Here is a 56,273-nt window from a genome sequence, read left to right on the forward strand (position 1 = left end):
GCTTCAGGTACTCGTCCTCCAGCACCTTCCGGAACTTCTCCGGGCCCCAGTCCGCGACCAGGAACTTCAGCCGGGCGCGGTTGCGGAGCCGGCGGTAGCCGTAGTCCCGGAAGATCGAAATGACGCCCTCGTACACGTCGGGGACCTCGTCCAGCGGCACCCAGGCGCCCAGCCGGACACCGATCTTGGGGTTGGTGGAGAGGCCGCCGCCCACCCAGACGTCGAAGCCGGGGCCGTGCTCGGGGTGGTGCACCCCGACGAACGCGATGTCGTTGATCTCGTGCGCCACGTCGAGCAGCGGGGAGCCGGAGACGGCGGACTTGAACTTCCGCGGCAGGTTGGAGAAGTCCTTGTTGCCGACGATCCGCCGCTGGATCTCGTCGATGGCGGGCGTGCCGTCGATGATCTCGTCCTCGGCGATCCCGGCGACCGGGGAGCCCAGGATGACGCGCGGGGTGTCGCCGCACGCCTCGGTCGTGGACAGGCCCACGGCCTCCAGGCGGTTCCAGATCTCGGGCACGTCCTCGATCCGGATCCAGTGGTACTGGATGTTCTGCCGGTCCGTGATGTCGGCGGTGCCGCGCGCGAACTCCTGCGAGATCTCCCCGATGACCCGCAGCTGCTCGGTGGTCAGCCGGCCGCCGTCGATCCGGACGCGGAGCATGAAGTACTCGTCGTCCAGCTCCTCCGGCGCCAGGATCGCGGTCTTGCCGCCGTCGATCCCGGGCTTGCGCTGGGTGTAGAGGCCCCACCAGCGCATCCGGCCGCGCAGGTCGTTGGGGTCGATCGAGTCGAAACCGGCCTTGGAGTAGATCGTCTCAATACGTGTCCGAACGTTGAGACCGTCGTCGTCCTTCTTGAACTGCTCGTTGCCATTGAGGGGCGTGAAGTGGCCCACGGCCCACTGACCTTCGCCGCGGTGGCGCCCGGTCTTGCGACGGGCGGCGGCGGAGGCGGGCTTCTCAGGGGTGGCGGCCATGACGATACGTCCTTCGGGACAGCAGGAGGGCGGCTCTGACCTGCACACTCGCGCGCTCGGCAGGGGGCGGCGCGGCGATGCGCTGGGGGTTCAGAAGTTCGGGGGATCGCGGTGGTGCTGGGCTGGTCAGCTCACCGGACAGATGGCGCTGGACATGCGGCCGAGGTCGACGTGCCGCCGACTCACCAAGGCAATTCCAGCTCGAGACATGACGGAAGCGTGCCATGGGACTTTGGACCCAGTCCAGAATCGTCCGGAATATGGACGGGGGTGTCCCGCATCGTGGACAATGTGGCCTGGGTCACTCGGCCGGGCGGGCGGGTCGTCGGCGGGTGGGGGCGGGGACGGCGGTCAGCCCAGCGCGCCCGGCCAGGGACCCGGAGCGGCCGTGTCCGGCTCCTCGCTCACCTTCGTGTCGAACAGCCGGAAGCCCCGCCGCAGATAGTTGTCCATCGCGTGCTCCCCGTCCAGCGAGCAGGTGTGCAGCCACACCCGCTTCGTCGGGGCGCGCCCCAGCCAGCGCTCCGCCAGGTCCCACGCCCGCGCCGCACCGTACGACAGCAGGTGCCCGCCGATCCGCCGCCCCCGGAACGCCGGTATCAGCCCGAAGTACACGATCTCCACGACCCCGTCGTCCTGCGCGTCCAGCTCCACATAGCCCGCCGGCGTCCCCCGGTCGTACGCCACCCAGGTCTCCGCGCCCGGCCGGCCCAGGATCTCCTCCCACTGCGCGTACGTCAGGCCCAGCCGGTCCGTCCAGCGGATGTCCCCGCCCACCGCGCTGTACAGGAACCGGCTGAACTCCGGCGAGGGCACCCCCGCCCGCTCGATCCGGACGTCCCCGGAGGGCTCGGCGGCGGGCCGCAGATCGGCGGGCGAGGTCTGTTCGAGGGACCAGGTGGTCACGGTGATGCTCATACGCCAAGCGAATCACGTCCGTCGCCCGGCTCGTGCCCGCCCCGGGAGGCGCACACCGCCGGGGCCGTCGAGTGGGGGAGCAGATCCGCCGGATCCCCCGGGCGGACCACCTCCACCTCCACCTCCTCCCGGAAGCGGTACGGGCGGTGCTCCAGCACCCCGGCCAGCGTGCGGCGCATCCGGGACATCTCCGCCCGCACGGTCACCGTCCGCGTCCGGTCGCCGAACACGTCGTACGCCAGCTCCGCCGCCGTCCGGCCGCCCCGGTGCAGCGCCAGCACGTACAGCAGCTCCGTATGGCGCGGGCTCAGCTCCCGCGTCCAGCTCCCCGCCGCCCCCGACACCCGCAGCGACCAGCGCCGCGGCCGGCTCACATCCAGCACCACCCGGCCCGGCGCGCCCGCCTCCCGCGCCTCCTCCCCGTCCACCACCCGCAGCAGCCACCCGCCCGGCAGCGGCTCCACCTCGCACATCCCCAGCGCCGGCAGCCACACCCGCCCCGGCCCGAACGACGCCGGCAGCGGCACCCGGTCCACCGGCGGCATCCCCGTCACCCCCGCCAGCCAGCCGTGCCCGTCCACCGCCAGCGCCCTGCCCCCCACCCGGCACAGGATCGGCGCCGCCACCGCGCGCAGCCGCCCCAGATCGGCGAAGTGCCGGTTGCGCAGCTCCGCCTCCGCCAGCCGGGCCACCGAGCCCACCAGCGACAGCGTCGCCGGGTGCATCGTCGCCAGCGGCCCGCTCACATCCACCGCCCCCAACAGCGTCCCGTCCCGCGGATCGGTGATCGGCGCACCCGCGCACGTCCACGAATGGTGCGTCGCCACGAAATGCTCCGCCGAGTGCACCTGCACCGGGCGGCGCGCCACCAGCGCCGTACCCACCCCGTTCGTCCCGACCGTCGCCTCCGCCCAGTCCGCCCCCGGCTCGAAGCCGTGCCCGTCCGCCTTCCGCAGCACCGGCGCGCTGCCCTCGCGCCACAGCACCCGGCCGTCGGCGTCCGCGACCACCATGATGTGCCGCACCGCCCCCGACCCGGCCGCGCCCGGCACCAGCCCCTCCCGCAACACCGGCAACAGCTCCGCCAGCGGCGACGCCGCCCGCCGGCGCTCCAGCTCCCCCGGCGCCAGCAGCCCCGACCGCCGGTCCCGGTCCGGGTCCAGCCCCCCGCGCAGCATCCGCTGCCACGACGCGCCTATCTCCGCGCGCGGCGCCAGCGCGGACCGCCCGCCCCGCAGCGCCGCCTCCCGCACACCCTTCAACAACAGCGCGGCCTCACGCGTGTCCATCGCGGCCAGCCGCGCCATGTCCACCGTGGCCCGCCGCACCCCCCGGCCGGTCCCTGCCACCCCACCCTCCCCAGTCGGCGACGCTGCAACCCCTTGCAACTCTCGCGCACCCCCCTGCCCCCGTACGACAGTGGTGCCGCGACGGGATGGTGCCGTGTCGGCGCAGCACCATCCCGTTTTATTTTTGTGGCTCGGTTCGCCTCCGGGGCGCTTTAGACGGTGTCGACGGTCGATCGTGCTCGGCCCTTCGTTCCTCAGGGCCTCCGCGCGTTCTCCCTTTCGACACCCGCGGCCCCCCTTCGGCTCACTCGCCTCTCACGCACCGGGAGGAGCCCCCGCGTGCTCACCCGACCGGTGCTGCTCGGGTCACCCGCCGGGAGTGACCCGGGCCGGTGCTCACCCGACCGGTGCTGCTCGGGTCACCAGGGACGCCAGGTCCAGGGTGTGGGGCAGCGTGCCGAAGGCGGCGCCCCAGTCGGAGCCCAGGCGGGAGGCGCAGAAGGCGTCGGCGACCGCCGGCGGGGCGTACCGGACCAGCAGCGAGCCCTGGAGCACCAGGGCCATCCGCTCCACCAGGCGGCGGGCGCGGGCCTCGACGCCCTCCAGGTCGGCCAGCTCCGCCAGCAGGTCCTTGATCGCGCCGTCCAGCCGGTGGTCGGCGCCCCGGGCGCGGCCGACCTCCTCCAGGAAGGCGTTCAGCGCCATCGGCTCCCGCTGGAGCGCCCGCAGCACGTCGAGGGCCTGGACGTTGCCCGAGCCCTCCCAGATGGAGTTCAGCGGTGCCTCGCGCAGCAGCCGGGGCATGCCCGACTCCTCCACGTACCCGTTGCCGCCCAGGCACTCCAGCGCCTCGGCCGTCACCGGCGTACACCGCTTGGTGACCCAGTACTTGGCGGCCGGCACCGCCAGGCGCAGGAACGCCCGCTCCTGCTCGCCGCCGGAGTCCCAGGCGGCGGCCAGCCGGATCGCCAGCGCGGTGGCCGCCTCGGACTCCAGCGCGAGGTCGGCCAGGACGTTGCGCATCAGCGGCTTGTCGACCAGCGTGCCGCCGAACGCGCTGCGGTGGGAAGCGTGGTGCACCGCCTGGGCGACCGCCTGGCGCATCAGGGCCGCCGAGCCGACCACGCAGTCCAGCCGGGTGGCCGCCACCATCTCGATGATGGTGCGCACCCCGCGCCCCTCGTCGCCGACGCGGCGCGCCCAGGTGCCGTCGAACTCCACCTCGCTCGACGCGTTGGACCGGTTGCCCAGCTTGTCCTTCAGGCGCTGGATGCGGAACACGTTCCGGGTGCCGTCCTCCAGCACGCGCGGCACCAGGAAGCAGGTGAGCCCGCCGGGCGCCTGGGCCAGCACCAGGAACGCGTCGGACATGGGGGCCGAGCAGAACCACTTGTGGCCCGTCAGGAGGTACTCGCCCTCCGCGTCCAGCGGGGCCGCGGCCGTCGTGTTCGCCCGTACGTCGCTGCCGCCCTGCTTCTCCGTCATCCCCATGCCGAAGAGGACCCCGGTCTTGTCCGCGGCCGGGCGCAGCTCCTCGCCCTCGTAGATCCGCGAGGTCAGCCTGGGCTCCCACTCGGCGGCGAGCGCCGGATCGGTGCGCAGGGCCGGGACGGCGGAGTGCGTCATCGACAGCGGGCAGCCGTGCCCGGCCTCCGTCTGCGTCCACACCAGGAACCCGGCGGCGCGCCGCACATGGCCGCCGGGCCGGCCCCAGGCGTCGGTGAGCCCGTTGGTCACCGCGTGCCCGAGCAGCCGGTGCCAGGCGGGGTGGAAGTCCACCTCGTCGATCCGGTGGCCGTACCGGTCGTGGGTGCGCAGCTTCGGGGGGTTGTCGTTGGCGAGGAACCCCCACTCCTGCGCCTGCGCCGACCCGGCCGTGGTGCCGAGGCCGGACAGCTCCCGTCGGGCCTCGTCGAGGAGTTCGGGCGGAAGATGACGTTCCACGGCCTCGGTCAGCGCCCGGTCCGCGGTGAAGACGTCGTACCCGACCAGGGGCGGAGGCTGGTTGGTCACGGTGTGGGTGGTGGTCGCCATGCGGATACGGTAAGGAGGTGCAGGCAGCAAAAGAAACACCCCCGGGGCCTGACCGGTCCCCGGGCAGACTCCACCGGGCCCGGGCGCTCTACCGCAATGTGTCGAAGCGGAGGATGGCCTGGCTGCTCCTGAAGGACACGGTCAACTCGTGCATCGAGTACCGGATCCTCGGCCTCGCCGCCGAGGCGGCGTTCTTCACGCTGCTGTCGCTGCCCCCGCTGATGCTGGGTCTGCTGGGCCTCCTCGGCTACATCGACGACTGGACCGACACCACCACCGTCGCCTCCATCGAGCGCAACATCCTGGGCGCGGTCGGCACGGTGCTGTCGGACCGGGGCGTCAACGAGATCGCCCGGCCGCTGCTGGCCGATGTCACCCACGGGGGCCGCCCCGACCTCATCTCGATCGGTTTCGCCATCGCCCTGTGGTCCGGCTCGCGGGCGGTGAACGTCTTCATCGACACCATCACCGTGATGTACGGCCTCGACGGCCACCGGGGGATCGTCGCCACCCGGCTGCTGGCCTTCCTGCTGTACCTGGTCGCCCTGGTCATCGGCGCGGTGGTGCTGCCGCTGGCGGTGGTCGGGCCCGACCGGGTGGTGGAGCTGGTCCCCTGGGGCACCGAGGTCGTGGCCGTCCTCTACTGGCCGGTCGTGATCCTGCTGTCCATCGCCTTCCTGACGACGCTGTACCACGTGTCCGTGCCCGTCCGCTCGCCGTGGATCGAGGACGTCCCGGGCGCGCTGGTGGCACTGGCGATGTGGGTGCTGGGCAGCTTCCTGCTCCGGATCTACCTCACCAGTACGGTCGAGGGCCCGACGATCTACGGCTCGCTGGCCGCGCCGATCGCGGTCCTGCTGTGGATCGGCATCTCCGCGTTCGCGGTCCTGGTGGGCGCCGCGGTCAACGCGGCGATCGACCGGGTGTGGCCGTCGGTCGCCACGGCCGCGGCCCGCGCCGAGAACGAGCGCGTCCGCACCGCCGAGGCCGCCGCGCTGGTCGCCCGGGCGAAGGCGGCGGTGGAGGGGCTGGACGACGACGACCCGGACATGCCGTCGGAGTTCCCCGAGCGCTGGTCGCGGTTCCTGCCGCCCGACGACGTCAAGTCCCGGCTGCACACGCCCAAGGACAAGGACCGCGAGGCCGGCCCCCGGGAGCGGGAGCGGAACGGCGATCCGGGCGACCGGGGCCGGGACGGGGACGGGACCGCCCCGTAGGGAGGGGCCACGAACGGATGGTAATGATAGGGTAAAGAAGATCTTTTCCCTGCCGCCACCGCCTGCGAAGGGGCGATCGACCATGGGAATCCGTCGCACCCCCCTGCCCGGTGTCGGCACGCGGTTCGACTTCACCACCGAGGACGGTCAGCGCCTCTCCGTCGTCGTCCACCGCGACGGCCGCCGTTTCGTCGGGTTCTACGGCGAGGACGACCCCGACACCTGCCAGGCGTCCGTGCCCCTCACCCCCGAGGAGGCCACCAGCCTGGCCCACCTCATCGACCCCGCCCCGCTCGGCGCCATCCGCACCGACGGGCTCGACCTGGTCACCGAGCACATACCCGTCGGCAGCCGGTCGCCCTACGGCGGGCGGCTGCTCGGCGAGACCCGGGCGCGCACCCGCACCGGCGCCTCCGTCGTCGCCGTCCTGCGCCGCACCAGCGTCCACCCCTCACCGGGCCCCGACTTCCGGCTCGCCGTCGGCGACACCCTCGTCGCCGTCGGCACCCGCGAAGGCGTCGACACGCTCGCCGGCATCGTCGCGGGAGGATGACATGCACGACACCACCGCGCTCCTCATCGAACTCGGAGCGGTCATCCTCGGCCTCGGCCTGATAGGCCGGGCCGCCGGCCGGATCGGGCTCTCCCCGATACCCCTCTACCTCCTCGCCGGACTGGCCTTCGGCCACGGCGGACTGCTCCCGCTCAACGCCAGCGAGGACTTCGTCGCCGTCGGCGCCGAGATCGGCGTCATCCTGCTCCTGCTGCTCCTCGGCCTCGAGTACAGTGCGTCCGAACTGGTCACCAGCCTCCGGACGCAGTACCCCTCCGGCGCGGTGGACTTCGTCCTCAACGCCACGCCCGGCGCCGCCGCCGCGCTGCTGCTCGGCTGGGGCCCCGTCGCCGCCGTCGCCCTCGCCGGAGTCACCTGGATCTCCTCCTCCGGCGTCATCGCCAAGGTCCTCACCGACCTCGGCCGGCTCGGCAACCGCGAGACCCCCGTCATCCTCGGCCTCCTCGTCATCGAGGACCTCTCCATGGCGGTCTACCTCCCGCTGCTCACCGCCTTCCTGGCCGGCGTCGGCCTGGCCGGCGGCAGCATCACCCTCGTCATCGCCCTCGGCACCGTCGGCCTCGTGCTGTACGTCGCGCTCCGCCACGGCCGGCTCATCAGCCGCGCCGTCTCCTCCGACAACCCCGAGATGCTGCTCCTGGTGGTGCTCGGCCTCACCGTGCTCGTCGCCGGCATCGCCCAGGAGCTCCAGGTCTCCGCCGCGGTCGGCGCGTTCCTCGTGGGCATCGCCCTGTCCGGCGAGGTCGCCGAGGGCGCGCGCAAGCTGCTGACCCCGCTGCGCGACCTGTTCGCCGCGGTGTTCTTCGTCTTCTTCGGCCTGTCCACCGACCCGGCCGCCATCCCGCCGGTCCTGCTGCCCGCGCTGCTCCTCGCCGCCGCCACAGCCCTCACCAAGATCGCCACCGGCTGGTACGCGGCGCGCCGCGCCGGGATCGGCCCGCGCGGACGCCTGCGGGCGGGCGGGGCGCTGGTCGCCCGCGGGGAGTTCTCCGTCGTCATCGCGGGCCTCGCCGTCGGTACGGAACCCCGGATCGGGCCCATCGCCACCGCGTACGTCCTGATCCTGGTGATCGTCGGACCGCTCACCGCCCGCTGGACCGAACCCGCGGTCGCCCGGCTGCGGCGCGGGCCGCGCCGCCCGAAGCCGCGCGCCGACCCGCCGCCGGGGCACGAGGAGATCGCCGAGGCGTCCGGGGCGCCGGCCGCGAACTGAAAAACCCTTGGCGCGCACGACGGCGGTCCCGCTAACGTGGGGCCGTTCCCACGGGACGACACGCGACACGAGCGAAGACCAGGAGGTGTGACCGATGGCTGTCACTGCGACGGGCGTTGCCCGCATCCGGACGATCCGTCACTCCACCTCCGTGGCCACCGGCTGAACCACCGCGCCCGCAGCGGCGCCCGCCCGGGGCCACCCTCCGAAGGGTTCCCCCTTGTCTTCCGCTTCTGTTTCCTCCTCCACTCTCGCCCTGACCTCCTACGGCTGGGACGAGGGCTGGGAGGCCGAGTTCGCCCCGTACGCCGCCCAGGGCCTGGTCCCCGGCCGGGTCGTCCGGGTCGACCGCGGCCAGTGCGACCTGGCCACCGCCGCCGGCACCGTCCGCGCGGACACCGCCTTCGTCACCCCGCACGACCCGCTGCGGGTCGTCTGCACCGGCGACTGGGCCGCCGTCGACCCGGCCGGCCACCCCCGGTACGTCCGCGCCTGCCTGCCGCGCCGCACCGCCTTCGTACGCTCCACGTCCTCCCAGCGGTCCGAGGGGCAGATCCTCGCCGCCAACGTGGACCGGGCGATCGTCGCCGTACCGCTCTCCACCGAACTGGACCTGGGCCGGATCGAACGGTTCCTCGCCCTGGCCTGGGAGTCGGGCGCCGAACCGCTCGTCGTCCTCACCAAGGCCGACCTGGTGCCCGACCCGGTCGGCCTGTCCTACCTCGTGCAGGACGTCGAGACCGTCGCCCCCGGTGTGCAGGTGCTGCCGGTGAGCGCCGTCGGCGGTGACGGCACCGACGTCCTCGCCGCCGTCGTCTCCGGCGGTACGAGCGTGCTGCTCGGCACCTCCGGCGCGGGCAAGTCGACCCTCGCCAACGCCCTGCTCGGCGAGGACGTCATGGCCGTCCAGGACGTACGGGACACCGACGGCAAGGGCCGGCACACCACCACCACCCGCAACCTCCTCGCCCTGCCGGGCGGCGGCGTCCTCATCGACACGCCCGGCCTGCGGGGCGTCGGCCTCTGGGACGCCGGGACCGGGGTCGGCCAGGTGTTCGCCGAGATCGAGGAACTGGCCCGCGGCTGCCGCTTCCACGACTGCGCCCACCGGACCGAGCCGGGCTGCGCCGTCCTCGCCGCCATCGAGGAGGGCGCGCTGCCCGAGCGGCGTCTCGACAGCTACCGCAAGCTGCTGCGGGAGAACCAGCGGATCGTCGCCAAGACCGACGCCCGCCTCCGCTCCGAGATCCTCAAGGACTGGAAGCGCAGGTCGGCGGAGGGCCGCGCCGCGCTGGACGCCAAACGCGGCGGCCGCAACCGCTGACACCCGGAGTCCGGGGCGGGCGCGGCGGCGCCCCCGTCGCGCCCGCCCCCCGTCAGCCGTTCAGGACGGCGCCCACCCAGGCGCCCACGATCAGCAGGCAGGCGAACAGCTCCACCAGGACGCTCGTGCCGATGGCGCGCATGACCGTCCGGGTGGACGCCACCGCCTGCCCGTGGCCGCCCAGGCGGAGCCGTTCGCACAGGTAGATCCCGCCCAGGTAGCCCGGCACCGCGCCCACCACCGGGAGCAGCACGAAGCCCAAGAGCGCGCCGACACCGGCGTACGCGACCATCCGCCGGGTCACCCCGACGCCCCGCACCCGGCGGGCCGGGAGCTGCCAGACCACCACCTGGGTCACCAGCAGCAGCGCCGTCGCCCCCACCAGCAGCCACCAGGCCAGACCCGACTGCACCTGCAGCGACCACCACATCACCGCGGCCCACACCAGCCAGGCGCCCGGCACGCCCGGGACCAGCACCCCGAACAGGCCGAGGAGCATCACCAGCCCGGCCAGGAGGAGCTGCCACGCACCCATGGCCCCAGCCTGCCCGACCGGCCCGGCTCCCGCAGGTCAGGAGGCGGCCGTACGGGCGGGCCGGTCGCCCGCCACCCAGCCCAGCCGGTACGCCGCCCACCCCAGTTGCAGCCGCGTGGTGACCCCCGCCGCCTCCATCAGCCCCCGCACCCTGCGCTGCACCGTCCGCAGGCCCAGACCGAGCTGCTTGGCCACGCTCGCGTCCGTCAGCCCCGCCAGCAGCAGCGCCAGGATCTCCAGGTCCGTCCCGTCCGGCGCGGCGGGACCGGCCGCCCCCGCACGGTCCTCCGCGCGGTACTCCTCGTCCAGCCGGGCCGCCGCCCGCTCCGCCCGCTCCAGCTCGTGCCGCCGCCGCGCCACCAGCGCGCCCAGCGCCGGGCCGGGCGGCGCCGGCTCCCAGCACCCCTCCGGGCGGGCCCGCGCGCGGACCGCGAGCCCCGACGACTCCAGCCGCCGCAGCAGCCGTTCCGCCTCCGCCTCCGGAAGGTCCAGCCGCCGCGCGAGGTCCCCGGCCGCCGCCGCACCCAGCCCGACCAGCGCCCGGTACGCCGCTTCCTGCCCCTCGTCGAGCCCTATCGCCGCCAGCACCCCTGCCGTCCCCTCCTCGCCCGCAGCGCTCATCATCCACGACCCCTCTCACTCCGTGGACATACGGTTCATGATTTGACCAAACCGGACTACGCTCGTCACCGGACCATTCCCACGAACCGGTCCGCCGGGCGTCCTTCCCGTGGGGGGTGGGGCCGCCCGGCGGACCACTTTTCCCGTACCGCCGTTTTCGTACGCCCCGCACGGTCGACAATTAAGGGCATGAGCCCACAGGGGGATACGCCCACCACCGGCGAGGACGACTGGTGGGGCAAGCTGTACGACGAGGCCGCCCCGGACACGGCGCCCACCGCGTCGGGCGACACGCTCGACGACCGCTTCCGCTCCGCCTCCGGCACCGTCACCGCCGGGCCGCCGCCCGGCCCCGGCCGCGCCCCCTGGGAGCCGCAGGACCCGGCGGACGCCCCGCCCGGCACCCCGCGCACCTTCCCCGGCGCCCCGCCCCGCCGCCTGCCGCGCCCGCGCGTGGAGCACGTAGGCGACGGGCCGCCCACCTACGAGCCCGAGCCGACCGCGCTGCCACCGGCGCGGGCGCACCAGCTGGACGCGCTCGTCGCCGACACCGTGCTGGACGGCGCCCGCTACGGCACGTACACCCTGCGGGCCGCGTCCGTGCGCGGCGACTCCGCCCGCTACCGGGGCGAGCCCCGCCGCGACGCGCTCCTCACCGCCCGGTTCGGCACCGGCGACACCGCCCTCGTCCTGGTCGCCGTGGCCACCGGGGCGCGCGGCACCGACGGCGCGCACCTCGCCGCCGCCGAGGTCTGCCGCCGCATCGGCGAGGCCGTCGGGCGCAGCCACCAGCGGCTCGCCGAGGACATCCGCGCGGGCCGGCGCGGTGAGCTGAAGTCCGGTCTGCACCGGCTCACCGACCGCTCCTACGGCAGGCTCCGGGCCCGCGCCGCCGACCTGGGCCTGGAGCCCGGCGCGTACACCGCCGGGCTGCGCTGCCTGCTGCTGACCGCCGACCCCGCCTGCCGCACCCGGGTGTTCTTCGGCTGCGGGGACGGCGGGCTGTTCCGGCTCCGCGACGGCGCCTGGCAGGACATCGAGCCCGCCGTCCCCGAATCGGCCGCCCTGACCGGCGAGGCGGTCGTCGGCTACGGCTCCCCGCCCGCCGAGACGGCCGAGGGCGACCGCCTGACCATGGACCTCCACATCACGACACCCCCCTCCCCGTACGCGGAGGAGCCCGCCCTGCCGCCCGCCGAGCCGTTCCGCTTCCGCGCCTCCGTCGCCCGGCCCGGGGACACCCTGCTGCTCGCCGGGCCCGGCCTCGCCGAGCCGCTGCGCGGGGAACCGGGCCTCGCCCGCGAGCTGGCCGGCCGCTGGGGGACGGGTGAACCCCCGGGGCTCGCACAGTTCCTGGCGGACGCCCAGCTCAGGGTGAAGGGGTACGCCGATGACCGTACGGGCGTGGCCATCTGGGAGGCGTAACGGCGTCCGCCGTGCGTGGATGGACCCATGGCCAAACAGAACGTGGCAGAACAGTTCACCGACATCCTCGTCCGCGCCGGAGTGCGACGGCTGTACGGAGTCGTCGGGGACAGCCTCAACCCGGTCGTCGACGCCATCCGCCGCACCAAGGGCATCGACTGGATCCCGGTGCGGCACGAGGAGACCGCCGCGTTCGCGGCCGGCGCCGAGGCCCAGATCACCGGAAGCCTCGCGGCCTGCGCCGGCTCCTGCGGACCGGGCAACCTGCACCTGATCAACGGCCTCTACGACGCCCACCGCTCGATGGCTCCGGTCCTCGCCCTCGCCTCCCACATCCCCTCCAGCGAGATCGGGCTGTCCTACTTCCAGGAGACCCACCCCGACCGGCTCTTCCAGGAGTGCAGCCACTACAGCGAGCTGATCTCCAGCCCCCGGCAGATGCCCCGGCTGCTCCAGACCGCCATCCAGCACGCCGTGGGCCGCGGCGGCGCCAGCGTGGTGTCCCTCCCCGGTGACCTCGCCTCCGAGCCGGCCCCCGAGAAGGCCGCGGAGCACGCGCTCGTCACCACCCGCCCCACCGTCCGGCCCGGCGACGCCGAGATCGACGCCCTGGTCCGGCTCATCGACGACGCCGACCGGGTCACCCTGTTCTGCGGCAGCGGCACCAAGGGCGCCCACGCGGAGGTCATGCGGTTCGCCGAGCGGATCAAGTCACCGGTCGGGCACGCGCTGCGCGGCAAGGAGTGGATCCAGTACGACAACCCGTACGACGTGGGGATGAGCGGCCTGCTCGGGTACGGCGCCGCCTACGAGGCCACCCACGAGTGCGACCTGCTGATCCTGCTCGGCACCGACTTCCCGTACAACGCCTTCCTGCCCGACGACGTGCGGATCGTCCAGGTGGACGTGCGGCCCGAGCACCTCGGCCGCCGCTGCAAGCTGGACCTGGCGGTCTGGGGCGACGTGCGGGAGACCCTGCGCTGCCTGACGCCCCGGGTGAGCCCCAAGACGGACCGCCGGTTCCTCGACCGGATGTTGAAGAAGCACGCCGAGGCGCTGGAGGGGGTCGTCAGGGCGTACACCCGCAAGGTGGAGAAGCACGTCCCGATCCACCCCGAGTACGTGGCGTCCGTGCTGGATGAACTCGCCGACGACGACGCCGTGTTCACCGTCGACACCGGGATGTGCAACGTCTGGGCGGCCCGCTACCTCACGCCCAACGGGCGGCGCAGGATCATCGGTTCGTTCAGTCACGGGTCCATGGCCAACGCGCTGCCGCAGGCCATCGGCGCCCAGTTCACCGACCGGAAGCGGCAGGTCGTCTCGATGTCCGGCGACGGCGGCTTCTCCATGCTGATGGGCGACTTCCTCAGCCTGGTCCAGCACGATCTGCCGGTGAAGGTCGTGCTGTTCAACAACTCCTCGCTGGGCATGGTCGAGCTGGAGATGATGGTGGCCGGCCTGCCCTCGTACGGCACCGCCAACCGCGACACCGACTTCGCCGCCGTCGCCCGCGCCGCCGGCGCCCACGGGGTGCGGGTGGAGAAGCCCAAGGACCTCGCGGGCGCCCTCAAGGACGCCTTCCGGCACAAGGGCCCGGCGCTCGTGGACGTCGTCACCGACCCCAACGCGCTGTCGATCCCGCCGAAGATCAAGGCGGAGATGGTGACCGGGTTCGCGCTGTCCGCCAGCAAGATCGTGCTGGACGGGGGAGTGGGCCGGATGCTCCAGCTGGCCCGCTCCAACCTGCGCAACGTCCCCCGGCCCTGACCCGCGGGGCGCACGGGGCGGCGCGGCACGCGCTCCGGGGCGCCCCGCCCCCGTCGCGGCGGGTTCCGGGCCCGGGAGGGGCGCGGAGCCGGCCGCACCCGGGCCGGCCCCCGGCGGGCCGGCCGGCCGCATACGCCGATGCGCCCCCCTGGCGCCCCCCGGAGCGGCCGTTCGAAGGCGTGACGGCGCGTAGGCGGGGGCATGCATCCCGTGAACCTGTTCGAGGGGGAAGGGCCGACGACGTGCGGGTGGGGGAGATGATGGGACGTCAGGCAGGGGCTGGTGCCGTGACCGACGGGCGCGTTCCCGGAGTGGAGCGGTACGGACAGCCACCGGTGCAGTGGCGTCGGCACGTACGGGGGGCGGACCTGGCGGCCGTGGCGGAGGTGCGGCGCGCCCTGCGCGAGCTGCTGCGGCACTGGGGGGAACCGGTCGCGGCGGACGTCGCGGAGCTGCTGACCAGCGAGTTGCTCACCAACGCGCTCATCCACACCGAGCACGGCGCCGTGCTGACCGTGACCCTGACCCCCGCCGCGGTGCGCGTGGAGGTACGGGACTTCGCCCCCGCCCTGCCGACCCCGCACGCCCCCACCGACGACGACGGTACGCACGGCAGGGGGCTCGTCCTGGTCCAGGCGCTCGCCGACGCGTGGGGCGTCCTGGCGCACGGCGTGGGCAAGGTCGTCTGGTTCGAGCTGTCCGGCGGGGCCCCGGCCGCGTAGGCATGCGAAGGGGCGGGGGTACGCGACCGGCGTACCCCCGCCCCCGGTGTCTCCCGGACCGTCAGCCGAACTGCTGCTCCAGGTCCTTGAGCTTCCGCTCCAGCGAGTCCAGCCGCGGGAGCGTCTGGGTGTCGTCCTCGGCGGTCAGGTCGACCGTGCGGGGCGGATCAGTGCCCTTCACGGCCTGAAGGGAGGGCCGGGAACGGGACGGCAGGTTCCCCCGCTCGGATATGGCGGGCTCCACGGCGGGCGCCCCCACGGCGGCCGGCGCGGAACCCCCCACGGGACTCCCGGAGTTGACGGCCTGCACATCGACCTGGGCGCTCATGACCGGGACGTCGACCTGACGGCCGCCCCGGCCGGGGCCCCAGGCGCGGTGCTGGCGGTTGTACGCCTTGAGCCGGGCCCGTTCCATCTTCTGGTGCTCGCGCCGCCGCTCCCGCTCCTGCTCCTTGCGCCTGCGGTCCTCCCGTACCTCGTCGACCGCCTCGTCCAGGGTGCGCACCCCTTCCAGGAGCATCAGCGACCAGGCGCCGAACGTCTCCCGGGGGGCCCGCAGCCAGCGGACGATCCGGATCTGCGGCAGCGGCCGGGGCACCAGCCCCTGCTCGCGGAGCGCGGACCGGCGGGTCTGCTTCAGCGCCCGGTCGAACAGCACCGCCGCCGACAGGGACATGCCCGCGAAGAAGTGCGGGGCGCCCGCGTGGCCGAGGCCCCGCGGGGCGTGCACCCAGTTGAACCAGGCCGCCGCGCCCGCGAACGTCCAGACCAGCAGCCGGGAGCCGAGGGCCGCGTCGCCGTGGCTCGCCTCCCGCACCGCGAGCACCGAACAGAACATCGCGGCCCCGTCGAGCCCGAACGGCACCAGGTACTCCCAGCCCCCGGAGAGGCTGAGATTCTGCCGGCCGAAGCCGACCAGGCCGTGGAAGGACAGCGCGGCGGCGACCGCCGCGCAGCAGAACAGGAGCAGGTAGGACGCGGTGCCGTAGACCGCCTCCTTGCGCCGGCGGCGCTCCTCGCTGCGCTCCCAGGAGTCGTCGGCCGCCGCCTTCTCACCCACGCGTCTGCCGCGAGCGAGGACCGCCACCGCCACCAGGACTCCCACCAGCATCACGCCGCCCGGAAGCAGCCAGTCCAGCGATATGTCGGTCAGTCTCATGCGGTGTCCCTTGCATCGCTCGCGGTAGGGCGTTTCGGCGCCATAGTGGCCGAAGGCCGCTGAGCCTCACGGGTTTTCGGGACAAGAGAACGCCAACGGGGCGGCGAAGCCTGCGAATAGGTGCGATTCGCTCGAACAGCCTTCTGTGGCGGGGGAGTTGCGTTCGAATCAGGTCACCCGTGCGGGTGGCGTAAGCGGTGCCGGGCCGGGCCCGTGTCAGCCCGCGGCGGCGCTGAGCCTGCGCACCCGGTCCGCGTCGCAGGTGCGCGGGCAGGTGACACAGGTGTCCTCGGGACGCAGCGTGTAGAACAGGCAGCAGCTCGCCCGGTCGCGGGTCGGCAGCGGGGCGCCGTCCGGGCCCGTCAGCTCGCGGAAGCCCGCCGTCCCGACGTACGGCTTCGCCGCCCCCGGGGCGGGCAGCAGCAGCCCCAGCTCCGCCATCGCCCGGTGCTCCTCGCCCAGCAGGTGCCCGATGTACCAGAGGCCCTCGACGACCTCGTCGGTCGCCATGCCCCACAGGGCCCGCTTGCCGCGCCGCATCCGGGGCCCGAAGCCGTCCAGCACCGGCCCCAGGTGCTCGGCGACGGCCGCCCGCACCTCCGCGCGCAGCGCCTCCTCGTCCGGCACGACCCGGGCGCCGGGCAGCCCGGCGGCGGGGTCACCGGGCAGGCAGGCGAAGTCCCCGACCCGTACCGTCATCCGGCCCAGCGCCCGCTGGAACGCCACCGCCCCCACGGGCAGCCGCGGCACCCGGCGGTGCAGGAACCAGGGGACGGTGATCAGCAGGCAGGCCGGCCACGCGTACCGGTGGAGACCGAAGCTGGCGACCACGTCCGGGCGGGCGTGCCGGCCGTAGTCCCGCAGCACCTGCGCGTCGTCCCAGGAGAGGAAGGCGTCCAGGGCGGCGCCGCCGGCCGCCAGCTCGTCCGCGCCCACCCAGCCGGACCCCCGGGGCACCTGTTCGCCGTCCGCCAGCTCCCGCACGCGCAGGCCCGGGAACACCTCGGCGAGGCGCTCGTACGCCTCCGTGACGGGCGAGGCGAGCGCGGCCAGCAGGGCGGGAGTGGACATACGGGGGACCACCGAATCGACGATCGTTGGCAGGTTAGCCTTACCTTACCCGATCTGATCGACGTGTGAACGGTGACCCCGTGCGCCTATCGTGCACGGGGGTCCCGCCCACCGCGAGCCGGGACCTCCGCACGCACGACCAGGAGGACCCGAGTGGAGCAGGGCACCACACGCGACGGCGCCGCGCCGCACACGGCGGAGCGACCGGAGCCGCACGCCACCGTCCGGGTGCCCGAACAGGCCCGGGGCGAACACACCCACGGCGAGACGCCGGGCGGGACCGCGCCCTCCCGTGCCGTGCGGCGCCACTCCGTACGCGGGCAGGTCCTCGACGCCCTGCGCACCGCCCTCGTCGACGGCGAGCTGGTCCCCGGCCGGGTCTACTCCGCCCCCGCGCTGGGCGCACGCCTCGGCGTCTCGGCCACCCCCGTGCGCGAGGCCATGCAGCAGCTCGCCACCGAGGGCGCCGTGGAGGTCGTGCCCAACCGGGGCTTCCGCGTCGCCGAACGCACCCCCCGCGAGCTGGCCGAGCTGGCCGAGGTGCGCGCCCTGATCGAGGTACCGGTGGTGCTCCGGCTGGCCCGCACCGTCCCGGCCGCCCACTGGGCCGCCCTGCGCCCCCTCGCCGAGGCCACCTGCGCGGCGGCGGCCCGAGGCGACCGCGCCCTCTACGCCGAGGCCGACCGCGCCTTCCACCGCGCCGTCCTCGCCCTGGCCGGCAACGAGCAGCTGGTCGCCCTCGCCGACGACCTGCACCGCCGCTCCCAGTGGCCCCTGGTCGCGGGCCCGGCGCCCCGGCGGGCGGACCTGGTGGCCGACGCGGCCGAGCACACGGCCCTGCTCGACGCGCTGATCGCCCAGGACCTGCCGGTCGTGCAGGCACTGGTGCACGAGCACTTCGCCGGCGCCGGGTGACCGGCCCGGAGACCGGCACGCGCGCGGCGGTCTGGGACACCGCCAACCGGCTCGGCGTCGTCGCCGGCACGCCCGGCGAGCTGTGCACCGCCCTGCTCGCCGGACCGCGCCGCACGGTCGCCCTGCCGCTGCCGCCGGACCACCAACTGGTGCGCGACCTGCGCTCGCTGGGGCATGTGGCCCTCGTCCTGGAGGAGCCCGCCGGGTCGAGCCCCGGCCCCGCCCCCGGGCCCCCCGACCTCGCCGACCCGGCCGCCGTGTGCGCGGCCGACCCGCTGCGGGTCACCGGGGCGTACGAGGCCGACCCCCGCCCGTACGGCGGGCTGCGCGCCGCGTGGCTGCGCGCCGGCCAGTCGCTGATCCGCGACCAGGACCCCGCCGAACGCGCCCTGGTGCTGCTCGCCGCCCTCGACGAGGACCACGCGGACCCGCCGGTGGCCGCGGCCCTGGCCCGGGCGGCCGCCCGGGCGCCGTGGCGGCTCACCGGGTCCGCGCGCCGGGTGTGCACCGCCCTGGCGACCGGGCCCGGCGGGCGGCTCGTGGTGCGCGACGACCGGGTGCGGGCGGTCGGCTGCCTCCCGGACGGCACCCAGCTCGCCCTGGACGAGCGGGGCCGCCTGCACCGGCGGGGCGGCCCGCCGGACCGGCTGACCGACGCCGTCACGGCCACCCTCGACCGCCACCCGGCCACCGCCCTCGCGGTCATGGGCGCCACGGTGGTCACCGGCGACCGCACGGGCACCGTCCACGCCTTCTCCCTCGCCGGTCTGGAGCAGGCGGCGCCGCACGCCGGCCGGGTGACCGCCCTGGCGGCGACGGCCTCCGTGGCGTACAGCGGGGGAGCCGACGGGGCCGTGCACGCCTGGCGCCCCGGCCGCGCCCCCGCCCGGACGCCGGTACTGCGGCGGGCGTGCCCGGTGGCCGCCCTGCACGCCGCCGGCCCGTACCTGGCGGTCGCCTGGGCGGACGGCACGGCCGAGCTCCACCACCCGGGCGAGCGCCGCTCCCTGGCCTTCCGCCCCGGCCCCCGCGTCCGCGCGGTCGCCGCGACCGCCGGGGGAGAGCTGGTCGTCGGCCTCGACGACGCGCTGCTGCGCCTGGCGGGCCGGTGGTCCGGCCGCTCGCGGGCGGGAGCCGGCGGCTGAGGGCCCGCCCCGGCAACGTCCGTTCAGGCGGCGGCCGTCGGCGCGAGCCGCGCGGCCAGCCAGGTCGGCACGCCGCCCAGCAGCTGGAACAGCCGCCGCGCCTCGGCGCGCAGCCGCGCCGCCTCCGGTTCCGTCTCGGTGTCGGCCAGCGCCACCAGGGCCGGCGCCGTACCGACCAGGTAGCCCAGCTCCTCGCGCAGCCGCAGCGACTCGGCGAAGCCGTGCCGCGCCTCGGCCGCCTCGCCGTCCCGCAGCGCCAGTCCGGCGAGGTGCCGCCAGGTCGAGGAGAGCAGCAGCGCGTCGCCCTGGTCGGTGGCGCCCAGGTGGGCGCGGCGGTACGCGGCGCGGGCGGCCTGCGGGGAGTCCCCCAGGTTCTGGGCGACCAGGCCCCGCCGGTAGTCCAGCAGCGGGCGGCCGGGTGCCGTGGGGGCGATGAGCGCGGCGGCCCGGCCGAGCGCCGCCCGCGCCTCGTCCGCCCGGTCCCGTACCCCCAGCATGGTCGACGCGTAGGCGAGGTGGCCGCGCTCGCAGGCCGCCGCGCCGCGGTCCTCGTCGTCCCGGACGTTGGCCTCCGCGAAGCGCAGGGCCTCCTCCGCCTCGGCCCAGCCCTGCTCGGTGTAGAGGCACCGCTCGATCAGCAGCGACGCGCGCTGGAGGGCGACGGCGGGGTGGCCCGCGCCGGGCGCGAGGAGGGCGGCCGCGTCGGTCCAGCAGCCGCGTGAGCGCAGCCGCCATACCGCGGTCTGGAGGGGATCGTCGCTTGCGGTCGTTCCGGAACCAGACATGGCGGTATCCGCCACATTGCCCTCCCCGAGCGCGCCGTCGAGCTGTTGAGTCCGATGCATCTCAGCACGGAACGGACGCCCGGCCAAGAGGGTCAGGTGAATTGATTCACAATCGCCGGCGCCCTCGGGCCAGTCCCGCGAAGGCCGTTCGGCCCCCGGGGCGTCCCGGACGGGCGTCCGCGTTCCACACGAACGGGTGATGGCGCCGGCCGGTGGCCGCCCGCCCGCGGCCGGCGCCCCGAACTGCCCCTCACCGGGACGGAGTTCGCGGGGAGTGGGTCCTTCCGCTAGGCGGCGGGCGTCCAGTGGGCGGGGCGGGTGAGGCGCTCGGGGAGGGTGGTCCGGGCGTCCCCGCGCGCGGCGTTCAGCTGCGGCTGGGTGAGGAACAGCGCGCCGGTGAGGTCGGCTCCGGCGAGGCGCGCGTCGCGCAGGTCCGCGCCCAGCAGGTCGGCCTGGCGCAGGTCGGCGCCGGTGAGGTCGGCCGCGATGAGGTAGGCACCGCGCAGGGTCGCGCCCCGCAGGTCCGCGCCGGTCAGGCGGGCGCCCATGAGGTCGGCGCCCCGGCGGTTCTTCTTCCGGGAGCGGGCGCCCGGGACGTCCGCCCGTACCAGCTCCGCCGTCCGGCCGAGCAGGTCCCCGACGGCCCCGCGGTGGGCGTCCAGGTCGAGCGCCGTCAGCTCCTCGGGGGACAGCAGGGTGAGCCGCTCGGTCTCGTCGAGGAGGCGGCGCGTCTCACCGCGCAGCGGACGCGCCGCCGCCAGGCCGAGCGCCTCGGTGAGGTACGCGAGCAGTTCGTGCAGATGCCGTACGACGGGGAAGGCGGCGAACATCCGCCGGGCCGTGTCCGGATCGCGCCGCCAGTCGCGGCCGCCGAAGGTGATCTGGGAGACCTTCTGGCCGGCGCCGAAGCAGTCGTACACCGTGCAGCCGGAGTAGCCGCGGTCGCGCAGCCGCTCGTGGATGCCGCACCGGAAGTCGGTGGCGAGGTTCCCGCACGGGGTGCCGGCGGGCTTGTCGGCGGCGAAGTCCGCCGAGGCGGCGAAGGGCAGCGCGACACAGCACAGGCCGAAGCAGTTCGCGCAGTCGCCGCGCAGGGTGGTGTCCGGGTCCGCGGACGTCACGTGGTGGTTCGCTTTCTGTGGTGGGTGTGGGCGGCGGTCGATCGGGTGACGGACCGTCAGGACATGCGCAGGGCGAGGAAGAAGTCCAGCTTGTCCTCCAGCCGCGACAGGTCGCGGCCGGTGAGCTGCTCGATCCGGCCGACCCGGTACCGCAGGGTGTTGACGTGCAGGTGCAGCCGGGCCGCGCAGCGCGTCCAGGAGCCGTCGCAGTCGAGGAACGCCTCCAGGGTGGGGATCAGCTCCGCCCGGTGCCGCCGGTCGTAGTCCCGCAGCGGGTCCAGCAGCCGCGCGGTGAACGCCCGCCGCACGTCGTCCGGGACGAACGGCAGCAGCAGCACATGGGACGCCAGCTCGTGGTGGCCCGCCGCGCAGACCCGCCCCGGCCGCGCCGCCGCCACGCGCCGGGCGTGCCGCGCCTCCTCCAGCGCGCCGCGCAGCCCGTCGGCCGAGTGCACGGCGGCGCTCACGCCCAGGGTGAGACGCCCGTCGTCGGCGAGCCCGGCCGACAGCGGGCCGCGCACCGAGGACAGCAGGGCGTCCGCGTGCAGACCGCTCCCGGCGGTCCGGGCCGCCCCGTCCTCCTCGGCGTCCGCCTCCGGCTCCGGCCGCGCGGGCAGCGGGACCAGCGCGATGGCCTCGTCCCCGGTGTGGGCCACCGCGATGCGGTCGGCCGAGTCGGGGCCGGACGTCGCGGGGTCGACCAGGATCTCCTCCAGCAGCGACTGGGCGACCGGGCCGGCCTCGATGCCGGGCGCGCCCGTACCGCCCTCGCCCCACTCCACCCGGGCGACGACCACCTGCCAGTGGGGCGCCGTCCCGAGGCCGGGCAGCAGCACCGGCGCGGCGACCCGCAGCCGGGCGGCGATCTCGGCCGGGGCGGCACCCGTCTGGACCAGCTCCAGCACCTCCTGGGCCAGCCGCCGCCGCACCGTACGGGCCGCGTCCCGCCGGTCCCGCTCCACGGCGATGAGCTGGGTGACGCCCTGGAGCAGGTCCAGCCGGGCGGCCGGCCAGTCCCCGGCGTCCGCCTCGACGGCCAGCAGCCAGTCGGACAGCACCGTCTCCCGCACGTCCCGGGACGCGGGGGCGGCGCCGCGCCCGGTGTTCCGGATCGGGAAGAGCGAGTACGTGGTCCCCGAGACGGCCGCCCGGTGCGGGCCGCGCCGCCCGGTGCGGGTGGCGGACAGGTGCTCACCTGCCAGGAGGGCGCCGGTCTCGGCGGGCAGCGGGTCCCCGGCGCCCGCGATCTGGCGCCCGGTCGGGGAGAGCACCCAGGCGTGAAGGTCCAGGTCGGAGCCGAGGAGGTCGAGGACCACCTCCGGTCCGCCGCCGGCCGGGCCGGAGGTCATCAGCCGCCTGTGGCGATCCACGACGGCCGCCAGGTCCCCGGCCCGCTCGCCCGACACCTGTCGAACGACATGCTCCGTGATGGTTGCGAACGCAACGGATTCATTGACCGCGAAGAGCGGGAGGCGATGGCGCAAACACGCCTGCACCAGATCGTCCGGGATGGCCCCGAGTTCCGCCTCGCCCGCGGCCAGGCCGGCCACTCCCGCGCCGGACAGGATGCGGACGAACGGCTCGGAGTCGTGGGCGTCCCGCCGCCAGGCCAGGCCGGTGAGCACCAGCTCACCGCCCGAGAGGTACCTGCTGGGGTCGCGCAGGTCCGTCGTCATGACGCCGCGGACCGTGCGGTCGAGCTCGTCCTCGCCGCCGAGCAGCCGCAGCCCCAGCGCATCGGTTTCCAGCAGTGCGCGCAGCCGCATGGGATCGCCGCCGATCTGTCGTGTGGGTGTTCCGTGGGTGTCTGGTTGTGGCCGGTGAGCCGTGGCCCCCGTTTCCGGGGGGAAACGGAGAGGTTACTGCTCCTCGCCTTTCGTTCGAATCTACAAGACGAAGAGGGCGACCAGCCAACTCCTTCATGGTTTCGGTGACTGCACCGGGTGGAGCACCGCTGGGTGTACTTGGGCCACAACGCGTTAACAGCACGTGAACATGAAATCGAAGATGGGCCGGCCGTCCCCCGAGCCCCAGCGAAGCAACTGATCACACGGCACCCGGAGCGAGTCGATCGCCTCGATCACCCAGCCGGGCCAGTGATCACCGGATCACAGAAGAGAGCCACTCATGGACTTCCTTCGCCCCGCCAGCTGGGAGGAGGCGCTCGCCGCGAAGGCCGAGCACCCCACGGCTGTGCCCATCGCGGGTGGCACCGATGTCATGGTCGAGATCAACTTCGACCACCGACGGCCCGAGTACCTCCTGGACCTGAACCGCATCGAGCTGCTCCGCGAGTGGGAGGTCGGCGAGGAGAACGTCCGGCTGGGCGCCTCCGTCCCGTACACCCAGATCATGGAGCACCTGCGGGCCGAACTGCCCGGCCTGGCGCTCGCCTCGCACACCGTGGCCTCGCCGCAGATCCGCAACCGCGGCGGTGTCGGCGGCAACCTGGGAACGGCGTCCCCGGCCGGCGACGCGCACCCCGCCCTGCTGGCGGCCGGTGCCGAGGTGGAGGTGGAGTCGGTCCGCGGCTCCCGCTTCATCCCGATCGACGAGTTCTACACCGGGGTGAAGCGCAACGCGCTCCAGCCCGACGAGCTCATCAAGACCGTGCACATCAAGAAGGCCGACGGGCCGCAGCAGTACTCCAAGGTGGGTACCCGGAACGCGATGGTGATCGCGGTGTGCGCGTTCGGTCTCGCGCTGCACCCCGAGACCCGGACCGTACGGACCGGCATCGGCTCGGCCGCCCCCACGCCCGTCCGGGCGAAGGAGGCCGAGGAATTCCTGAACGCCGCGCTCGACGAGGGCGGCTTCTGGGAGAGCGGCAGGATCATCACTCCCTCGATCGCCAAGCAGTTCGCCGAGCTCGCCTCCGGCGCCTGCAACCCGATCGACGACGTGCGGGGCACCGCCAAGTACCGCCGTCACGCGGTCGGCATCATGGCGCGCCGCACGCTCGGCTGGACCTGGGAGCAGTACCGCGGCACCGGCCGCACCCTTGAAGGAGCTGCATAACGATGCGCGTCAATTTCACGGTCAATGGACGTCCCCAGGAGGCCGACGACGTCTGGGAGGGCGAGTCCCTCCTCTACGTCCTCCGCGAGCGCCTGGGCCTGCCCGGCTCGAAGAACGCCTGTGAGCAGGGCGAGTGCGGCTCCTGCACCGTCCGCCTGGACGGCGTCCCGGTCTGTTCCTGCCTCGTGGCCGCCGGCCAGGTCGAGGGCCGCGAGGTCGTCACCGTCGAGGGCCTCGCCGACTTCGCCAAGCAGCGTGCCGAGCACAGCGGCGCGTGCGGTACCGGCGCCTGCGGCTCCGCCGACGGCAAGCCCGGCACCTCCCTCCAGGAGGCCCACGGCTGGTCCGCTCGCCCTGCCGACGGAGTCTCCGACTCCCAGACCGGCGAGGGCACCGAGCTCTCCCCGATCCAGCAGGCCTTCATCGACGCGGGCGCCGTGCAGTGCGGCTTCTGCACCCCCGGCCTGCTCGTCGCGGCCGACGAGATGCTGGAGCGCAACCCCTCCCCGTCCGACGAGGACATCCGCGAGGCGCTCTCCGGCAACCTCTGCCGCTGCACCGGCTACGAGAAGATCCTGGACGCGGTCCGCCTGGCGGCGGCACGTCAGGGAGAGGCGGTCTGACCCCGATGGCAGTCAATTCCCGAGTCGCCGCCGCACCGGCCGGCACTCCCACGAAGGTCACCCAGGGCTCCCAGACGAAGGGCGGCATCGGCGAGTCCACGCTGCGCCCCGACGGCACCCTGAAGGTCACCGGCGAGTTCGCGTACTCCTCGGACATGTGGCACGAGGACATGCTGTGGGGCCAGATCCTGCGCTCCACGGTCGCCCACGCCGAGATCGTCTCCATCGACACCTCCGAGGCCCTCGCCCAGGCCGGCGTCTACGCCGTCCTCACCTACGAGGACCTGCCCACCGAGGTGAAGAACTACGGCCTGGAGATCCAGGACACCCCGGTCCTCGCCCACGGCCGGGTACGCCACCACGGCGAGCCCGTCGCCCTGGTCGCCGCCGACCACCCCGAGACCGCCCGCCGCGCCGCCGCGAAGATCAAGGTGGAGTACAAGGAGCTGCCCGTCGTCACCGACGAGGCCTCCGCCACCGCCCCCGGCGCGCCGCTGCTGCACCCGGGCCGCGACGACCACCACGCCGGGCACGTCCCGCACCCGAACATCGTGCACCGCCAGCCGATCATCCGCGGCAACGCCGACGAGGCCGCCAAGAAGGCGGACGTGATCGTCTCCGGCGAGTACGTCTTCGGCATGCAGGACCAGGCGTTCCTCGGCCCCGAGTCCGGCCTCGCCGTGCCCTCCGAGGACGGCGGTGTCGACCTCTACGTCGCCACCCAGTGGCTGCACTCCGACCTCAAGCAGATCGCCCCCGTCCTCGGCCTGCCCGAGGAGAAGGTCCGTATGACGCTCTCCGGCGTCGGCGGCGCCTTCGGCGGCCGCGAGGACCTGTCGATGCAGATCCACGCCTGCCTGCTGGCGCTCCGCACCGGCAAGCCGGTGAAGATCGTCTACAACCGGTTCGAGTCCTTCTTCGGCCATGTGCACCGCCACCCGGCGAAGCTCTGGTACGAGCACGGCGCCACCAAGGACGGCAAGATCACGCACATGAAGTGCCGGATCGTGCTGGACGGCGGCGCCTACGCCTCGGCCTCCCCGGCCGTGGTCGGCAACGCCTCCTCGCTCGCCGTCGGCCCGTACGTCATCGACGACGTCGACATCGAGGCGGTCGCCCTCTACACCAACAACCCGCCCTGCGGCGCCATGCGCGGCTTCGGCGCGGTCCAGGCCTGCTTCGCCTACGAGGCCCAGATGGACAAGCTCGCGGCGAAGCTGGGCATGGACCCGGTCGAGCTGCGTCAGCTGAACGCCATGGAGCAGGGCACGCTGATGCCGACCGGCCAGCCGGTCGACTCGCCCGCCCCGGTCGCCGAGCTGCTGCGCCGCATCAAGGCCCGCCCGCTGCCGCCCGAGCGCCAGTGGGAGTCCACCGAGGGCGCCGACGTCCGCGCGCTGCCCGGCGGCCTGTCCAACACCACCCACGGCGAGGGCGTCGTCCGGGGCGTCGGCTACGCGGTCGGCATCAAGAACGTCGGCTTCTCCGAGGGCTTCGACGACTACTCCACCGCCAAGGTGCGCATGGAGGTCATCAACGGCGAGGCCGTCGCCACCGTCCACACCGCGATGGCGGAGGTCGGCCAGGGCGGCATCACCGTCCACGCCCAGATCGCCCGCACCGAGCTCGGTGTCACCCAGGTGACCATCAACCCGGCCGACACCCAGGTCGGCTCGGCCGGCTCCACCTCGGCCTCCCGCCAGACGTACGTCACCGGCGGCGCGGTCAAGAACTCCTGCGAGCTGGTCCGCGAGAAGGTCCTGGAGATCGGCCGCCGCAAGCTCGGCACGTACCACCCCGCCTGGGCGACCGCCGAACTCCTGCTGGAGGGCGGCAAGGTCGTCACCGACGGCGGCGAGGTCCTCGCCGACCTGGTGGACGTCCTGGAGAACGAGGTCGTGGAGATCGAGGCCGAGTGGCGCCACCGCCCCACCGAGGCCTTCGACCTGCGCACCGGCCAGGGCAACGGCCACGTCCAGTACTCCTTCGCCGCGCACCGCGCGGTCGTGGAGGTGGACACCGAGCTGGGCCTGGTCAAGGTCATCGAGCTGGCCTGCGCCCAGGACGTCGGCAAGGCCCTCAACCCGCTGTCCGTCGTCGGCCAGATCCAGGGTGGCACCACCCAGGGCCTGGGCGTCGCGGTCATGGAGGAGATCGTCGTCGACCCCAAGACCGCGAAGGTGCGCAACCCCTCCTTCACGGACTACCTGATCCCCACCATCCTCGACACCCCGACCATCCCGGTCGACGTGCTCGAGCTCGCCGACGACCACGCGCCCTACGGCCTGCGCGGCATCGGTGAGGCCCCGACCCTGTCGTCCACCCCGGCCGTCCTCGCGGCGATCCGGAACGCGACGGGCCTGGAGCTGAACAAGACGCCGGTACGCCCCGAGCACCTCACCGGCACCCTGTAGGCCCTCCGGGCGGTGCGTGCCTCCCGGGAACGTCACACTTCCACCGCCCGCACCGCCCGGAGCATCCCCCCACCCCCCCCCACGCAGTCCCCCCGCAGTCCCCCACGCAGAGCCGCTCAACCCCGCACCATCCCGTTCGTCTCGGGCCGTCCCCCGGGTCGTGCAGCCCACGCACCATCCCAAATCCCGCAGTCTTATGCCCCCCGGGCATGCGGGTGCCCCTTTGAACCTTGGGAGTAGGCACCATGACCCAGTCGTCAGTGGAGCCGAAGACCGTCGCCGAAGACGCGGGACCCGGTTCCCGCGTTCCCGCCGGACGGTCTTGGCTCGACCGGTACTTTCACATCACCCACAGAGGATCGACGGTCGCGAAGGAAGTGCGCGGCGGCGTCACGACCTTCATGGCCATGGCGTACATCCTCCTGCTCAACCCGCTGCTGCTCGGCGGCCCCGACGCGAACGGCGACAAGCTCAGCCAGCCCGCGCTCATCACCGCCACCGCTCTCGCCGCAGCGGTCACCACGCTGGCGATGGGTTTCATCGGCAAGGTACCGCTCGCCCTCGCGGCCGGCCTGAGCGTCGCGGGCGTCATCTCCACGCAGGTCGCCCCGGACATGTCCTGGGCACAGGCCATGGGCATGTGCGTCATCTACGGCGCGGTGATCTGCCTCCTGGTGGTCACCGGTGTCCGCGAGATCATCATGAACGCCATCCCGCTGGCGCTGAAGCACGGCATCACGATGGGCATCGGCCTCTTCATCGCGATCATCGGCTTCGTCAAGGCCGGCTTCGTCGGCCCCGGTGAGGCCGGCGGCCCCGTCACCCTCGGTGTCGGCGGTTCGCTCACCGGCTGGCCGGTCGCGATCTTCTCCATCACCCTGCTGCTGATCTTCATGCTCCAGGCGCGGAAGGTCCCCGGCGCGATCCTGATCGGCATCGTCGTCGGCACGATCATCTCGGTCACGGCCACCGCCGCCGGGCTGATCAAGGAGTCCGCGTGGGGCGCCGCCCCGCCGGTCCTGCACGGCAGCCCGGTCTCCATGCCGGACTTCTCGCTCTTCGGCATGGTCGAGTTCGGCGGCTGGTCGGACCTCGGGTACACCACCGTCTCGATGATCGTCTTCACCCTGGTGCTGGCCGGCTTCTTCGACGCCATGGCGACGATCATCGCCGTCGGCCAGGAGGCCAAGCTCGCCGACGCCCAGGGCCGGATGCCCGGCCTCAGCAAGGCCCTGTTCATCGACGGCGCCGGCGGTGCCATCGGCGGTGTCTCCGGAGCCTCCGGCCAGACGGTCTTCATCGAGTCCGCCACGGGCGTCGGCGAAGGCGCGCGTACCGGCCTGTCGGCCACGGTCACCGGCCTGTTCTTCGCCGCGTGCCTGTTCTTCACCCCGCTCACCCAGCTCGTCCCGGGCCAGGTCGCCTCGGCCGCCCTGGTGGTCATCGGCGCGATGATGCTCCAGAACGCCCGGCACGTGGACTGGACCGACTGGTCCGTCGCCGTCCCCGTCTTCCTGACGATCGTCCTGATGCCGTTCACGTACACCATCACCACCGGTGTCGGCGCGGGCGTCATCGCCTACTGCGCCATCAAGGCGGCCCAGGGCAAGTGGCGGGAGCCGAGCATCCTGATGTGGGTGCTGTCCGCGGTGTTCATCTTCTACTTCGCCACGGGTACCGCGCACTGACGGGACCCCCTCACACATCCGCATCCGCAAGGAACCCGTAAGGAGACCGACATGCTGGACATCGCCGAGCAGCTTCACCGGTGGGTCGAGCAGGGACGTGACTTCGCCGTCGCCACCGTGGTGGCCGTCGGCGGCAGCGCGCCCCGCCTGCCGGGCGCCGCGCTCGCCGTCGACAGCGAGGGCACGGCGATCGGATCGGTCTCCGGCGGATGTGTCGAGGGGGCCGTGTACGACCTGTGCCGGCAGGCGCTGGAGGACGGCGAAACCGTCCTGGAGCGCTTCGGCTACAGCGACGAGGACGCTTTCGCGGTCGGTCTGACCTGCGGCGGCATCATCGACATCCTCGTCACCCCGGTCCGCGGCGGGGTCTACCCCGCCGCCCTCGGAGCCGCCGCCGGAGGGGAGGCGGCGGCTCTGGCCCGGATCACCGAGGGCCCGGCCGGCCTGATGGGCCGCGCCCTGCTCGTCCACCCCGACGGGACCTACGAGGGCGGCCTCGGCGGTCACCCCGAGCTGGACCGGACCGCGGCGGCCGAGGCGGGCGCCATGCTCGACGCCGGCCGCACCGGCACGGTCACCATCGGCGAGGACGGCTCGCGCTGCGGGCAGCCGCTCACCCTGCTGGTCGAGTCCAGCGTCCCCGCCCCGCGCATGATCGTCTTCGGCGCCATCGACTTCGCGGCGGCGCTGGTACGCGTGGGGAAGTTCCTCGGTCACCACGTCACCGTCTGCGACGCCCGCCCCGTCTTCGCCACCCCCGCCCGCTTCCCCGAGGCCGACGAGGTCGTCGTGGCCTGGCCGCACGAGTACCTGGAGCGCACCGCCGTCGACGGCCGCACCGTGCTGTGCGTGCTCACCCACGACGCCAAGTTCGACGTGCCCCTGCTGGAGCGGGCCCTGAAGCTTCCCGTCGCGTACATCGGCGCGATGGGCTCCCGCCGCACCCACGAGGACCGCAACAAGCGGCTGCGCGAGGTCGGCGTCACCGAACGGGAGCTGGCCCGGCTGCGCTCCCCGATCGGCCTCGACCTCGGCGCCCGCACGCCGGAGGAGACCGCGCTGTCCATCGGCGCGGAGATCGTCGCCAGCCGGCGCGGCGGCAGCGGGGTCTCCCTGACCGGCGCCCACACCCCCATCCACCACGACGGCCCCGACGCCGGCCGCCGCGGCCACCTGGGCTCGGTGGCCTGACGGCCGCCGTGCCCCGGCGAGGACCAGCGTCCGGCGCGGGCTCTCGGAGGCGTACGGGGCGGGGGACAACCCCCGGGAGAAGACTCCGGGAAACTCCCGTGACCTGTCCGTTATCCGGCGACTAAAGTCCGGGACATGGACATCCGCGACGTGCCCGAGGCCCATGTCGACCGGGCCTTGGAGCTCGTGTACCTGGTCTTCCACGACAACCCCGGCGAGGAGAAGCGCAAGCACCACCGGGAGCTGGTCCTCGGCTGCGAGCGGATCGGCGCCTACGACGGCGACACCCTGGTCGGCTTCCTCGCCGCCCACCGCTTCCGCCTCTCCGTGCCCGGCGGCGACCTGCCGTGCCCCGGGCTCACCTTCGTCTCCGTCGCGCCCACCCACCGCCGGCGGGGCGTGCTCTCCGCGATGATCGCCGAGCTGTTCCGGCGCGGTACGCGGCACGGCCGGCCGCTCGCCGCGCTCTGGGCGTCCGAGGACGCCATCTACGGCCGCTTCGGCTTCGGCCCCGCCACCGAGGGCCTCACCGTCGAGATCGACTCCCGGCGCCCGCTCGCCCTCCGCCTCCCGCCCGACGAGCGCCCCCTGCGGCTGATCGACCCGGCGGACGCCCCCGCCGCCGTCGGGCCGTACTTCGACGCCACCCGGGCAGCCCGGGCCGGCCGCATCGCCCGGGACGCCGAGCGCTGGACCGGCGAGTGGCTGGTGGACGAGGACGAGGAGGACGACGAGCTGTCCCCGCCGCGGATCGTCGCCCTGGGCGCCGAGGGCGAGCCCCTCGCCGGGTACGCGGTCTACCGCACCAAGTCCGGCGGCGACGACCCCGCCCGGCCCGGCCTCGTCCGGGTCGACGAGCTGGAGGCGGACGACGCCGCCGGGGCGGCGGCCCTCTGGCGGTACCTGTGCTCCCTCGACCTCACCGGCACCGTCCGCGCCTGGGGCCGGCCCGTGGACGACCCGCTGCTGCTGTTCGCCGCCGACCGCGACCAGGTCCGGGTCACCGGACGGTACCCGGGGCTCTGGGTGCGGCTGGTCGACGTCCCGGCGGCGCTCACCGGCCGCGCCTGGGCCGCCCCCGTCGACCTCGTCCTGGCCGTCGAGGACGAGCACCTTCCCGCCAACACCGGGCGCTTCCGCCTCACCGCGGATCCCGCCTCCCGGGCCTGCGCCCCGACGGGCGACGCCCCCGACCTCAGCTTCGCCGTCCGGGACCTGGCCGCCTGCTACCTGGGCGGTACGGAGGTGGGGGCGCTGGTCCGCGCGGGCCTGGTCACCGAGCACACCGAGGGCGCCGCCGCCCGCCTCGACGCCGCCCTGCGCACCGCCCTCGCGCCCGGCACCGGGGACGAGTTCTGACGGGTGCGGCCGGCCGGTGACGGGAACCCGCCACTTCCCCGCCGGGAGCCCGGCGCACCGGTGCGCCGGGCCCGCCCAGCCGCGATGATGGTGCGTTCCCGCACCGTCCCGCGCCCCGTGCCGTCCCGCGTCGTCCCCGCGGACGCGACCGAGAGGTGGTTGTCCGTTGCGCACTGTCGGAGTGGAGGAGGAACTCCTCCTGGTGGACCCGCGGAGCGGTGAGCCGCGCGCCGTCGCCACCGCCCTGCTCGCCGCCGCGGACCGGGCCAGCCGGGGCCGCCCCCATGCCTTCACCAAGGAACTCCACGGCCAGCAGGTGGAGTTCGCCACCCACCCGCAGACCGGTATGAAGGAGCTCGGCGCCGAGATCGAGCGCTGCCGGGCCGAGGCCGCGCGGCACGCGGCCGAGGCGGGGGCCGCCGTCGCCGCGCTGGCCACCTCGCCGCTGCCCGCCGGCCCCGCCCTCACCCGCGACGCCCGCTACCACTGGATCCGGGAGCAGTTCGGGCTCACCGCCCTCGAACAGCTCACCTGCGGCTGCCACGTCCATGTGTCCGTGACCTCCGACGAGGAGGGCGTCGGCGTGCTGGACCGGATACGGCCCTGGCTGCCGGTGCTGCTCGCGCTGAGCGCCAACTCGCCCTTCTGGCAGGGCCAGGACAGCGGCTACCACAGCTACCGCGCCCGGGTCTGGAGCCGCTGGCCGTCCTCGGGCCCGGTCGAGCCGTTCGGCTCGGCCCGCCGCTACCACCAGCGGGTACGGGACCTGCTGGACACCGGCATCCTCCCCGACGAGGGCATGGTCTACTACGACGCCCGGCTCTCCCGCCACTACCCGACCGTCGAGGTCCGGGCCGCCGACGTCTGCCTCGACGCGTCCACCACCGTCCTGCTCGCCGCCCTGACCCGCGCCCTGGTGGACACCGCGGCCCGCCGGTGGCGTGCGGGCGAGCCCCCCGCCGGCCACGGCGTCGGCGTCCTGCGCGCCGCCGCCTGGCGGGCCGGCCGCTCCGGCGTCGACGGCGAGCTGCTGCACCCGCTCACCATGCGGCCCGCCCCCGCCCGCACGGTCGCGCACGCGCTGCTCGCGCACACCGAGGAGGCCCTCGACGACAACGGCGACCTCGACCTCGCCCGGCAGGGCCTCGCGGAGCTGCTCGCCGGGGGCAACGGCGCCCGCGTCCAGCGCGGGCTGCTGCGCCGCACCGGGAGCCTCGGCGAGGTCGTCGCCGCCTGCGTGCGCCGCACCCAGGAGGGCCCGCGCTGACCCGCGCACGGCCACTCGGCCGCGCCCGCCGGCCACCCGGCCCGGCCACCCGGCCCCCGGGCGGGCCACCCGGCCACCCCCCCCGCCCGGCCGGGGCCCCGGCGGCCGGAGGGCATGAACCGGCGGGTCGCGGGCAGGAGCCGGGGGCGCCGGGACCGCCCCGGTGCGTCACCGCCCTGCCGTCCGGTGGCCGCAGCCGCCGTCGCCGTACCGCCCGAGGAGCCACCGCACGTGTTCACCCGCCCCGCCCCCGCCGCGTCCCCGATCTACGACCAGCTCGTGGAGGAGCACGGCGACGTACTGGGCGACGCCCGGAAGCTCGCCGAGATCACCCACCAGCAGGCCGAGCGGCTCCTCGCCCCCGCCCACCACCCGGACGAGGCCCCCGGCCGGCCCGAGTAGCCCCCGGCGCCGCACCCCCGCGCCGCCCGGAATGCCGGGATGTGTGACCTGATCCAGGCTGGATACGCGATCAGTCGTACAGGATCCGGAGCGGCACGACGGGAGCCACGCCAATGGGAGCCGAGAACGAGATGGGCGACGACGTCTACCAGCCGGACGACGCCGAGGGCCGGGAGGACGACGGCATCCTCGACCCCGAGGACACGCTGTCGGACCGCGAGGCCGACCCGTACGACGAGGGCTATTCCCCGCCCGAGCGGCCCCTCGCCGTCAACCACGTCGGCACGACCGCACGCGAGCAGCGCGAGGGTGAGACGCTGGACCAGCGCCTGTCGGAGGAGGTGCCCGACCCGGCCCTCCAGGAGCCCGACGACTCCAACGGCATCGGCGACCTCCCCGGCGGCGACGGCGAGCCCATCGACGACCAGGTCGGCCGTGAGCGCTCCGGCCGCCTCGTCGCCCCCGACGAGGGCGTGCGCGAGGACGACGAGAAGGACGTCGTCGCCCGGGACGTCGGCATCGCCGGAGCCGCCGCGTCCGCCGAGGAGGCGGCGATGCACACCGTCCCCGACGAGGGCGACGAGCTCCGCTGATGGACACCGCCGCCACCGACACGACCGCGCCCGCCGGCGGCCCGGACGCCACCCGCTCCACCGTCACCCTCCAGGTGAACGGCGAGCCCCGGCGGCTGGAGGTCGACCACCGCGCCACCCTCCTCGACGTGCTGCGCGAGCGCCTCGGGCTGACCGGCGCCAAGAAGGGCTGCGACCACGGGCAGTGCGGGGCCTGCACGGTCCTCCTCGACGGGCGGCGCGCCAACAGCTGCCTGCTGCTCGCGGTCGCCCAGGACGGGTCGGAGGTCATCACCGTGGAGGGCCTGGCGGCCGACGGCGAGCTGCACCCCGTCCAGCAGGCATTCCTCGACCGGGACGCCTTCCAGTGCGGGTACTGCACCCCCGGCCAGCTGTGCTCGGCCGTCGGCGTCTTCGCCGAGGCCGCCGCCGGGCACCCCTCCCACGTCACCGACCCCGCGCGGCCGTCCGGCCAGGGGCCCGTGGAACTGACGCCCGCCGAGATCCGGGAGCGGATGAGCGGCAACCTGTGCCGCTGCGGGGCGTACCCCAACATCGTCGCCGCCGTGGAGGACGTGACCCGGTGAAGCCCTACGCGTACGTCCGCGCCCGCACCGTCGAGGAGGCCACGGCCGCCCACGCGGCCCGCCCCGGTGCCCGGTACCTCGCCGGCGGCACCAACCTCGTCGACCTGATGAAACACGGCGTCGAGACGCCCGGCACGCTCGTCGACGTCGGCCGTCTGCCGCTCGACACCGTCGAGGAGCTGCCCGGCGGCGCGCTGCGGGTCGGCGCCACCGTGCGCAACAGCGACCTCGCCGCCCACCCGCTGGTGCGCGACCGGTACCCCGTCCTGTCGCAGGCGCTGCTCGCCGGCGCGTCCGGGCAGCTGCGGAACATCGCCACCACCGGCGGGAACCTCCTCCAGCGCACCCGCTGCCCCTACTTCCAGGACACCGCCAAGCCCTGCAACAAGCGGGAGCCCGGCACCGGCTGCGGCGCGCGCGACGGCGTCCACCGCGACCACGCCGTCCTCGGCCACTCGCCGCACTGCATCGCCACCCACCCCTCCGACATGGCCGTCGCCCTCGCCGCCCTCGACGCCACCGTCGAGCTGCACGGCCCCGGCGGCGAACGGTCCGTGCCGGTCACCGGCTTCCACCGGCTGCCCGGCGACCACCCGGAGGACGACACCGTCATCCGGCCGGGCGAGCTGATCACCGCCGTCGTCCTGCCGCCCGGCGGGGACGGCCGGGTGTCGGCGTACCGCAAGGCCCGCGACCGCGCCTCGTACGCCTTCGCGCTCGCCTCCGTGGCCGCCGTCCTCGCCCTGGACGCCGATGGCACCGTCCGCGACGTCCGCCTCGCCTTCGGCGGCCTCGCCCACCGCCCGTGGCGCGCCCGCCTCGCCGAGGCCGCCCTGCTGGGCACCGCCCCCACCGAGCAGGCCGTCGCCCACGCGGTGGAGACCGAACTCGGCGCCGCCAGGCCCCTGCGGGACAACGCCTACAAGGTGCCGCTCGCCCGCAACCTCGCCCGCGACGTCCTGTCCGGCCTGGCCGCCGCCGCCCGGCCCTGACGCCCCGCCCGGCAGACCGCGATGCACCGGGAGCCCGCCGCCACGACCGAGAGGCCGCGATGAACCGCAAGACCGCGACGTACCCCACCCACGTCCGGGTGCCCGGGGCGCCCGCCCCCGCCCTCGGCGCGGCCCACGAACGCCTCGAAGGCCGCGACAAGGTCACCGGCGCCGCCCGGTACGCCACCGAGCACGCGCACACCCCGCCCGACTGCGCCTACGCCTGGCCGGTGCCCGCCACCGTCGCCCGCGGCCGGGTCACCGGCGTGGACACCGCGGCCGCGCTCGCCGTGCCCGGCGCCGTCGCCGTCCTCACCCCCGGGACGGCACCCCGCCTCGGCGAGCCCGACGACCCCACGCTCGCCGTGCTCCAGGACACCGCCGTGCCGCACCGCGGCTGGTACGTCGCCCTCGCCGTCGCCGACACGCCCGAGGCCGCCCGGGAGACGGCGGAGGCCGTCCGCGTCACGTACGCCACCGAACCGCACGACGTCACGCTCACCGCGGACCACCCGGCCGCCTACCGGCCCGACCTCGCCAACGGCGGCCAGCCCGCCCACCGCGAGCGCGGCGACGCCGGGGCGGCCTTCGCCGCCGCGCCCGTCCGGGTCGACGCGACCTACCGCGTCCCGCCGCTGCACAACCACCCGATGGAGCCGCACGCCGCGTTCGCCCGCTGGGACGGCGAGGGGGAGGGCGCCCATCTGACGGTGTACGACTCCAGCCAGGGCGCCGGGCCGGTCCGCGCCGCCCTCGCCACCCTCCTCGGCCTCCCCGAGGACCGCGTCACCGTGGTCTCCGAGCACGTCGGCGGCGGCTTCGGCTCCAAGGGCACCCCCCGCCCGCACGTGGTCCTCGCCGCGATGGCCGCCCGCCACACCGGCCGGCCGGTGAAACTCGCCCTGCCGCGCAACCACCTGGCGGCCGTGGTCGGCCACCGCGCGCCCACGATCCAGCGCGTCCGGCTGGGCGCCGCGCAGGACGGCACCCTCGTCAGCGTCGGCCACGAGGTCGTCACCCACACCTCGCACGTCAAGGAGTTCGTGGAGCAGGCGGGCGTCCCCGCCCGCGTCATGTACGCCTCGCCGCACGGGCTCACCGACCACCTGGTCGTCCCCCTCGACGTCCCCAGCCCCTCCTGGATGCGCGCCCCCGGCGAGGCACCCGGGATGTACGCGCTGGAGTCGGCCATGGACGAACTGGCCGGCGCCCTCGGCATCGACCCCGTCGAGCTGCGCCTGCGCAACGAGCCCGCCACCGAGCCGGACAGCGGCCTGCCCTTCAGCAGCCGCAATCTGGCCGCCTGCCTGCGCGAGGGCGCCCGCCGCTTCGGCTGGAACGACCGCGACCCCCGCCCCGCCGTCCGCCGCGAGGGCACCTGGCTCACCGGGACCGGCGTGGCCGCGGCCACCTACCCGGTCCTCGTCTCGCCGTCCACCGCCTCCGTCACCGCGCTCCACGACGGCCGCTTCGACGTCCGCGTCAACGCCACCGACATCGGCACCGGCGCCCGGACCGTCCTCGCCCAGATCGCCGCGGAGGCCCTCGGCACGACGGTCGGCTCCGTCATCATCGGCATCGGCAGCACCCGGCTGCCCGCCGCCCCGCTCGCCGGCGGCTCGTCGGGCACGGCCTCCTGGGGCTGGGCCGTCCACCTCGCCGCCAGCCGCCTCGCCGGGCGGCTCGCCGGACACACCGGTCCGCTGCCCGCCGAGGGGCTGACCGCGTCCGCCGACACCACCGAGGAGACCGGCCGGGACGTGCCCTTCGCCCGGCACGCCTTCGGCGTCCACTTCGCGGAGGTGCGGGTCGACACCGTCACCGGCGAGGTCCGGGTGCGCCGGATGCTCGGCGTGTACGCGGCCGGGCGCATCCTCAACCCCCGTACCGCCCGCTCCCAGTTCATCGGCGGGATGGTCATGGGGCTCGGGATGGCCCTGACCGAGCACAGCACCCTCGACCCGGCGTCCGGGGACTTCGCCGAACGGGACCTCGCCTCCTACCACGTACCGAGCCACGCCGACGTGCCGGACATCGACGCGCACTGGGTGGAGGAGCACGACCCGCACCTCAACCCGATGGGCAGCAAGGGCATCGGGGAGATCGGCACCGTGGGCTCCCCGGCCGCCATCGCCAACGCCGTCCACCACGCCACCGGCGTCCGCTTCCGGGAACTGCCCCTCACCCCCGACCGGGTGCTGACCGCCCTGGCCTGACCCGTCACCGGCACGGGTCCCCCGCCGCTGGCCAATACGAGTGACGTCTGCCGCTGCGCGCACCCAAAGCACCGGCGGCCGCCCCGCGACCGCATAGCGTGCCGGGGTCGGCAAGGGGGCACTTTGCCGCGCGTCCTGCTCGTACGTGTCGATGACGAGGGATTCGTATGGTGACGACGACGACGGAGCCGGCCGCCCCGGTACCGGGCGCCCGGGCGCGGCGCGGGCGGGGCCGCGTGGTGGTGGCCTGGCTGACCACGACGGACCACAAGAAGATCGGGAACCTCTACCTGGCGACGTCGTTCGGCTTCTTCCTCCTGGCCGGCGCGCTCGCCCTGGTGATGCGGGCCGAACTCGCCCGGCCCGGTATGCAGTTGATCTCCATGGAGCAGTACAACCAGGCGTTCACCCTGCACGGCACCGTGATGCTGCTGCTGTTCGCCACCCCCACCTTCGCCGGGTTCGCCAACGCGGTCATGCCGCTGCAGATCGGTTCGCCGGACGTCGCCTTCCCCCGGCTGAACATGTTCTCGTACTGGCTGTTCCTCTTCGGCGGCCTCATCGTCGTCGGCAGCCTGCTCACCCCCGACGGCAGTGCCGACTTCGGCTGGACGGCCTACGCGCCGCTCAACAGCCTGGAACGCACCCCGAGCCTGGGCGGCGACCTGTGGATCATGGGGCTCGCGCTGTCGGGCTTCGGCACCATCCTCGGCGCGGTCAACTTCATCACCACCATCATCGGGATGCGCGCCCCCGGCATGACGATGTTCCGGATGCCGATCTTCACCTGGAACGTCCTGCTCACCTCGGTCCTGGTGCTGCTGGCCTTCCCGGTGCTCGCCGCCGCGCTGCTCTGCCTGGAGGCCGACCGCCGCTTCGGCTCCCACATCTTCGACGCCGCCAACGGCGGGGCGCTGCTGTGGCAGCACCTCTTCTGGTTCTTCGGCCACCCCGAGGTCTACATCCTGGCGCTGCCGTTCTTCGGCGTGGTGACCGAGATCCTGCCGGTCTTCTCCCGCAAGCCGCTCTTCGGCTACATCGGGCTGGTCGGCGCCACCATCGCCATCACCGGCCTGTCGGTGGTCGTGTGGGCGCACCACATGTTCGCCACCGGGGCGGTGCTGCTGCCGTTCTTCTCCTTCATGAGCTTCCTGATCGCCGTGCCGACCGGGGTGAAGTTCTTCAACTGGATCGGCACCCTGTGGCGCGGCTCGCTCAGCTTCGAGACACCGATGCTGTGGGCCATCGGCTTCCTCGTCACCTTCCTCTTCGGCGGCCTCACCGGGGTGATCCTCGCCTCGCCCCCGATGGACTTCCACGTCACCGACTCGTACTTCGTCGTCGGCCACTTCCACTACGTCGTCTTCGGCACCGTGGTGTTCGCGATGTTCGCCGGATTCCACTTCTGGTGGCCGAAGATGACCGGCACCATGCTGGACGAACGCCTGGGGAAGATCCACTTCTGGACCCTCCTCGTCGGCTTCCACATGACCTTCCTCGTCCAGCACTGGCTGGGCGCCGAGGGCATGCCCCGGCGGTACGCCGACTACCTCGCCGCCGACGGCTTCACCGCCCTCAACACCCTGTCGACGGTCGGCTCCTTCCTTCTCGGGCTGTCCACCCTCCCGTTCCTCTACAACGTCTGGAAGACCGCCACCAGCGGCCGGCGGATCGACGTGGACGACCCCTGGGGATACGGCCGCTCCCTGGAGTGGGCCACCTCCTGCCCGCCGCCCCGCCACAACTTCACCGCGCTGCCCCGCATCCGCTCCGAGTCGCCCGCCTTCGACCTGCACCACCCGGAGATCACCGCCGCGGAGAAGGCCCACACGGGGGGCCGCCGGGACGTCGTGGAACCCGGCCGGGGCATCGCCTCCCCGCCCGGCAGCCCCGACGAGCCCGGCGAGGGCCACGTCTGAGCCGGGCCCCGGCCGGCGGCGCTACGCGTCGTGCGTCGTGGCCAGCGCCCGTACCACCTCGGCGTCCGTGAGCTGCGCGAAGTCGTCGTACCACTGGCCCACGGCCTCGAAGTACGGCGGCTGGTACAGGTACACGATCTCGTCCGCCTCACCGCGCAGCGCCGTGAGCGCCTGGCCCGAGCACACCGGCACCGCCAGCAGCAGCCGCGCCGGACCCGACGCCCGTACCGCCCGCAGCGCCGCCCGCGCCGTGGCGCCCGTGGCCAGCCCGTCGTCCACCACCACGACCGTGCGCCCGCGCAGCCGGGGCGCGGGCCGGCCGCCCCGGTACAGCTCCTCCCGGCGGCGCAGCTCCGCCCGCTCCGCCTCGACCCGCGCGGCCAGCCGCTCCGGCGCCAGCCCCAGCACCGCCAGCGCCCGCTCGTCGAAGACCGGCGGCCGGTCCCCGGCCAGGGCCCCTATGCCCACCTCCGGGTTGTACGGCGCGCCGATCTTGCGGACGACCAGCACGTCCAGCGGGGCGTGCAGCGCCGCGGCGATCTCCGCCGCCACCGGCACGCCCCCACGCGGCAGCCCCAGCACGACCGGGTCGTCCAGCCGGCCCTGCCGCCGCCACTCGGTGAACCGGGCGGCCAGCTCACGGCCGGCCTCCCCGCGGTCCCGGAATCGCATCGTCCCGCCTCGCTTCCAGCACGCACACCGGTACGGCCGCACCGGCCGCCCCCGGACCGCCCGGGTACCCGCTCCGCGCCGGTCGTCCCGCCCCGGCCCCGCCCCGACCCCGGCCCCCGCCGCCGGGGCGGGGCCGACCGGCGTACACCCGCCCGCACCCGTACGCATGGACCGGCGCCACGGGGTATCGGCAACGGGAGAGGTGGCAGGCCGGCGTACCCAGGAAGGTGCCAGATGGACCAGGAGACCCGTACGAACCAGGAGGCGTACCGCCGCGCGGCCGACTACGTGGCCGCCGCGCTGATCTTCCTCCGGGACAACGTCCTGCTCCGCGAGCCGCTGCGCCGAGAGCACCTCAAGCCCCGGCTGCTCGGCCACTGGGGATCGTGCCCCGGCATCACCATGGTGTACACCGCCCTCAACGCCCTGGTCACCGAGCGCGGCGCGGACGTCCTCCTGGTCACCGGGCCCGGCCACGGCGCCCCCGCCAACCACGCCAACCTGTGGCTGGAGGGTACCCACGAGCACCACGACCCGGCCCTCGCCCGCACCGAGGACGGCCTGCGGGAACTCGCCCGGCGCTACTGCGCCCCCGACGGCTTCCCCAGCCACCTCTCACCCGCCGTGCCCGGCACCATCCACGAGGGCGGCGAACTGGGCTACGCCCTGTCCACCGCCTTCGGCGCCGCCCTCGACGCCCCCGGCCGGCTGGTCGCCTGCATCGTCGGCGACGGCGAGGCCGAGACCGGCCCCACCGCCGGCGCCTGGCACTCCACCAAGTTTCTCGACCCCGCCACCAGCGGCGCCGTCCTGCCCGTCCTCCACCTCAACGGCTACAAGATCTCCTCCCCGACGCTCTTCGCCACCATGACCGACGACGAGCTGACCGCGTTCTTCCGCGGCCACGGCTGGGACCCCAGGATCGTCGACGCCACCGAGGACCCCGGCAGGGTCACCGACGCCGTGCGCGACGCCCACGATGCCATCACCGGCATCCAGCGCCGAGCCAGGGAGGGCGACCCGCCCGAGCGCCCCGCCTGGCCGGTCCTCGTGCTGCGCAGCCTCAAGGGCCAGGGCGCCCCGCGCGAGGCCGGCGGGCGGCGCGTCGAGGGCACCTTCCACGCCCACCAGGTCCCGCTGGCCGCCGTCCACGACGACGACGAGCAGTTCAAGGCGCTGGAGGAGTGGCTGCGGTCCTACCGCCCCGAGGAGCTGTTCGACGAGGACGGCCGCCCCCGCCCGCACGTCCTCGCCGTCTGCCCCGAGGGCGGCCTGCGCATCGGGATGAACCCGGCCGGCGACGGCGGGGCCCTGCGCCGCCCCCTGGACCTGCCGCCCCTCGAACCGTACGCCGTCGACGTCGGCGCGGGCCCCGGCACCGCGTCGGCCAGCCCCAACCGGGTCCTCGCCGCCTGGCTCACCGAGACCATGCACCGCACCGAGACCGGCCGCGACTTCCGCATCATGTCCCCGGACGAGCTGGCGTCCAACCAGCTCGACAGCGTCCTCGGCGCCACCGGCCGCGCCTACGCCTGGCCCGTCGAGGAGTACGCCGAGGACCTCGCCCGCGACGGGCGCGTGATGGAGGTGCTGTCCGAGCACAACTGCCAGGGCTGGCTGCAGGGTTACCTCCAGACCGGCCGCCACGGCCTCTTCCCGACGTACGAGGCGTTCGCCTCCGTCGTCGACAGCATGCTCAACCAGTACGCGAAGTGGCTCAAGATGTCCCAGGAGGTGCCCTGGCGCACCCCCGTCAGCAGCCTCACCTACCTGCTGACCAGCGAGGGCTGGCGCCAGGAGCACAACGGCTACAGCCACCAGGGCCCCGGCTTCATCAACAACCTGCTCACCAAGAAGAGCAGCGTCACCGGCGTCCACCTCCCGCCCGACGCCAACACGCTCCTCGTCACCATGGAGCGGCTGCTCGCCGACACCGGCAGGATCAACCTCGTCGTGGCGGGCAAGCACACCGCCGCCCAGTGGCTCGGCCTGGCCGACGCCCGGCGGCACTGCGCCGCCGGCGCCTCCACCTGGCGCTGGGCCTCCACCGCCGGCGGCGAGGACCCCGAGATCGTCCTCGCCTGCGCGGGCGGCATCCCCACCGTCGAGACCCTGGCCGCCGCCGACCTGCTGCGCCAGGACCTGCCGGACGCGCGGGTGCGGGTCGTCAACGTGGTGGACCTGTGCGTCCTGGCCCCGCCGGACCGGCACCCGCACGGCATGCCGGACGCCGACTTCCGGGAGCTGTTCGGCACCGACACGCACGTCGTGTTCGACTTCCACGGCTACCCGGCCGCCGTCCACCAACTGCTGCACGGCCGCCCGCACCCCGAGCGCTTCCACGTCCGCGGCTACGTCGAGGAGGGCACCACGACCACCCCGTACGACCTCCTCGCCAGCAACGGCGTCTCCCGGCACGACCTCGCCATCACCGCGCTCCGCCACCTGCACGGCCGGCCCGGCGCCACCGGCGACCTCGCCGCCGCCTACGCCCGCCACCGCGACCGGCTCCGCGCCGAGCTGCGCCGCACCGGGGTCGACCCGGCCGAGATCACCGACTGGAAGTGGCAGCCGTGAGGACGCGCCCCCGCCCCGGCCCCGGCGGCGGACCACCACCTGATTCAGGCCCCCGTACAGGACCTTGACACGGCGTCAGCAAGCGTGCGCGTTAGTGTGCGTGCGTGAGCCTTCATGTCGTCATAGGTTTCGGGCCCGCAGGGGCCACCACCGCACGCCTGCTCGCCGGGCGGGGACACTCCGTACGCGTCATCACCAGAACCGGCCGGAGCCCCGAGCCCGGCATCGAACACCTCGCCCTCGACGCCACCGACACCGCGCGCCTCACCGAGGCCGTGCGCGGCGCCACCGCCCTCCACGGCTGCGCCGCACCGCCCTACCCCCGCTGGACGGCCGACTGGCCGCCACTGGCCGCCTCGCTGTGCGCCGCCGCCGAGGCCACCGGCGCCGTCCTCGTCATGCTGGGCAACCTCTACGGCTACGGCCCCGTCGACCGCCCCATGACCGAGGACCTGCCGCTCGCGGCGACCGGACCCAAGGGCCGGGTGCGCGCCGCCGTCTGGGAGCGGGCCCGCGCGCTGCACGACCAGGGCCGCATCAGGGCCGTCGAGGTACGCGCCTCGGACTTCTTCGGCCCCGGGGTCACCGACGGCGGGCACCTCGCCGGCCGGGTGATGCCCCGGCTGCTGCGCGGCAAGCCGGTCTCCACGCTCGGCGACCCCGACGCCCCGCACAGCTGGACCTACCTCCCCGACGTCGCCGCCGCCCTCGCCGAGGCCGCCACCGACGAACGGGCCTGGGGCCGCGCCTGGCACATCCCCACCGCCCCCGCCCGGTCCGCCCGCGAGATGACCGAACGCCTCGCCACCCGGGCGGGCACCGCGCCCGTCCCGGTGCGCGCGCTGCCCGCGCCGCTCCTCGGCGCGCTCTCCCTGGTCTCCCCGATGATCCGCGAACTGCGGGAGGTCCGCTACCAGTTCGACCGCCCCTTCGTCGTCGACACCAGCGCCTGGGAGGCCACCTTCACCACCCGCGCCACCCCGGTGGAGCGGCAGATCGACGAGACGGTCGCCTGGTGGCGTGAGCGGCTGGGCGACGGCCGGTGACCACCACGACCGCGCGGCACGGCCATGCCGGCGACATCGCCGTCGTCGGCATGGCGTGCCGCTTCCCCGGCGCCCGCGACCTCACCGCGTACTGGCGGCTGCTGCGGGAGCCGCGACCCCAGTTCGCCCCCGTCCCCGCCTCCCGGTGGCTCACCGGGCCCTTCCTCGGCGGCGACCCCCGCGACCCGTCGTCGGCCTACACCGACACCATGGCCCTGCTGCCCGACGTGGACCGCTTCGACGCCGCCCACTACGGCATCCCGCCGCGCCGGGCCGCCGCCATGGACCCCCAGGCCCGGCTGCTGATCGACCTCGCCCGCGAGGCGATCCAGGACGCCGGCTGGGAGGCCGGCGGCTTCGACCGCGAGGAGACCTCGGTCATCACCTCGCTCACCGAGAGCGGCTACCGCGAGATCAGCACCCTGCGGATACGGATGCGGCAACTGGCCGCGGGCGAGTTCGGCACCCGGGCGGCCGGCCCCGGCCTCACCGGCGCAGCCCGGGCCGTCCCCGGCCTGCACGGCACCTCGGTGGCGGGCCTCCTGCTCAACATGGGCCCCAACACCGTCAGTTCGGTGCTCGACCTGCACGGCGAGAGCTACGCCCTGGACTCGGCCTGCTCCGGCGGCCTCATGGCGGTCGCCAACGCCGTCCACGCGCTGCGCGCCGGCCGCTGCCGCATCGCGCTCGCCGGCGGCGCCCAACTCCACATCACCCCCGACCTGCTGGTGGGGCTGTGCCGGATCGGCGCCATCTCCCGCAGCGGCCGGTGCCTGCCGTTCGGCGCGCAGGCCGACGGCTTCGTGCTGGGGGAGGGCGCCGGGATGCTGGTGCTCCGCCCGCTGGCCGACGCCCTCGCGGACGGCGACCGGGTGTACGCGGTGATCCGGGGCGTCGGCACCGCCAACGACGGCACCGTGCACGGCGGGATGCACCCGCGCGCCGCCGGCCAGCTGCGGGCACTGCGCCGCGCCTACCGGGACGCGGGGCTGCCGCCCGGCGCGGTGGACTACCTGGAGGCGCACGGCACCGGGACCACCGTCGGCGACCCGGTCGAGCTCGGGGTCCTGCGCGAACTGCGCGGCGAGGACGCCGCTCCCGCCCTGCTCGGGGCCGTCAAGGCGGTGGTCGGGCACGCGCTCAACGCGGCCGGGCTCGCCGGGCTGATCAAGACGGTGCTGGCCCTGCACCGGGGCGTGGTCCCGCCGCAGCCCGGCTTCGACGCGGCCGACCCCGCCGCGCTGGAGGCGGCGCGGCTCACCGTCCCCGGGGCGCCGGTCCCCTGGCCGGCCGCCGGACGGCCGCGCCGGGCCGGGGTGAGCGCCTTCGGCTTCGGCGGCACCGGGGTGCACCTCGTGGTGGAGGAGTACGCCGCGGAGCCCGCGCCCCCGGTACCGGCGGGCGGGCCGCACCGGCTGGAGCTGAGCGCCGGGGACCGCGCCGGGCTGGAGCGATACGCCCGGGACCTCGCCCGGGTGCTGGACGAGGACCGGCCGCCGCCGGCCCGGGTGGCGGACACCCTCGCCCGCCGGGCCGCCCTGCCGGAGCGGCTGTCGGTGCTGGTGGAGGACGCCGCCGGGGCCGGGGACGCGCTGCGGGCGGCGGCGGACGCGCTGGCGGCGGGCTCTCCGGCGGCTGGCCCGGGCGCCGTGGCGGCCGTCCCGGGCGTCGAGGCGGGCGCCGGGGCGGGTACGGCCCCCGGGGTCGCGGGTGGGCGGCTGCCACCGTGCACGCTGCCCCCGAGCCCGCTCGCGCCCCGCCGCCACTGGGTGGTGGACGAGGCCGCGCGCGAGGCGGCGCACGAGCCCCCGCCCGGCGCGGAGGCCGTGCCCGCCGTACCGGCACCGCGGCCCGCCTCCACCGCGCCCGCGGTGTCCTCCACGTCCGCGGCGTCCGTCGTGCTCGAAGAGGTCTCCCGCGTCGGGGTCTTCCCGCTCACCGAGCTGAGCGAGCGGATGTCCCTGGTGGCCGACCTCGGCTTCGACTCCCTGATGCTGCACGAACTGGAGTCCGGTATCGCCGGCCGCGTACCGGGCTTCCGCACCGAGGAGACCGCCGGTGAGATGTACGCCCCGGGCCTCACCGTCGCCCGGCTGATCGCGCTGGCCGCACCGCACGGCGCCCGGCCGTCCGCACCCGTACCGGAGTCCATACCCGAGCCCGAACCCGAGCCCGAGCCCGTACCGGCGTACGCACCGGCCGCCGGCCCCGGCGGGGCGGATGCGGGCATCGACGGCTTCCCCGAGGTCCGGGAGTTCGAGGACCGGCTGGGCGCGGTCACCGCGAGCGGCGCGGACTTCCCGTACTTCCGGGTCCACCGGGGCACCATCCGCGACACGACGGTGATAGGCGACCGGTCCTACCTGTCCTTCGGCAGCTACAACTACCTGGGCCTGTCCGGCCATCCGGCGGTCGACGCGGCGGCGCACCGGGCGATCGAGCGCTACGGCACCTCGGTCTCCGCGAGCCGCGCCCTGTCGGGCGAGCGCGACCTGACGGTACGTCTGGAGCGTGCGCTCGCCGCGTTCCTGGGCGTACCGGACTGCCTGGCGCTGGTGAGCGGCCACGCCACCAATGTGACCGCGATCGGGCACCTCGTCGGCCCCGGGGACCTCGTCCTGCACGACGCGCTCGCCCACGACAGCATCCTCCAGGGCTGCGCCCTCTCCGGAGCGGCGCGGCGGCCGTTCGCGCACAACGACCCCGGGCACCTGGACCACCTGCTGCGGCTCAACCGCCCCCGGTTCCGGCGGGTGCTGATCGCCGTCGAGGGGGCGTACAGCATGGACGGGGACCTGGTGGACCTGCCGGCCGTGATCGCGCTGAAGAAGCGGTACGGCGCGCTGCTGATGGTCGACGAGGCGCACAGCATCGGGACGGTGGGCGGGACCGGCCGGGGCGTGGGGGAGTTCTACGGGGTCGACCGGTCCGGGGTGGACGTGTGGATGGGCACCCTCTCCAAGGCGTTCGCGAGCTGCGGCGGCTACCTCGGCGGATCGGCCCGCGCGGTGCGCTGGCTCCGGCACACCCTGCCCGGCTTCGTCTACAGCGTCGGCCTCACCCCGGCCAACGCGGCGGCCGCGCTGGCCGCCACGGAGCTGATCGCCGCCGAACCGGACCGGGTGCGCGCCCTGCGGCGCAACGCGGAGCTGTTCCTGGCCCTGGCGGCCGGGGCCGGGCTGGACACCGGCTCCAGCGCCCACACGCCCATCGTGCCGGTGCTGCTGGGCGACTCCGCCCGGACCCTGCGCGTCGCGGACCGGCTGTTCGCGCGGGGGGTCGTCGTGGACCCGATCTTCCACCCCGCCGTGGAGGAGGGGCAGGCGCGACTGCGGTTCTTCGTCACCAGCGAGCACCGCGAGGAGGACGTCCGCCGGGCGGTGGCGATCCTGGCCGAGGAGGTGGCGGCGGCCGGCTGAGGTGGCGGGGGCCGGCCGAGGGGCGGGGGTCACGGTCGCCGGTCAGATCAGAGTGCGCTCTATCCGGCTGATCATCGCGTTCTCGGCGTTCTCCGCGTTCCCCGCGGGCTCGGCGGGTGCTTCGCCGGAACCGCCCACCCGCTGGGAGAGGAGGTAGGCGATGACCTCCGCCTCCTGCTCCTGGACGTCGTCGTAGGTCGCGCGCAGGAGCATGTCGCGCACCAGGTCGGGGTCGAGGTTGGGGAAGAGGAGGCGGGCGCTCGCCTCGTCCAGCCAACCCGCCCCGCGGTGGCAGCAGATGATGTGTCCCAGCTCGTGCAAGATGATGTGCTCCTGATGCGCGCTGGTGGTGTTGGCGTCGTAGAAGATCAGGTCCTCGTCGCGGGCGGCGACCCACATCCCGCACGGGTGCGACGCGGGCATGCGCATCGGGACCAGGGTGATGGGGCGGCCCCGGATCTCGCTGAGGTGCCGGCACAGCTCGGCGACGTCGGCGGCCTGCGGCAGGTTCAGCGCGGCGAGCCGCCGGGCGCCGTCCTTGCGGAGCTTCTTGAGCCGGCTGCGGCGCTCCTGGTCGGCCGCGCGCGCCGAACGGCCGGACCTCACTCCGCCTCCGCGGGGTCGGTGACGGGCGGCAGGCCCTGCATCTGCCGGTACTGGTCCATGATGGCCGTGATGGCCTGGAGGTTCTCCTTCTTCATCCCGGCGGCCCGCATCGCCACCGAGCGGACGCCCGCCTGGCGCAGCGCCTCGATCGCGGCGATCTCGCTGAGCACGGACTCGGCGACCTCGTCGTCGAAGAAGTAGGCGACGGACACACCGAAGAAGCGCGCCAGGGCGGCGAGCAGGTCGGGGGAGGGGTTGGAGCGCTTGCCGTTCCGCAGCTGGGAGAGGTACACACCGCCGACCCGGAGGTCGGGACTGGCCCGCTTCAGCTCCTCGGCGACCTCGGCGTTGGTCCAGTGCCTGCCCTTGGGGCGCACCGTCCTGAAGAGGTTGTCCAGACGCACGGCCAGTACGGGCCGGTCGTCGGGTCCCGGCCGGTCCTCGGTCTCGGACATCGTGAAGCTCCCTCCCTCACCTCCTCGGCATAGCCCCTGGCTAATCGTCAGTTTCGCAGATTAGCGGTCAGTTGACAATCGGGCCGGACTCCGCCAACGTTGGAGCTCGCCGATAGCTGACAGCTAACTTGGCCCACGGGGGTGGCCGAGTCGGGTGCCGGTGACGTCGGCCCGGACCGGCCCTCGGGGGATGGGCCGGCCCGGTGCCGGGCGGGTGAGCGCGCCTCACCCGCCCGGCACCGGCAGGGGGGAGTACGGGCGGGCCCGCCCGGACCGGTGGGGGGACCGGCCCGGACGGGCCCGCTCACCCCGCTCACTGCTCATTCCGCGCGGCCCAGCCGGCGGTAGGCGGAGGCGACCTTGGTCAGCCAGACGACCTCCGCGTGGAAGTCGTCGGCGTCGCGGTCCTCGAAGTCGCCGTCGTCCTTGTTGTGCGCGGGCACCGTGCCCGCCCGCTTGGCCAGCAGCGCACGCCGGAGCTGCGCGGCCTCGGCGCACGCCTGGCGGTCCTCGTCACCGGCCGCGGCCCTGCCGTCCGTACCGCCGCCGTCCGTACCGCCGCCGCCCGGGGCGCAGTCGTCGGTCGTACGGTCGATGTAGGGGCGCAGGTCCCGCCAGCCGTCGCGTATCTCCACGACCCTGCGGTGCAGCCGGTAGTCCAGGTCGGACACCGCGGCGCCCGGCGGCTCCAGGACGATGTCCGGGGAGGACTCGTACAGGTCGCGCCACAGCGGGTACAGCGCCCGGTAGGAGCGGTAGCCGCGCGCCCAGTCCCGCAGCCCGGTGACCGACGCGCCCCAGGACGGCATGGTCAGGCTCAGCGAGAGCAGCACGATGCCGGCCGCGCTGAAGAGGTTCGACGCGAGCTTCCAGGCGCCGATGTCCACCCCCGCGGCGGCGGTCAGGATGTTGACCGTCCTGGCCGTGCAGTAGAGGAAGAGGACCACCGCCGCCACCGACATCAGCCGCAGCGCCTGGCGCAGCGACGCCTTGTCGGTCATCCGCGCGTACGGCCCGCACTGGCGCCAGATGGTCACGCACGGAACCGCCTGCGAGACGATGAACAGCAGGAGGTACGTGAGGATCAGCGGCCGTCCGCTGCCGGTGTCGAAGTCCGACGACGGGCGGGAGGGGCCGTCGGCGACGAAGAACAGCGCGATCAGCAGCACGTTGAGCGCGATGCCCGTGATCAGCCAGCGGCGGGACTTGCGGGCCGCCTCCTCGCCGGTGGTGGCCCAGCGCAGCAGGATGATCTGGGCGCTCACACAGAAGGCGACCGCCGCCACGTGCATGATCAGGATGGCCAGGTTGCCCACGCCCAGGAAGCTGTCGCCGCTCATGGCGACGGCCCCCATGGTGAAGGTGAGGCACTGGAGGAGCAGGGTGGCGACGAGGGTGCGGTAGGCGTCCTCCCGCCAGCTGCGCCGCACTTGGCACAGCCGGTAGACGAGCGCGGCGTAGGACGAGAGTGCCGCGATGACGAAGCAGAGGGTTCTGATGGTGTTCACGGCCTGGTTCCCTGCGGCGCCGCGCACGTCGACGCGGCGGAACGGTTCAGTCGGTGGTCTCGCCGGCGGGGACGACGAGGCCGATGCCCTCGGCCGCCACGGCGATGGCGTAGTCGAAGAAGGCGGACTCGTCGCGGACGCTGTCATGGGTGCGGCTGAAGACCTGGAACACCAGGAGGCCGACCAGACTGCTCCACAGCACGATGCCGCGCTCGATGATGTCCGAGAAGGGTGCCCCGGGCTGACCGCCGAACAGCTCCACCGCCTCCGGCAGGAGCAGCGGCGGACCGGGCACCGCCCGCTTCGGCGGGGTCAGTTCACCCGCCTCCAGCGCCGAGCGCACGATCCCGGCCAGCACGGCGGGGGTGCGCGAGGCGGGCGGGACGGTGTCCTGCGGCGCGTGGTAGCCCGGGACCGGCGAGCCGTAGATCAGGGTGAACTCGCCGGGGTTGTCGAACGACCACCCGCGCAGCGCCCTGGTGACCGCGAGGAGCCTCGCCCCCGCCGTGGCACCGGAGTTCCTCGCCGCCTCGTCGGCCCGCTCCATCGCGGCGCCCGACGCGTCGTAGGCGTCGATCACCAGAGCGGTCAGCAGGTCGTCGCGGTGCGGGAAGACGGCCCGCGCGTCCGCGAGGTCGACGCCGGCGTCCCGCGCGACGGTGTCCAGGGTCAGTCCGGCGGCACCCGCGTCCACCAGGAGCCGGCGTGCGGAGGTCTTGAGGGTTCCGGAAACGTCCATGGCCCAAACCGTACAGGTGAGCCATTCCGGTTCGGAGCGATCAAGCCACCGGCGTCCTGACGCGGCGGCGCCGCGCCGCACGGCCCGCGGACAGCGCGCCCCTGCCGCACCCGCGCCAGGCGGCGGGGGAGACCCGTACCCGCTGACTCCCGGTGGTCATCAGGGTGTTGACCGGCGCGAGCGGGTCGCCGGCCATCGCCTTGGCGAGCAGCACGGCGGCGGTCAGGGGCAGCAGCACCCCCGCGAGGGCGGCGCCGGTCCGGGCGGCCCGGCGCAGGGCGGGGCGCTGCAGGGCGGGGTGGCGCAGTACCGGGCGGTGGGGCGCGGGGCGGCGCGGGGACGCGTCGGAGTTCATGGACGCCATTGCACCGGCCGGCCCGCGGGCCGTGCATCGGGCGGCGTACTCAGACCCCGTACGGCCGTACTCAGGCGCGGTCGATGTGCACGCTGGTGGACTTGACCCGGGCGGTGGCCCGCATGCCCACCTCCAGGCCCAGCTCCTCGACGGCCTCCCGGGTCAGCAGCGACACCAGCCGGTGGGGTCCGGCCTGGATCTCGACCTGGGCCGCGACGTCGCCCAGCTTCACCGCCGTGACGATCCCGGGAAAGGCGTTGCGGGCCGTGGTGTACGAGGCGTCCTCGTCGTCCGCGCCGCCGCCGGCCAGCTCGACGGAGAACGCGGCCAGGTCCCTCCCGTCGATGAGCCGGCGGCCGGCCTCGTCGCGATGGGTCGCCACCCGCCCGGCGTCCGCCCATCGCCGCGCGGTGTCCGGGCTCACGCCGAGCAGCCGCGCCGCCTGGCCGATCGTGTAGGACTGCATGCGCGTCACGCTAGAACCGCCACCCCCGCCACCGCAATCCGGGCCGCGCCGCACCCGCGCCGAATCCGTTGGGTCAGGGTGCAGAACTGTTAGACAAGCGAAGGATATAGCTCCATAATCGTTAGTCATGGGAAAGACCTTTGAGCGCATAGACGGCCGCCTGCGCGGCTTCATCGAGCAGCAGCCCGTGTTCTTCACCGCCACGGCACCGCTCTCCGGCGACGGAACGGTCAACCTGTCCCCCAAGGGCCTCAAGGGCTCCCTGGTGGTCCTGGACGACGTCACCGTGGCCTACCTGGACTTCGCCGGCAGCAACGCCGAGACCATCGCCCACCTGCGTGAGAACGGCCGGATCACCGTGATGTGGTGCGCCTTCCAGGGGCCGCCCAGCATCGTCCGGGTGCACGGCCGGGGCGAGCCGGTCTTCCGCGACGACCCGCGCTTCCCGGAACTCCTGGCCCGGTTCCCCGGCATCGACCCGGCCGGCCACGGCCTGCGCGCCATCATCGTCGTCACCGCCGAACTGGTCCGCGACACCTGCGGGTTCGCCGTGCCCTTCATGGCGTACGAGGAGGAACGGGACCTGCACGGCCAGTACTTCGGGCGCAAGGACGACGAGGCGCTCAGCGACTACTTCACGCGCAAGGACGACATCGCCACCAGCATCGACGGCCTCCCCGGCCTGCCGCTGCCGCTCCCGCCCACCCCGGCGGGCCACGCCTCCTGACGACACGCCGCGCCACGGCGGTGGGTGCGGAGCCGCGCGTCAAGGAGCCGTCAGGGGAGGGGCGGGACGCGCAAAGAACGCGCCAGGAAGGGCGGACACACCCCCGGGCGCGGGCGGACTCTGAGCGGAGCCCGACCCGGCGCGATCCTCACGGACCACGACCGGGCCAGCGTCTCCGGTTCACTTGACCCCGCGGGTTTCGCACACGGCCCCCATCCGTGGAGGAGAGAAGGTTTGAGTACGTCAGAAGCGGTCGAAGTCCCGCCGTCCCTGGCGGAGTCGTACGCCAGAGGCTTCGGCGAGGAAGGGAGGGCCTGGATCGCCGGGCTGCCGGCCCTCGCCGCGGAACTGCTGGACCGCTGGCAGCTGACCCGGGACGGCATCGTCCGGGCGGGGGAAGCCTCCCTGGTGCTGCCGGTGCGGCGACGGCACGGCATGCGCGCGGCCCTGAAACTGCAGCTGCCCAGGGAGGAGACCACCGCCGCACTCATCGGGCTCCGCGTCTGGAACGGCGACGGGACGGTCCGGCTGCTCGACCACGACCCCGAGAGCAGCGCCATGCTCCTGGAGCGGCTGGACGCCGGCCGCACCCTGGCGTCGGTCGAGGACGACGACACCGCCATGGGCATCCTCGCCGCGCTCCACGCCCGGCTCGTGGGTGTTCCCGCGCCGCGGGGGCTGCGCCGCCTCGGCGACATCGCGACGGAGATGCTGGAGCAGGTCCCCGAGGCGGTCGCTGCGCTGGCCGACCCCGCCGACCGGCAACTCCTGCGCGGCTGGGCGTCGGTGGTGGCCGAGCTGGCCGGTGAGCCCGGAGACCGGCTCCTGCACTGGGATCTGCACTACGGCAACGTCCTCGCCGCGGAGCGTGAGCCGTGGCTCGCCATCGATCCCGAACCGCTCGCCGGGGACCCGGGGTTCGACCTCTGGCCCGCCCTGGACAGCGGGTGGGACGACCTCGCGGCGAAGGGCGAGGCGGTACGCGTGGTGCGTCGCCGCTTCGACCTGCTCACCGAGACCCTCGGCCTGGACCGCCGACGCGCGGCGGGCTGGACGCTCGGGCGGCTGCTGCAGAACGCGCTGTGGGACATCGGCGACGGCGAGACCGCTCTCGCGCCGTCCGCCGTCGCGCTCGCGGAGGCGCTGCGCGACCGCTGAGGCCGGGTACGGGGGATCGCCACGGCCGGGCCCGGCCCGGGGAGGGCTGGTCGGCGGGCACGGTCGGGTGCGGCCGACTGCGCGGTGCCCAGCCGGCCGCGCCGGAGTCGGCTCACGCCGGGTCGAGCAGCCCCACGTGCGAGCCGCCGAAGCCCGCGTGCTCGTCGACCAGGTGGACCTGGAGCAGCCAGTGGGCCTTCCACCCGTCCGCGGTCGTCCGGCGCAGCGGCCGGTCGTTGTCCGGCCCGATGTACGTATCCGCTGGCTCGCCGGCCGGGTTCGCGTCCGGTGCCCCGCCCACCAGCCGCCCGGCGTGCCGTCCGCCGAGGGCCCAGCCCGCCTTGGCGGCGAGCGCCCGCACCTCGCCGTACAGCTCTCCGCCGGTCATCCGCGCGTCCGCGCGGAACGCCTCGCGGGCCCCGGCGAAGATCTCCGGCAGGTCCGCGCACAGCCGCCGCTTCGCCGGGTCCTCGCCGAGCACCAGGGTCCGGGCGAAGTCGGTCCCGTACCCGGCGAGCAGCGGGCCCAGGCGCACCACGACGGTGTCGCCGGCGCCGATGACCCGGTCGGACAGCGGCGGTTCCCCACCGCACGGCAGCACGGTGTGCGGGCCCGAGTACACGAGCCGCCCCGGCCGCCGCGCGCGCGTGCCGAGCACCTCGCGCGCCAGGTCCCCGATCCGGTCGGTCACCTCGTCCTCGCTGCGGCCTGCCGCGACCAGTCCGCGCCGTGCAGCTTGGGCGAACACCGCCTGAGCCGACCGCTGGGCCTCCACCAGGCCCAGGGCCCGCAGCCGCTCGTCCATCCGGTCGGGTGTCGTCATCGCGTCCGTTCTCCTTCGCGTGCCGTGCTCGTGCCGTGCTCGTGCTACGGGGTCGCGCGTACGACGACGAGCGAACCGTCGTACGCCGGTTGGCGTCGCAGGTGGCCGAACTCCGCGTCCCAGGCGCCGGACTCCAGGTCGGCGCGGAGGGTCCGGTCGAAGTGCTCGCGGACCCGGTCGTCGACGAAGCTCCACGCCGAGCACGCCTGGCGGGCGGCGGGATCGAGGAGCATCTCCGGGCGCCCGTAGTAGGCCTCGTCGAAGCCGTCGGTGCAGTCCAGCGGGATCGGCACGGTCGTCACGCCGCAGTCACCCCCCAGGGCGGCGGCCAGTTCCCCGACGGCCGGGTGGCGGCGCGCCTCGGTGTCGAGGACCTCCGGCGCGTACCGGTACAGCCAGAAGTCGCGTACGCGCGCGGGGTCGCGGGTGAGGACGACCACGGGTCCGCGGGTGACGCGCCGCATCTCCCGCAGCCCGGCCCACGGGTCGGACCACTGGTGCACGCTGAACAGGGTCATCGCCGCGTCGAACTCCCCGTCCGCGAAGGGCAGATGCTCGGCGACGGCGTCGACGGCGTCGCTGGCGTCGCTGGCGTCGACGGCGCGTACGAGCGGCGCCGGCCGCAGGGCCCGTACCGACGCCGAGGGCTCGACGGCGGTCACGGCGCGCGCCGCGTTCTCGTACGAGCCGGAGCCGGCGCCCACGTTGAGCACCGTCCGCGCGTCGCCCAGGGCGCGGGCGACGAACCGGGCGATGCGTTCGTCCGGGCGGCGGCGGGAGGAGCGGCCGGCGCCGACCGTGCCGCGGTCGACGTCGTCGTCGACGTCGCCGGCGCCGCGGTCCCGGGTGGGTGTCGTCATCGGTCTTACCTCGCCTTGTGAGCAGGGACAGGGGGATGAGAGCCCGGCACGCCCACGGTTGTGCCGGCCGGGCGTGCGGGGACGAAGGGGTGGAGGGGGGCGTCAGGACCAGAGCCGGAAACGCTCCCAGCCGTGCGCGGTCCGCTCGTAGCGCAGACGGGTGTGGGCGCGGGACGCCGCCGCCTGCCAGAACTCCACCACCGCGGGCGCCAGCGTGTAGAGCGTCCAGGCGGGGTCGACGAGCGAGGGGTCCTTCCCGACCAGGGCCAGCGCCTTCTCCAGGGCCTGGTCGCGCTCGTCCGTGTCCGTCACGTACTGGCTCTGCCGGCCCAGCAGGGCCTCCGCGCGGGCGGTGGCCGACCGGGCGAGGAAGTCGTCGGCGTTGTCCTGCGCGGATCCGGGGGTGACGGGCCCGCGTAGGCGGACCTGCCGGCCGTGCTCGGGCCAGTAGAAGGTGAGGGCGGCCCGGGGGTGGACGGCCAGCTGGTGGCCCTTCGGGCTGGACGCGTGCCCGGCGAACTGCCAGCCGGAGGCGCCGACGCCCTTGAGGATCAGCACCCGGGCGTCCGGGTCGCCGGCCTCGTCCACCGTGGACAGGGTCATCGCGTGCGGATCGCGAAGGCCGTCCGACACCGCGTCGGACAGCCAGGACAGGAACAGGCGGACCGGGTCGTCCGGCGCCCGCTCGGGGAGGAACTCCGGCAGTGGCCCGGCGAAAACCTCGATGCCCCGTAGCCAACCGCCGACGGTCCTGCCGGGGTCTGCCTCGCTCACTGCCGCCTCCTCCACGGGACGCTCCTCGGAGCCATCCTGCATCTGCGACCCAAATTCGACAATCTCCTGGCACATGCTTGGGTGATGCGCCAACTGAAGTCGTGTGGGGGGCCGCGGTCTTGGAGATAGCGACAAGGTTCCGGGGTGCGGCCGGAGCCCGGAGCGGGGCCCCGGCCAGGCGCACGGCTCCGCCGGCAACCTGTCAAAAACGCATCAGCATGCACCGCCACGGCGACAGGACGCCGTCAAGGCGGGTGCCGCCGGCATTCCGCGCCCCCTTCGATGGAGCCGGACATCCGCACACCGGCCCCGGGGCCGGCGCCTTCACGGGAGTTGGTCGTTCATGCGCATCGAGAACGTGGTCGGTCTTCTCGTCGCCCTGAGTCTCGTCGGCTACCTGGTGGCCGCTCTGATCCGCCCGGAGAAGTTCTGACCGGGTCCCACCCGCTTGTGACCCGGGCCCGGCCCGGTCAGCCCTCCGTGTGCGGCAGACGGGCCGCCAGGCCGTCGAGGAGGGACTGGAGGCCGAAGCCGAAGGTGTCCTCGGGTGCGTCGGCGTACCCGCCGACGGTGGCGGCGTCGATCCGGGAGCGCAGCCGGGGGTAGCGGGCGGCCACCTCGGCGGCTTCCTTCATCGTGGCGTCGAAGGCGGCCCGGGCCTCCCCGCCGTCCCGCTCGATGCGGCGGGTCAGGGCGGTGGTGGCGGCGGCGCCGGCGGCGTTGCCGAGTACGTACGTGAAGACCGCGGCGGCCGCGCGGTCCGCCTCCGGCTCGGTGAACCCGGCGGCCTCGTACACGGCGAGGGTGTGGTCGTCGTGGCGGGCCTTCGCCTCGCCGTGGAAGAGGTGGCTCGCGAGGGCCTGCACCAGCCAGGGGTGGCGGGTGAACATCGCGTACAGGTCGCCGGCCATGGAGGTGGCGGCCGTACGCCAGTCGACGGCGTCGAGGTCGGGGAGGCGGATCTCGTCCCAGACCCGGTCGCCGGCCAGGGTGACGAGGTTGTCCTTGCTCTTGACGTGCCAG

Annotated in this window: 51 protein-coding genes (2 of these 51 cut by a window edge); 28 read left to right on the forward strand and 23 right to left on the reverse strand. The window is 74.5% G+C overall.

Features of this window, described 5'->3' with window-relative positions:
- The 5 genes from ACF08D_RS02070 to ACF08D_RS02090 all read right to left on the reverse strand — a co-directional run.
- A protein-coding gene (locus ACF08D_RS02070) for a nitrite/sulfite reductase (RefSeq protein WP_392220562.1) crosses the window boundary here: on the reverse strand, window positions 1–979 show its 5' portion. 719 nt of this gene lie to the left of the window's left edge; 979 of the gene's 1,698 nt are visible here — the first part of the coding sequence; the start codon lies at window positions 977–979; the stop codon falls past the left edge of the window.
- Window positions 980–1,105: 126 nt separating this feature from the next.
- Complete coding sequence (locus ACF08D_RS02075) at window positions 1,106–1,189, reverse strand: putative leader peptide (protein ID WP_312846103.1); 84 nt, start codon at window positions 1,187–1,189, stop codon at window positions 1,106–1,108.
- Window positions 1,190–1,330: 141 nt separating this feature from the next.
- A complete protein-coding gene (locus ACF08D_RS02080) occupies window positions 1,331–1,897 on the reverse strand; it encodes a GNAT family N-acetyltransferase (RefSeq protein WP_392220563.1) in 567 nt (188 codons plus the stop codon).
- Window positions 1,894–3,204, reverse strand: coding sequence for a GAF domain-containing protein (locus ACF08D_RS02085; RefSeq protein WP_392221185.1), 1,311 nt, complete (start codon window positions 3,202–3,204; stop codon window positions 1,894–1,896). The genes ACF08D_RS02080 and ACF08D_RS02085 overlap by 4 nt, the downstream gene beginning before the upstream one ends.
- 378 nt (window positions 3,205–3,582) lie before the next feature.
- Window positions 3,583–5,220, reverse strand: a complete 1,638-nt coding sequence (locus ACF08D_RS02090) for an acyl-CoA dehydrogenase family protein (RefSeq protein ID WP_392220564.1) — start codon at window positions 5,218–5,220, stop codon at window positions 3,583–3,585.
- A 17-nt stretch (window positions 5,221–5,237) separates the two neighbouring features.
- On the opposite strand from ACF08D_RS02090, the gene ACF08D_RS02095 reads away from it, so the two are divergent.
- The 4 genes from ACF08D_RS02095 to rsgA all read left to right on the forward strand — a co-directional run bounded on the left by ACF08D_RS02095 (window position 5,238) and on the right by rsgA (window position 9,548).
- Window positions 5,238–6,437 (forward strand): YihY/virulence factor BrkB family protein, encoded by a 1,200-nt coding sequence (locus tag ACF08D_RS02095; RefSeq protein WP_392220565.1) that lies wholly within the window; start codon window positions 5,238–5,240, stop codon window positions 6,435–6,437.
- Window positions 6,438–6,519: 82 nt separating this feature from the next.
- A complete protein-coding gene (locus ACF08D_RS02100; RefSeq protein WP_392220566.1) occupies window positions 6,520–6,990 on the forward strand; it encodes a cation:proton antiporter regulatory subunit in 471 nt (156 codons plus the stop codon).
- A gap of 1 nt (window position 6,991) precedes the next feature.
- The gene (locus ACF08D_RS02105) at window positions 6,992–8,224 is read left to right on the forward strand and encodes a cation:proton antiporter (protein WP_392220567.1); all 1,233 of its coding nucleotides are present in this window, start codon (window positions 6,992–6,994) and stop codon (window positions 8,222–8,224) included.
- A 220-nt stretch (window positions 8,225–8,444) separates the two neighbouring features.
- Entirely contained in the window at window positions 8,445–9,548 is a 1,104-nt protein-coding gene (rsgA, locus tag ACF08D_RS02110) for a ribosome small subunit-dependent GTPase A (RefSeq protein ID WP_392220568.1), read from the forward strand.
- 52 nt (window positions 9,549–9,600) lie between these two features.
- Here the strand turns inward: rsgA and ACF08D_RS02115 are convergent, their stop codons facing one another.
- Window positions 9,601–10,083: a DUF456 domain-containing protein gene (locus tag ACF08D_RS02115; protein WP_392220569.1), complete on the reverse strand. Its 483-nt coding sequence runs from the start codon at window positions 10,081–10,083 to the stop codon at window positions 9,601–9,603.
- Between the two features lie 36 nt (window positions 10,084–10,119).
- Window positions 10,120–10,671 (reverse strand): helix-turn-helix domain-containing protein, encoded by a 552-nt coding sequence (locus tag ACF08D_RS02120; RefSeq protein ID WP_392221186.1) that lies wholly within the window; start codon window positions 10,669–10,671, stop codon window positions 10,120–10,122.
- A gap of 222 nt (window positions 10,672–10,893) precedes the next feature.
- On the opposite strand from ACF08D_RS02120, the gene ACF08D_RS02125 reads away from it, so the two are divergent.
- From ACF08D_RS02125 to ACF08D_RS02135, 3 genes are all read left to right on the forward strand, one after another.
- Window positions 10,894–12,129 (forward strand): protein phosphatase 2C domain-containing protein, encoded by a 1,236-nt coding sequence (locus ACF08D_RS02125; RefSeq protein ID WP_392220570.1) that lies wholly within the window; start codon window positions 10,894–10,896, stop codon window positions 12,127–12,129.
- A 27-nt stretch (window positions 12,130–12,156) separates the two neighbouring features.
- Window positions 12,157–13,899 carry a pyruvate dehydrogenase gene (locus ACF08D_RS02130; RefSeq protein ID WP_392220571.1) on the forward strand — a complete coding sequence of 581 codons (1,743 nt, stop codon included), beginning with the start codon at window positions 12,157–12,159 and terminating at the stop codon, window positions 13,897–13,899.
- Between the two features lie 260 nt (window positions 13,900–14,159).
- Window positions 14,160–14,621: an ATP-binding protein gene (locus ACF08D_RS02135; RefSeq protein WP_392220572.1), complete on the forward strand. Its 462-nt coding sequence runs from the start codon at window positions 14,160–14,162 to the stop codon at window positions 14,619–14,621.
- 61 nt (window positions 14,622–14,682) lie between these two features.
- Here the strand turns inward: ACF08D_RS02135 and ACF08D_RS02140 are convergent, their stop codons facing one another.
- Both ACF08D_RS02140 and ACF08D_RS02145 read right to left on the reverse strand, forming a co-directional pair.
- Window positions 14,683–15,780: a DUF2637 domain-containing protein gene (locus ACF08D_RS02140; protein ID WP_392220573.1), complete on the reverse strand. Its 1,098-nt coding sequence runs from the start codon at window positions 15,778–15,780 to the stop codon at window positions 14,683–14,685.
- Between the two features lie 216 nt (window positions 15,781–15,996).
- Window positions 15,997–16,851 carry a (2Fe-2S)-binding protein gene (locus ACF08D_RS02145; protein ID WP_392220574.1) on the reverse strand — a complete coding sequence of 285 codons (855 nt, stop codon included), beginning with the start codon at window positions 16,849–16,851 and terminating at the stop codon, window positions 15,997–15,999.
- Window positions 16,852–17,004: 153 nt separating this feature from the next.
- On the opposite strand from ACF08D_RS02145, the gene ACF08D_RS02150 reads away from it, so the two are divergent.
- On the forward strand, window positions 17,005–17,766 hold the full coding sequence (locus ACF08D_RS02150; protein WP_392220575.1) for a GntR family transcriptional regulator: 762 nt from the start codon (window positions 17,005–17,007) through the stop codon (window positions 17,764–17,766).
- Window positions 17,763–18,911 (forward strand): WD40 repeat domain-containing protein, encoded by a 1,149-nt coding sequence (locus ACF08D_RS02155; RefSeq protein ID WP_392220576.1) that lies wholly within the window; start codon window positions 17,763–17,765, stop codon window positions 18,909–18,911. Before ACF08D_RS02150 ends, ACF08D_RS02155 begins: the two co-directional genes overlap by 4 nt.
- Before the next feature lie 23 nt (window positions 18,912–18,934).
- On the opposite strand, the gene ACF08D_RS02160 is transcribed toward ACF08D_RS02155, so the two are convergent.
- The 3 genes from ACF08D_RS02160 to ACF08D_RS02170 all read right to left on the reverse strand — a co-directional run bounded on the left by ACF08D_RS02160 (window position 18,935) and on the right by ACF08D_RS02170 (window position 22,583).
- Window positions 18,935–19,756 (reverse strand): hypothetical protein, encoded by an 822-nt coding sequence (locus tag ACF08D_RS02160; protein ID WP_392220577.1) that lies wholly within the window; start codon window positions 19,754–19,756, stop codon window positions 18,935–18,937.
- Window positions 19,757–19,983: 227 nt separating this feature from the next.
- Entirely contained in the window at window positions 19,984–20,817 is an 834-nt protein-coding gene (locus ACF08D_RS02165; RefSeq protein WP_392220578.1) for a pentapeptide repeat-containing protein, read from the reverse strand.
- 56 nt (window positions 20,818–20,873) lie between these two features.
- The gene (locus ACF08D_RS02170; protein WP_392220579.1) at window positions 20,874–22,583 is read right to left on the reverse strand and encodes a PucR family transcriptional regulator; all 1,710 of its coding nucleotides are present in this window, start codon (window positions 22,581–22,583) and stop codon (window positions 20,874–20,876) included.
- Between the two features lie 361 nt (window positions 22,584–22,944).
- Between ACF08D_RS02170 and ACF08D_RS02175 the strand changes: the two genes are divergently transcribed.
- The 13 genes from ACF08D_RS02175 (at window position 22,945) to ctaD (ending at window position 39,065) form a co-directional block, all read left to right on the forward strand.
- Complete coding sequence (locus tag ACF08D_RS02175; protein ID WP_392220580.1) at window positions 22,945–23,835, forward strand: FAD binding domain-containing protein; 891 nt, start codon at window positions 22,945–22,947, stop codon at window positions 23,833–23,835.
- A gap of 2 nt (window positions 23,836–23,837) precedes the next feature.
- Complete coding sequence (locus tag ACF08D_RS02180) at window positions 23,838–24,458, forward strand: (2Fe-2S)-binding protein (RefSeq protein WP_392220581.1); 621 nt, start codon at window positions 23,838–23,840, stop codon at window positions 24,456–24,458.
- 5 nt (window positions 24,459–24,463) lie between these two features.
- A complete protein-coding gene (pucD, locus tag ACF08D_RS02185) occupies window positions 24,464–26,872 on the forward strand; it encodes a xanthine dehydrogenase subunit D (protein ID WP_392220582.1) in 2,409 nt (802 codons plus the stop codon).
- 245 nt (window positions 26,873–27,117) lie between these two features.
- On the forward strand, window positions 27,118–28,560 hold the full coding sequence (locus ACF08D_RS02190; protein WP_392220583.1) for an NCS2 family permease: 1,443 nt from the start codon (window positions 27,118–27,120) through the stop codon (window positions 28,558–28,560).
- A 51-nt stretch (window positions 28,561–28,611) separates the two neighbouring features.
- Complete coding sequence (locus ACF08D_RS02195) at window positions 28,612–29,751, forward strand: XdhC family protein (RefSeq protein WP_392220584.1); 1,140 nt, start codon at window positions 28,612–28,614, stop codon at window positions 29,749–29,751.
- Window positions 29,752–29,886: 135 nt separating this feature from the next.
- The gene (locus ACF08D_RS02200; RefSeq protein ID WP_392220585.1) at window positions 29,887–31,110 is read left to right on the forward strand and encodes a GNAT family N-acetyltransferase; all 1,224 of its coding nucleotides are present in this window, start codon (window positions 29,887–29,889) and stop codon (window positions 31,108–31,110) included.
- 166 nt (window positions 31,111–31,276) lie between these two features.
- Complete coding sequence (locus tag ACF08D_RS02205) at window positions 31,277–32,377, forward strand: glutamate--cysteine ligase (protein ID WP_392220586.1); 1,101 nt, start codon at window positions 31,277–31,279, stop codon at window positions 32,375–32,377.
- A gap of 231 nt (window positions 32,378–32,608) precedes the next feature.
- Window positions 32,609–32,779 carry a hypothetical protein gene (locus ACF08D_RS02210; RefSeq protein WP_392220587.1) on the forward strand — a complete coding sequence of 57 codons (171 nt, stop codon included), beginning with the start codon at window positions 32,609–32,611 and terminating at the stop codon, window positions 32,777–32,779.
- 113 nt (window positions 32,780–32,892) lie between these two features.
- Window positions 32,893–33,372, forward strand: coding sequence for a DUF5709 domain-containing protein (locus tag ACF08D_RS02215; RefSeq protein WP_392220588.1), 480 nt, complete (start codon window positions 32,893–32,895; stop codon window positions 33,370–33,372).
- Window positions 33,372–33,938 (forward strand): (2Fe-2S)-binding protein, encoded by a 567-nt coding sequence (locus ACF08D_RS02220; protein WP_392220589.1) that lies wholly within the window; start codon window positions 33,372–33,374, stop codon window positions 33,936–33,938. Before ACF08D_RS02215 ends, ACF08D_RS02220 begins: the two co-directional genes overlap by 1 nt.
- The gene (locus ACF08D_RS02225) at window positions 33,935–34,930 is read left to right on the forward strand and encodes an FAD binding domain-containing protein (RefSeq protein ID WP_392220590.1); all 996 of its coding nucleotides are present in this window, start codon (window positions 33,935–33,937) and stop codon (window positions 34,928–34,930) included. Before ACF08D_RS02220 ends, ACF08D_RS02225 begins: the two co-directional genes overlap by 4 nt.
- A gap of 59 nt (window positions 34,931–34,989) precedes the next feature.
- Window positions 34,990–37,146: a xanthine dehydrogenase family protein molybdopterin-binding subunit gene (locus tag ACF08D_RS02230; protein WP_392220591.1), complete on the forward strand. Its 2,157-nt coding sequence runs from the start codon at window positions 34,990–34,992 to the stop codon at window positions 37,144–37,146.
- A 167-nt stretch (window positions 37,147–37,313) separates the two neighbouring features.
- Window positions 37,314–39,065 (forward strand): cytochrome c oxidase subunit I, encoded by a 1,752-nt coding sequence (gene ctaD / locus ACF08D_RS02235; protein ID WP_392220592.1) that lies wholly within the window; start codon window positions 37,314–37,316, stop codon window positions 39,063–39,065.
- A 21-nt stretch (window positions 39,066–39,086) separates the two neighbouring features.
- Here the strand turns inward: ctaD and ACF08D_RS02240 are convergent, their stop codons facing one another.
- Window positions 39,087–39,737: a phosphoribosyltransferase gene (locus ACF08D_RS02240; protein ID WP_392220593.1), complete on the reverse strand. Its 651-nt coding sequence runs from the start codon at window positions 39,735–39,737 to the stop codon at window positions 39,087–39,089.
- Window positions 39,738–39,971: 234 nt separating this feature from the next.
- Here ACF08D_RS02240 and ACF08D_RS02245 point away from each other — a divergent pair, with 234 nt between their 5' ends.
- From ACF08D_RS02245 to ACF08D_RS02255, 3 genes are all read left to right on the forward strand, one after another.
- Window positions 39,972–42,314 (forward strand): phosphoketolase family protein, encoded by a 2,343-nt coding sequence (locus ACF08D_RS02245; protein ID WP_392220594.1) that lies wholly within the window; start codon window positions 39,972–39,974, stop codon window positions 42,312–42,314.
- A 104-nt stretch (window positions 42,315–42,418) separates the two neighbouring features.
- Window positions 42,419–43,360: an NAD-dependent epimerase/dehydratase family protein gene (locus ACF08D_RS02250; RefSeq protein ID WP_392220595.1), complete on the forward strand. Its 942-nt coding sequence runs from the start codon at window positions 42,419–42,421 to the stop codon at window positions 43,358–43,360.
- A gap of 50 nt (window positions 43,361–43,410) precedes the next feature.
- On the forward strand, window positions 43,411–46,779 hold the full coding sequence (locus tag ACF08D_RS02255; RefSeq protein ID WP_392221187.1) for an aminotransferase class I/II-fold pyridoxal phosphate-dependent enzyme: 3,369 nt from the start codon (window positions 43,411–43,413) through the stop codon (window positions 46,777–46,779).
- Window positions 46,780–46,821: 42 nt separating this feature from the next.
- Here ACF08D_RS02255 and ACF08D_RS02260 read toward each other — a convergent pair whose 3' ends face one another.
- The 6 genes from ACF08D_RS02260 to ACF08D_RS02285 all read right to left on the reverse strand — a co-directional run bounded on the left by ACF08D_RS02260 (window position 46,822) and on the right by ACF08D_RS02285 (window position 50,908).
- Window positions 46,822–47,385 (reverse strand): toxin, encoded by a 564-nt coding sequence (locus tag ACF08D_RS02260; RefSeq protein WP_392220596.1) that lies wholly within the window; start codon window positions 47,383–47,385, stop codon window positions 46,822–46,824.
- On the reverse strand, window positions 47,382–47,840 hold the full coding sequence (locus ACF08D_RS02265; protein WP_392220597.1) for a helix-turn-helix domain-containing protein: 459 nt from the start codon (window positions 47,838–47,840) through the stop codon (window positions 47,382–47,384). Before ACF08D_RS02265 ends, ACF08D_RS02260 begins: the two co-directional genes overlap by 4 nt.
- 320 nt (window positions 47,841–48,160) lie before the next feature.
- Window positions 48,161–49,348 carry an MAB_1171c family putative transporter gene (locus tag ACF08D_RS02270; RefSeq protein ID WP_392220598.1) on the reverse strand — a complete coding sequence of 396 codons (1,188 nt, stop codon included), beginning with the start codon at window positions 49,346–49,348 and terminating at the stop codon, window positions 48,161–48,163.
- A 46-nt stretch (window positions 49,349–49,394) separates the two neighbouring features.
- The gene (locus tag ACF08D_RS02275; protein WP_392220599.1) at window positions 49,395–50,087 is read right to left on the reverse strand and encodes a TetR/AcrR family transcriptional regulator; all 693 of its coding nucleotides are present in this window, start codon (window positions 50,085–50,087) and stop codon (window positions 49,395–49,397) included.
- A 40-nt stretch (window positions 50,088–50,127) separates the two neighbouring features.
- On the reverse strand, window positions 50,128–50,442 hold the full coding sequence (locus tag ACF08D_RS02280; RefSeq protein ID WP_392220600.1) for a hypothetical protein: 315 nt from the start codon (window positions 50,440–50,442) through the stop codon (window positions 50,128–50,130).
- Between the two features lie 70 nt (window positions 50,443–50,512).
- Window positions 50,513–50,908 carry a molybdopterin-binding protein gene (locus ACF08D_RS02285; protein WP_392220601.1) on the reverse strand — a complete coding sequence of 132 codons (396 nt, stop codon included), beginning with the start codon at window positions 50,906–50,908 and terminating at the stop codon, window positions 50,513–50,515.
- Window positions 50,909–51,035: 127 nt separating this feature from the next.
- Between ACF08D_RS02285 and ACF08D_RS02290 the strand changes: the two genes are divergently transcribed.
- Together ACF08D_RS02290 and ACF08D_RS02295 are read left to right on the forward strand one after the other, a co-directional pair.
- The gene (locus ACF08D_RS02290) at window positions 51,036–51,635 is read left to right on the forward strand and encodes a pyridoxamine 5'-phosphate oxidase family protein (RefSeq protein WP_392220602.1); all 600 of its coding nucleotides are present in this window, start codon (window positions 51,036–51,038) and stop codon (window positions 51,633–51,635) included.
- 234 nt (window positions 51,636–51,869) lie between these two features.
- Window positions 51,870–52,793, forward strand: a complete 924-nt coding sequence (locus ACF08D_RS02295) for an aminoglycoside phosphotransferase family protein (protein ID WP_392220603.1) — start codon at window positions 51,870–51,872, stop codon at window positions 52,791–52,793.
- 112 nt (window positions 52,794–52,905) lie between these two features.
- Here ACF08D_RS02295 and ACF08D_RS02300 read toward each other — a convergent pair whose 3' ends face one another.
- The 3 genes from ACF08D_RS02300 to ACF08D_RS02310 form a co-directional block, all read right to left on the reverse strand.
- Window positions 52,906–53,616 (reverse strand): M24 family metallopeptidase, encoded by a 711-nt coding sequence (locus ACF08D_RS02300; protein WP_392220604.1) that lies wholly within the window; start codon window positions 53,614–53,616, stop codon window positions 52,906–52,908.
- Window positions 53,617–53,660: 44 nt separating this feature from the next.
- Window positions 53,661–54,476 carry a class I SAM-dependent methyltransferase gene (locus ACF08D_RS02305; RefSeq protein WP_392220605.1) on the reverse strand — a complete coding sequence of 272 codons (816 nt, stop codon included), beginning with the start codon at window positions 54,474–54,476 and terminating at the stop codon, window positions 53,661–53,663.
- A 102-nt stretch (window positions 54,477–54,578) separates the two neighbouring features.
- Entirely contained in the window at window positions 54,579–55,250 is a 672-nt protein-coding gene (locus ACF08D_RS02310; protein ID WP_392220606.1) for a pyridoxal 5'-phosphate synthase, read from the reverse strand.
- Window positions 55,251–55,593: 343 nt separating this feature from the next.
- Here ACF08D_RS02310 and kdpF point away from each other — a divergent pair, with 343 nt between their 5' ends.
- Window positions 55,594–55,683: a K(+)-transporting ATPase subunit F gene (gene kdpF / locus ACF08D_RS02315; protein ID WP_392220607.1), complete on the forward strand. Its 90-nt coding sequence runs from the start codon at window positions 55,594–55,596 to the stop codon at window positions 55,681–55,683.
- A gap of 37 nt (window positions 55,684–55,720) precedes the next feature.
- Here the strand turns inward: kdpF and ACF08D_RS02320 are convergent, their stop codons facing one another.
- Window positions 55,721–56,273: the 3' portion of a TetR/AcrR family transcriptional regulator C-terminal domain-containing protein gene (locus ACF08D_RS02320; protein WP_392220608.1), read on the reverse strand. The gene runs 131 nt beyond the window's last position; only the last 553 of its 684 coding nucleotides appear in the window; its start codon lies beyond the right edge, outside the window; the stop codon is at window positions 55,721–55,723.

The sequence above is a fragment of the Streptomyces sp. NPDC015131 genome (assembly GCF_043079975.1).
In the GTDB taxonomy this organism is placed as follows: domain Bacteria; phylum Actinomycetota; class Actinomycetes; order Streptomycetales; family Streptomycetaceae; genus Streptomyces.

What these genes read in the sequence shown, in the direction of transcription:
- ACF08D_RS02195 (WP_392220584.1), top strand. Translation starts at nt 28,612, where the DNA reads ATGCTGGACATCGCCGAGCAGCTTCACCGGTGGGTCGAGCAGGGACGT.
- pucD (WP_392220582.1), top strand. Translation starts at nt 24,464, where the DNA reads ATGGCAGTCAATTCCCGAGTCGCCGCCGCACCGGCCGGCACTCCCACG.
- ACF08D_RS02285 (WP_392220601.1), bottom strand. Translation starts at nt 50,908, where the DNA reads ATGCAGTCCTACACGATCGGCCAGGCGGCGCGGCTGCTCGGCGTGAGC.
- ACF08D_RS02075 (WP_312846103.1), bottom strand. Translation starts at nt 1,189, where the DNA reads ATGTCTCGAGCTGGAATTGCCTTGGTGAGTCGGCGGCACGTCGACCTC.
- ACF08D_RS02265 (WP_392220597.1), bottom strand. Translation starts at nt 47,840, where the DNA reads ATGTCCGAGACCGAGGACCGGCCGGGACCCGACGACCGGCCCGTACTG.
- ACF08D_RS02115 (WP_392220569.1), bottom strand. Translation starts at nt 10,083, where the DNA reads ATGGGTGCGTGGCAGCTCCTCCTGGCCGGGCTGGTGATGCTCCTCGGC.
- ACF08D_RS02180 (WP_392220581.1), top strand. Translation starts at nt 23,838, where the DNA reads ATGCGCGTCAATTTCACGGTCAATGGACGTCCCCAGGAGGCCGACGAC.
- ACF08D_RS02100 (WP_392220566.1), top strand. Translation starts at nt 6,520, where the DNA reads ATGGGAATCCGTCGCACCCCCCTGCCCGGTGTCGGCACGCGGTTCGAC.
- ACF08D_RS02230 (WP_392220591.1), top strand. Translation starts at nt 34,990, where the DNA reads ATGAACCGCAAGACCGCGACGTACCCCACCCACGTCCGGGTGCCCGGG.
- ACF08D_RS02145 (WP_392220574.1), bottom strand. Translation starts at nt 16,851, where the DNA reads ATGTCCACTCCCGCCCTGCTGGCCGCGCTCGCCTCGCCCGTCACGGAG.
- ACF08D_RS02080 (WP_392220563.1), bottom strand. Translation starts at nt 1,897, where the DNA reads ATGAGCATCACCGTGACCACCTGGTCCCTCGAACAGACCTCGCCCGCC.
- ACF08D_RS02085 (WP_392221185.1), bottom strand. Translation starts at nt 3,204, where the DNA reads ATGGCGCGGCTGGCCGCGATGGACACGCGTGAGGCCGCGCTGTTGTTG.
- ACF08D_RS02135 (WP_392220572.1), top strand. Translation starts at nt 14,160, where the DNA reads ATGGGACGTCAGGCAGGGGCTGGTGCCGTGACCGACGGGCGCGTTCCC.
- ACF08D_RS02125 (WP_392220570.1), top strand. Translation starts at nt 10,894, where the DNA reads ATGAGCCCACAGGGGGATACGCCCACCACCGGCGAGGACGACTGGTGG.
- ACF08D_RS02090 (WP_392220564.1), bottom strand. Translation starts at nt 5,220, where the DNA reads ATGGCGACCACCACCCACACCGTGACCAACCAGCCTCCGCCCCTGGTC.
- ACF08D_RS02280 (WP_392220600.1), bottom strand. Translation starts at nt 50,442, where the DNA reads ATGAACTCCGACGCGTCCCCGCGCCGCCCCGCGCCCCACCGCCCGGTA.
- kdpF (WP_392220607.1), top strand. Translation starts at nt 55,594, where the DNA reads ATGCGCATCGAGAACGTGGTCGGTCTTCTCGTCGCCCTGAGTCTCGTC.
- ACF08D_RS02140 (WP_392220573.1), bottom strand. Translation starts at nt 15,780, where the DNA reads ATGAGACTGACCGACATATCGCTGGACTGGCTGCTTCCGGGCGGCGTG.
- ACF08D_RS02105 (WP_392220567.1), top strand. Translation starts at nt 6,992, where the DNA reads ATGCACGACACCACCGCGCTCCTCATCGAACTCGGAGCGGTCATCCTC.
- ACF08D_RS02290 (WP_392220602.1), top strand. Translation starts at nt 51,036, where the DNA reads ATGGGAAAGACCTTTGAGCGCATAGACGGCCGCCTGCGCGGCTTCATC.
- ACF08D_RS02245 (WP_392220594.1), top strand. Translation starts at nt 39,972, where the DNA reads ATGGACCAGGAGACCCGTACGAACCAGGAGGCGTACCGCCGCGCGGCC.
- ACF08D_RS02300 (WP_392220604.1), bottom strand. Translation starts at nt 53,616, where the DNA reads ATGACGACACCCGACCGGATGGACGAGCGGCTGCGGGCCCTGGGCCTG.
- ACF08D_RS02275 (WP_392220599.1), bottom strand. Translation starts at nt 50,087, where the DNA reads ATGGACGTTTCCGGAACCCTCAAGACCTCCGCACGCCGGCTCCTGGTG.
- ACF08D_RS02200 (WP_392220585.1), top strand. Translation starts at nt 29,887, where the DNA reads ATGGACATCCGCGACGTGCCCGAGGCCCATGTCGACCGGGCCTTGGAG.
- ACF08D_RS02170 (WP_392220579.1), bottom strand. Translation starts at nt 22,583, where the DNA reads ATGCGGCTGCGCGCACTGCTGGAAACCGATGCGCTGGGGCTGCGGCTG.
- ACF08D_RS02240 (WP_392220593.1), bottom strand. Translation starts at nt 39,737, where the DNA reads ATGCGATTCCGGGACCGCGGGGAGGCCGGCCGTGAGCTGGCCGCCCGG.
- ACF08D_RS02305 (WP_392220605.1), bottom strand. Translation starts at nt 54,476, where the DNA reads ATGACGACACCCACCCGGGACCGCGGCGCCGGCGACGTCGACGACGAC.
- ACF08D_RS02175 (WP_392220580.1), top strand. Translation starts at nt 22,945, where the DNA reads ATGGACTTCCTTCGCCCCGCCAGCTGGGAGGAGGCGCTCGCCGCGAAG.
- ACF08D_RS02215 (WP_392220588.1), top strand. Translation starts at nt 32,893, where the DNA reads ATGGGAGCCGAGAACGAGATGGGCGACGACGTCTACCAGCCGGACGAC.
- ACF08D_RS02220 (WP_392220589.1), top strand. Translation starts at nt 33,372, where the DNA reads ATGGACACCGCCGCCACCGACACGACCGCGCCCGCCGGCGGCCCGGAC.
- ctaD (WP_392220592.1), top strand. Translation starts at nt 37,314, where the DNA reads ATGGTGACGACGACGACGGAGCCGGCCGCCCCGGTACCGGGCGCCCGG.
- ACF08D_RS02190 (WP_392220583.1), top strand. Translation starts at nt 27,118, where the DNA reads ATGACCCAGTCGTCAGTGGAGCCGAAGACCGTCGCCGAAGACGCGGGA.
- ACF08D_RS02255 (WP_392221187.1), top strand. Translation starts at nt 43,411, where the DNA reads ATGGCGTGCCGCTTCCCCGGCGCCCGCGACCTCACCGCGTACTGGCGG.
- ACF08D_RS02160 (WP_392220577.1), bottom strand. Translation starts at nt 19,756, where the DNA reads ATGCATCGGACTCAACAGCTCGACGGCGCGCTCGGGGAGGGCAATGTG.
- ACF08D_RS02130 (WP_392220571.1), top strand. Translation starts at nt 12,157, where the DNA reads ATGGCCAAACAGAACGTGGCAGAACAGTTCACCGACATCCTCGTCCGC.